This window comes from Pacificimonas aurantium, assembly GCF_020092905.1.
GTDB lineage: Bacteria > Pseudomonadota > Alphaproteobacteria > Sphingomonadales > Sphingomonadaceae > Pacificimonas > Pacificimonas aurantium.
This window is the reverse complement of the sequence record NZ_JAGSGB010000001.1, coordinates 1,358,209-1,407,860: the sequence shown is the minus strand read 5'-3', so window position 1 is coordinate 1,407,860 and position 49,652 is coordinate 1,358,209. Positions and strand designations below refer to the sequence as shown.

Sequence of the window (49,652 nt, the reverse complement as noted above, 5' to 3'; positions counted from 1 at the left end):
GGGAGGAGGCGGCGGCGGCGGGGGAGGCGGCGGCGGAGGCGGAGCAGCCTCGGCACCGAAATTGAACGCCAGCGTCGCGAGCAGCGAATGGCTGTCAAAATCGCCCGCCATCTCCAGACCGTTGTCGAAGCTATGCGTCACGTCCGGCACCGCGAAATAGCGGTATTTGATGCCGAGATCGACCGACGGGCTGAGCGGCACATAGGCCGCCGCGATACCCTGATAGGCGAACGCGGTTTCCGAATCGTCGGCGAAAGTCACCCCGGGCGCGTCGAGCGCCCAGTCCTTCTGGCTGACGCTGGCAAAGCCCGCTCCGCCGCCGAGGAGGAAGCCGAAGCGATCATTGTCGCCAATGTCGGCGAGAATGTTGAGCATCCCGGCCCAGGTCTCTGTCTCCCCGCCTGCGTTCGGGAACTGTCCGCGCGTATAGTCGCCCACAGGAAGCGCACCGGGGCCTTCGTCGGAACTGCCCCCGGCTATCGCGGTGGGGGTGCCGCGCAGTTCGACATTGTCGAGGTCGGGCGTGCGGTAGAGCCCCTCGGCCTCGATCCGGAAGACACCGAAATCATACCCCACGAAAATGCCGAGATCATAGGAACCGCCATGGTTGATTTCGACCAGCTCCCCCTCATCGCCCGCGGCGGGATCCTCGAGTTCATATTCGAGGTCGCCGGTATAGAGATAACCGGCCTCGATACCTGCATAGACGGCACCATCCTTGGCCGCCGCCTGGTGAGCGGCCGTCGATGCCAGCAGCACCGCCAGCAGCGTCGTAGTCCTGTTCATGTCGCCTTGCCCCTTTTTGACCTGGCATTCGCGGGTAGCAGGCCCCTGGCGAACCGAACTGTTCGCCGTTCGCAGGACCTGCGAACGGGCCCGGAACGCGAATTTCCGGACTCGAGCAGGGCGCTGCCTAGTCATGTAGTGTGACGAACCTGTTGCGTTTTCGCGCGGCGGCGGGCCGCCCGAGCATCAGCTGCCGGGTTCGGCCTGGCAGTCGATGCCGAGAGCGGCGGTCACATGCTCCATGTCGCTGCCGGGCTCGATGATCTGCCAGACGCCGCTATGGTTGGTATTGAGGGCGACGACCGCCTTTTTCGGGCAGATATCGAGACACTTCACCTCGACGATGCCAAGCCGTCCCTTGCGCCCCTTGGCGAGCCCGCAATGTGCGCGCAGCTCCTTCGTTAGCGAGTTCTTTCGCTTCGGACCGAAGCCGCCCTTCAGCTTCTTCTGGCATTTCCCGCAGACAAGGACGGCGCCCTGCCAGTTCGAACGAACCCTCTTCACCGGCGAGTCAGTCCTGCTCCCCGTCGGGGCCTTTCCAGACCTTCATATCCTCGGCGCGCTTCAGGATCTCGTAGGCCGCCTGCCCGGCCTGGAAGCGCTTTTCCGCCTCGCGGTCGCCCGGGTGGCGGTCGGGATGATTGTCCTTCGCCCATTTGCGGTAGGCGAGCTTCACCGCGGTAAACTCCGCGTCGGGATCGAGTTCGAACAGCTCGAGAGCGTCCATCTCGGCGCGGCTGCGGCTGCCATCGCCCGACCCGGCCCAGCCCCACTGGGCGGACTGGCTGTGCGAGGCGGCGGCGGCCTCTTCGGCCTCCCGCTGTGCCTTCTGCTCCTTGGTCAGGCCCTCGAAATAGTTCCAGTTCTTGTTGTATTCCGCCGCGTGCTTCTGACAGAAATACCAGCGGTCCTTGCTGTTCGGGGACTTGGGCGCGGGGAAGTCGCCCTTCTCCTCGCAGCCATGCCGGTCGCACAGGCGCACGGTCGCGGCCTCGAACCCTTTTGCGTCATAGTCTCCCCAGCGGGGAAACCCCCATGATTTGCGCGGTGCCATAGCCCTAGAGCGCGCATCCTTTCCCGGCGGTTCCGCCCGCCCGATCGTTGGTTCAGCTGTCTGCCCAGGTACGTAGGAGCGTGTGGGCGATCGCAAAAGGCGGAGGCAGAAAGAACTCAGCCTCGCCGTCGAGCGCAGAGGCGACATCGGCCTTCGAGACCCAGCGCGCCTCCTCCAGCTCGTCTTCGTCGACGCGGATATCGGTGGTCTCGGCCTCTGCAAAGGCGCCCATCATCAGCGAATATGGAAAGGGCCATGGCTGGCTCGCCACATAGGCGACGCGGCCCGTTCGCACCCCTGCCTCCTCGAGGATTTCGCGCCGCACGGCTTCCTCCAGGCTCTCACCATGTTCGACGAAGCCGGCCAGCGCGGACATCATGCCGGCCGGAAAGCCGGGCTGACGGCCGACGAGCGCATGCGTGTCCGTAACGGCGAGCATGATCACGACCGGGTCGGTACGCGGAAAATGCTCCATGCTACACCCCGCGCAAACGCGGGCATGACCGCCCTTGGCAAGCTCCGTCGAACTGCCGCAGGAGCCGCAGAAGCGGTGCCGGCCATGCCAGTCGAGCAGCGACCGCGCCTGCGCGACGATTGCGCCGTCGCGCGCAGGAAGCTGCATCGCAGCGCCCCGGGCATCGGCCTTCTGACCCTCGTCCGGATCGCAGCAGCCGGCGGCGGCAAAGCGCGGCACGCCGTCTTCGAACCCGAGAAAGACGCTCTCGCAGCCATCGGGAAGGTCGATGCGCCGCGACCAGACGAGCGCGCCGTCAGCATCGAGATGCGGGCTGAGCTCGTCCATCATCAGCCAGCGCGCGCCCGGATGCATGCGCGCGGCGAACAGCGCCTCATCGTCGCGGCGCAGCTCGTCTGCGCGGTCGAAGTCATGGCCGGTGAGGCCGACGGAAGCGGGCGTGAAGGGGCGGTCGAAGAGACTGGGCATGGGCGGCGAGAGAAAGCAGACGCCCTGCGCCCTTGCAAGCATAGGCTTGGCGCGCCATATGACCGCGCGGGAGTCGGGCGGACGTAGCGCTCGCGAACCCGGTCAGGTCCGGAAGGAAGCAGCCGTAACGATACCGCTTGCGGGTCGTTCCGGCTCCCACCCCTCACATTCATGTAGATTTTGCCAAGGCAGTGGTCGGCGCTGCCGCAAGGGGAAGGCCCGCGATGCCAAGATCTGGTCCTGCGCCGGGATGACTATCTGCGGTCATCTCGCTAACCTCATCCGATGTCAGATTTCAGCCTAGAGTCGCAGGAAGACGGTCCCGTCGAGGATGATGCTGCGGCTCCTGCGGACGCGCCCGCCCAGCCCTATCTGGTTCTTGCCCGCAAATACCGCCCGACTCGCTTCAGCGACCTGATCGGACAGGACGCGATGGTGAAGACGCTGGCGAATGCGATCGAGAAGGATCGCATCGCGCACGCCTTCCTGATGACCGGGGTGCGCGGCGTGGGGAAGACCTCGACCGCACGGCTGATCGCGAAAGCGTTGAACTGCATCGGTCCCGATGGCGACGGCGGGCCGACCATCGACCCGTGCGGCGTCTGCGAGCCCTGCCGGGCAATCACCGAGGGACGCTTCATCGACGTGGTGGAAATGGACGCCGCTTCCCATACCGGTGTCGACGACATGCGCGAGATCATCGACGCCTCACGCTATGCGGCGGTGTCGGCGCGCTACAAGATCTACATCATCGACGAAGTCCACATGCTGTCGAAGAACGCCTTCAACGCGCTTCTGAAGACCCTGGAAGAGCCGCCCGCGCATGTGAAGTTCATCATGGCGACGACCGAGGTCGAGAAGGTGCCGGTGACGGTGCTGTCGCGCACCCAGCGCTTCGACCTGCGCCGCATCCCCCCCGAACTGCTGTTCGACCATTTCAAGACCATCGCCGCGACCGAAGGCGTCGATATCGAAGAAGCCGCGCTGAAGCAGATCGCATCCGCCGCCGACGGGTCCGTGCGCGACGGGCTGTCGCTGCTCGACCAGGCGATCGCGCACGGATCGGGCCTGGTCACGGCTGAGGCGGTCCGCGGCATGCTGGGCCTCGCCGACCGGGCGCGGGTGCGGACCCTGCTCGGCCATATTCTGGACGGCGATGCCAAAGCCGCGCTGGACGAGTTGAACGCGCAATATGTCGCTGGTGCCGCGCCCGACCAGACGGTCGAGGCGTTGCTGGGCCAGGTGCACGCCATCACGCGCATGCAGCTTGGCGCAGACCCCGATCTGACGACCGGGCCGGAAGGGCGGCAGAAACTGTCCGAGTGGGCAGAGCAGGTCGGCCCGGCCACGCTCCACCGCCTGTGGCAACTGCTGCTGAAAGGCCTGGAAGAAGTGAAGCGCGGGACGATGCCGCTGGAAACCGCCGAAATGGCGATCTTGCGGACGATCCATGCCGCGCAGATGCCCGATCCGGGTGCGCTGATGAAGGCGCTGGATCGGGCCAGTGACAGCGACGCGGGCCCGGCTCCGGCGGCGGATCGTGCCGCCCCTGCATCGGTCCCGACTGCTATGCTGAGCGAGGATATTGCCGAACGCGAAGCGGGGGCAGCCGGGCCGGAGGGTTCCGAAACCCCGGCCCGTTCCCCGCAGATCGAAGGCCTGCCCCGCGAATTCGACCAGCTGCTCGATTTCTTCGTGAAGGCGGACCCCCGCGTCGAGGCATGGCTGCACGACGAGGTCGGCGTGGTGCGCTATGAGGGCGAGGACCTGGTGCTATCCGGCCGGGAGGACCGCGATCTGGTCGGGCGTATGAAGACGACGCTGCGCGAACAGCTCGGCGCGGACCTGCGTATCGTCTTCCAGGACGACCCGGGCGCCATGTCGAAGAAGGCGCGCGAAGATGCCCGCATCGCCGCCGAACGGCAGCGCGTCATGTCGGACCCGAATGTGAAGAAGCTGCTCGACGCCTTTCCCGATGCCGAACTGGTAGGCTATGAGCTGGAGACTGAAAATGACGGCGCGCGCGATGGCGAGGCGCCTGACGACAGGCAGAGGACAGCACTATGAATTCGCTCGAAGACATCATGAAGGCCGCCCAGGGCGTCCAGGATGAGATGAACAAGGCCCAGGCCAAGCTCGACGAGATCGAAGTCACGGGCGAAGCCGGCGGCGGCATGGTGAAGGTCCGCGCGACCGCCAAGGGCCGGATTCTCGGCGTGTCGATCGACGACAGCCTGATGACGCCGGACGATAAGGAAATGCTGGAGGACCTGGTGACGGCCGCCTTCAACGATGCGCGCGGCAAGGCGGACGCGAAGTCGGCGGAAGAGATGTCGAAGATGACGTCGAGCCTTCCGCTGCCGCCCGGTTTCAAGCTGCCCTTCTAGGCGGGCGGTAAGCCTCTCGGCGACCGCTGGCCGGGATCAGCCGAAGATGCAATCGTCCTGGCCGTCGGCATCGACGATGCCGATCCATCGCTGGATATTGCCCGAATGGCGGCGCACGAAGGGCCCCGGATTGCCTGCGTTGCGCTCGATCGGATTGGGAAGGACCGCGGCAAGACGCGCGGCTTCGTTCGGAGACAAATCGGCAGCGGACTTACCGTAATGATATTGGGCAGCGGCCGCGGCACCGTAAACGCCCGGCCCCATCTCCGCGACGTTGAGGTAAACCTCCATAATGCGGTGCTTGCCCCACAGTAGTTCGATCAGACCCGTGAAGTAAGCCTCGAGCCCCTTCCGCAGCCAGTTTCGATCCGACCACAGAAAGGCGTTCTTCGCCGTCTGCTGGGAGATAGTGGAGGCCCCGCGCAGCCGCCCGCCCTTCTCATTGGCCTTCATGGCGGTCTCGATCGCTTCGATATCGAAGCCGTTATGACTGCAGAACCTGGCGTCTTCCGATGCGATCACCGCGCGCACGAGATTTGGGCTGATCTCCTCGAGCGGAGTCCAGCTGCGATACACGGTCTGCCCGTCGACATAATCGCCAAGCTGCGGAGTGGTCACCGGGATCGGCACGAACCGGTAAAGAAGCGCCCACAGAATGGTGAAGAGAAAGACGAAGACGAGCGCCTTCAGCAGCCACCGGAGCGGCTTCATACGCCGTTTCTTACGAAACCCGCGCCGTTTCTTGCGGCCCAACCGCGCCATACTTCGCCAATTTTCTACGCCTCATTCCGCCTAACCGCGTTCGGCGGCCAAGGTCAAAGGCGTATTTGCGCGAATTTTTGCGGCTCTCAGGCCGGCTCGAGCAGTTTCCGCTCTTCGGCGAGGTCCTTCATCGCCTTCTGCAATTTCTCGAAGGCGCGCACCTCGATCTGGCGGACCCGCTCGCGGCTGATGTCATAAACCTGGCTAAGCTCTTCGAGCGTTTGCGGTTCATCGGTCAGGCGCCGTTCGGTGATGATGTGCCGCTCACGGTCGTTCAGCGTACCGAGCCCCTCGATCAGAAGATCGTGGCGCACGTCCGCTTCCTGCTCGTCGGCGACCACCTCGTCCTGCAGCGGTTCGTCGTCCTGCAACCAGTCCTGCCATTCGCTGTCGCCTTCGTCGGCGCGCAGCGGGGCATTCAGGCTGGTATCGCCGCCACGCGACATGCGGCGGTTCATCGAAACGACCTCGTCCTCGGAAACCTTCAGCTCCTTGGCGATCTGCGCCACGTCGTCGGGATGAAGGTCGCCGTCCTCTAGCGCATCGATCTGGCTCTTCATGCGGCGCAGGTTGAAAAACAGCTTCTTCTGCGCGGCGGTCGTGCCGATCTTTACGAGGCTCCAAGAGCGGAGGATGAATTCCTGGATGGAGGCGCGAATCCACCACATGGCGTAGGTGGACAGGCGAAATCCCTTGTCGGGTTCGAATTTCTTGACGCCCTGCATCAAGCCGACATTGCCCTCCGAAATCAGGTCGGAGACAGGCAAGCCGTAGCCGCGATAGCCCATGGCAATCTTCGCAACGAGGCGCAGGTGACTCGTCACGAGGCGGTGAGCCGCATCGCGGTCGGCATGTTCCTTCCACCGCTTGGCGAGCATATATTCCTCCTCGGGCTCGAGGATCGGAAATTTCTTGATCTCGCTGAGATAGCGGTTGAGCGAATTGCCCCCGCCCAAGGCGGGAATGGTTGCCGGTACTGTATTCTTCGCCATGGTCGTCATTCCTGAAGTCTTACGGGCCCGTCGACGGCACCCGTGCCGCTTTGTCTTTTCGGTACTGTAGCTCCACCCGTTACGGCGTAGAGGCAGGCAGTCCCCTAATTTAGGAACGGGAAAGGGCTGCCACGAGTTCCTGCATATCGCCCGGAAGCGGGCTTTCGAAAGAGAGATTTTCTTGGGTCTCCGGATGCAGGAATTGCAGCGATGCCGCGTGAAGCGCCTGCCTGCGGAACCCCAGCTGCGACAATAAGCGCGTTACCCCCTTGCCGCCGCGCCCGCCGTACAGGGGGTCACCAAGAAGCGGATTGCCCTTAGCCGCCATGTGCACCCGCACCTGGTGCGTACGCCCCGTTTCAAGCCGGCAGCGGACCAGCGCCGCCTCCTCGAAGATGTCCACGGTTTCGTAATGCGTGACTGCGGGCTTGCCGCGCCCATCTTCGAGCACGGCCATCTTCTTCCGGTTCTTGGGCGAGCGGCCGATATTTCCTTCGACACGGCCGGACGGCGGCGAGGGCCGTCCGCGCACGGCGGCGAAATAGCGGCGCCCGACGCTGTGCGCGGCAAACTGCGCCGCGAGGCCCATATGCGCGTGCGCCGTCTTGGCGGCAACGAGCAGGCCGGAGGTGTCCTTGTCGATCCGGTGGACGATGCCCGGCCGGGTCACCCCGCCAATGCCGCTGAGACTGCCGCCGCAATGGTGGAGGAGCGCGTTCACCAGCGTACCGTCCGGATTTCCCGCCGCCGGATGCACGACGAGACCCGCAGGCTTGTCGACGACGATGAGATGATCGTCCTCAAAGGCGATGGCGAGCGGGATATCCTGCGGCTGGGCCTTGTCGGGAACCGGTTGCGGGACGGCCAGGACAAAGCGTTCGCCGGCGCGGACCTTCCGAGAGGGCTGGCGTTCGGGGCCGGTCGACGAGGAGACCGCGCCGGCCTTCAGAAGGCTTTTCAACCGCTCCCGCGACAGATGCGGTGCAAGCGCTGCAAGCGCGCGGTCCAGACGGTCACCGGCAAAGCCTTCGGGAATCTCGATCTGGATGCTCGTCTCGCGCTCTGCCATGCCAGCCAACATGTCGCGCATGACCTGGCAAATCACAAGCATCGCCGCCGAGTCCATCCGAAGCCATGAACGGCGCGTCCATCCCGAAGAAGCCTGCGGACTTCTGTTCGGCGGGGACCGGCGAATAGAGGAGGCAGTTCCCGCCCCGAACGTTTCCCCGACGCCCCGGCACCGTTTCGAAATCGACCCGAAAGCGCTCTTCTCCGCCCTCCGCGCCGAGCGGCAGGGAGGCCCCAGGCTTTTGGGATATTACCACTCGCACCCCAGCGGGACGTTCGATCCGTCCGAAACGGACGCAAAGCTTGCGCAGCCCGACGGGCGCCTCTGGCTTATCGCAGCGGAAGGCCGGATCGCCGGATTCATCGCCGGCAACACTGGAATCCATGGCCGCTTTCAGCCTATTGCCCTAGACGAAGATTAAAACGCTGACTTGGGGGACACGACTCTGGCATTGGGAACCGTCAAATGGTTCGACACGAAGAAGGGATTTGGATTCATCCGCCCGGACCTCGGCTCGATCGACGTGTTCGTGCATATCTCCGCTTTGAAATCGAGCGGGCTTTCGGACCTGGCCGAGGATCAGCGGGTCGAATTCGAATTGGTCCAGTTGAACGATGGGCGAGTCTCGGCGTTCGGCATTCATGTGGTCGCAAGCCGCCCCCCTTCCCCGAAGGATGGTGCCGCTTCGCAGAATTCCGGGCGGAAAAACGGCGACACGGAACCACCGTTGCCGCGCTAACCGAAAAAGGGGGCTGTGCGCATGGCTGAATCAGTACCTATGAAACCGGCAGATTTCGCCAGCCTGCTGTGCTCGCGGCTGTGCCACGACCTCGTCAGCCCGGTGGGGTCGCTGTACAATGGCGTGGAACTGCTGGCCGACGAAACCGATCCCGAAATGCGCCGCCGCTGCATGGAGCTGCTGGCGGACAGCGCGCGGCAGACCGCAAACAAGCTGAAATTCTTTCGCCTCGCCTTCGGCGCGGCTGGCGGGTTCGGGAGCAGCATCGACCCGCGCGAGGCACACTCCGCACTGGAAGGTCTGTTCGCGGAGGAAAAGCGCATATCGCTCGATTGGCAGATCGGCGACCATCCGCTGCCGAAGGGCGCCACGAAAATGCTGCTGAACCTGGCCATGATCGCGGGCGACGCGCTCCTGCGCGGCGGCACGCTGACAGTTGCCAGCGAAGCCTCCGGCGATCTGTTCGAAATCGCGGTGCGCGCCGAAGGGCCGCGTATCCTGCTGGACGAGGAAGTCCGCCGGACGCTTGAAGCGGGCACCTCGCTGACCACCCTGACCCCGCGCGCGGCCAGTGCCTTTCTCGTCGCGCTGCTGGCGGACGAGAGCGGTACGAAGGTGCATATCTCCGAAGAGGAGAACGTCCTGGTGTTCGGGGCCCAGCTGGAGGCCTGACCCGTCGTCCCACCGCGGGAACCTGACCGCACACGGTTAAATCCAATTTAACCCCTCCAGCGCTAGCCCGGCAGAAACCAAGTGGGCCGGCCGAGCGATGGATGACCTGATCCAGGAGTTTGTGAGCGAGACTGAAGAGAATCTTCAGGCCGTCGATGACGACTTGCTGAAGTTCGAGCGCAATCCGCAGGATGCCGGGCTGCTCGACGAGATTTTCCGACTGGTCCACACCGTCAAGGGAAGCTGCGGCTTCGTGGGACTCCCCCGTCTGGAGGCGCTCGCCCACGCCGCCGAAACGCTGCTTGGGAACCTGCGCGACGGCAAGCTGACGGTCACGCCCGGCGCAGTCACGGCAATTCTGGATACCGTGGAACGCATTCGCCAGCTGACGTCCGCGCTCGCGCGTACGGGTGAGGAGCCGGAGGGCCGCGACGCGGACCTGATCGCGAAGCTGGAGGTGCTGTCGGGCAATCGGGGCCCCGAAACCGGTCCGGAGGATCGAGAGATTACCGCCACCGGGCCCACGCCCGAGACTCTGATCGGCGGAACGTCGGCGGAAGACACCGCCGCGGAGCGCGGGGGGACGGGTTCCCCGCAGTCGATCCGGGTGTCGGTAGAGCTGCTGGAAGAGCTGATGACCAGCGTATCGGAACTCGTCCTGACCCGAAATCAGCTGCTTCAGGAACATCGCCACCAGGCGTCCGACTCGATGGCAATGCCCTTGGACCGCCTGAGCGCCCAGATCGGGCGCTTGCAGGACAGCGTCATGCGAACGCGCATGCAGCCGATTTCCGGGGCCTGGTCCGCGCTTCCGAAGCTGGTGCGCACGCTGGCGCTCGACCTGGGGAAACGCATCGAACTTGAAACGGAAGGCGGCGATACGGAGCTGGACCGGCAGATGCTGGAGCTGGTCAAGGATCCGCTGGCGCACATGGTGCGCAATGCCGCCGACCATGGCATCGAAGCGCCGGACGTGCGCCGCGAAGCGGGCAAGCCGGAAACGGGCACGATCCGCCTGTGCGCCGCGCAGGAAGGCGGACATATCACCATCCGCCTGTCCGACGACGGCCAGGGCCTCGATCCGGACCGGCTGCGCAGAAGGGCGATAGAGACGGGACTTATGTCCCATGCCGACGCCGCGGCGACGACCGAAACACAGCTGACGCGGCTGATTTTCGCGCCCGGCTTCTCCACCGCCCGGACCGTGACCAATGTGTCGGGGCGCGGAGTCGGCATGGACGTCGTGCGCTCGAACGTGGAGCGCATTGGCGGAACGATCGAGGTCGAGACCATGCCTGGCCGCGGCACAACGTTCCTGGTGCGCATCCCCCTCACCCTCGCGATCATGCCGGCACTGATTGTCGGGTCGGCGGGAGTGCGGTTCGCCGTGCCGCAGATTGCGGTGGCGGAACTGGTACGCACCGACGAAGCCTCGGAGCACCGCATGGAACGCGTCGCCGGAACGCCGGTCCTGCGGCTGCGCGGAAAGCTGCTGCCGCTCGTGGATCTGGGCGAGGCGCTAGGCCTGGAAACAGCGGAAAACGCCGATCACGTACTCGTCATCCGCAGCGCCGGCATGGTGTTCGGAATCCTCGTCGATTCCATCTACGATACGGAAGAGCTGGTTGTGAAACCTGTCTCGAAGGCGCTCGCAGCGCTCGAGGTCTATTGCGGCAACGCCATTCTGGGCGACGGCAGCGTCATCATGATCCTCGATCCGAACGGCCTGGCAGGAGATATCTCGCTCGTGGGGACCGACTCCGGCGAAGAGCCCGAGAACGAAGAGGAAGTCGAAAACGACCGCGAGGCGCTGCTACTGTTCCGTAGCAAGGGGGAGACAACGCCCTGTGCCGTTCCGTTGTCACTGGTGGCGCGTATCGAAGATATCGACGCGGAGGATTTCGAGCGGTCCGGCGGCGAATGGATGGTCCAGCTGCGCGGAGCGCTGGTCCCCATCGTGGCCCCGGACGCCGACTGGCGCCCCCCGAGCGAAGGCCGTCAGCCAGCGCTGCTATTCACCCGCCACGGCAAGCAGGCGGCCTTCGCGGTCGACGAGGTGCTCGATATCGTCGAAAGCAAGATCAAGCTTGAACTGTCTTCCGACGATCCCGCTTCGCTGGGCACGGCGGTTGTCGCCGGACGGGCGACCAACCTTATCGATATCGCCTATCTGCTGCGACATCGTCTCGATCCCGCCAAGGCGAAGGAAGACGCCCCGCGCATCCTGGTCGTGGACGACAGTCCCTTCGTCAGGAACATGCTCGGCCCCCTCCTTGCCGAGGCGGGCTACCGGGCTACCATCGTCGCCGACGTGGACGAGGCCCTGACCCTGCGAGACCGGGGCGAACGGTTCGACATGATCCTGAGCGACGCCGAAATGCCGGGCGCGAAGGGACTGGAATTCGCCCGTACGGTGAAAGCGGGCGGGCCCTGGAGCGGCGTTCCCCTGCTGGCGCTGGCGTCGCTTGGTAGCGTTCCCGAGACGCAGGAGGGCCGGGCCGCCGGCTTCGACCGCTATGTCGTCAAGTTCGACAGGCAGACCTTACTGCAGACGCTTGGCGCCAGCTTCGACAAGGAGCGCGCGGCATGAACCAGCTGGTGACCATGACCCTCGACGGGCGCGAGCTGTGCGTCGGGGTCGACACGGTGCAGGATGTCGTCCGGCTGGAAACCGTCACGCCCGTGCCGCAGGCGCCGGACTGGATTGCGGGGGTGATGAACCTGCGAGGACATATCGTAACTGCGGTCGACCTGCGCGCTCGTCTGGGGCTTCCCGCAGGCGGCGACGGGTCGGGGCGCATGTGTGTCGTCGTGGACTTCGACGGCGACGCCTATGGCCTGATTGTCGACAAGGTGAGCGAAGTCATCGCCATTACGGACGACCAGCGCGACGGCGACCCGGCCACGCTTCCGGCGGCATGGCGGGCGATCTCACGCGGCGTAATCCGGCTGGACGATGCGTTGCTGCTGGAGATCGATCCGGCCCATATCGTCAGCCTGCCGCAAAGCCGGGCTGCTTAACGGGGCGGAAACCAATTCGGTCTAGGACGGTGGTCGCCGCTGCGCGTTTCCAGCTGCGTTTCAACCCTGAGGATTCCCGTTCATGCAGTCCTGCCTCATTGTCGACGATTCCAAGGTGATCCGAAAGGTCGCGCGCCGGATTCTGGAAGATTTCGACTTCTCGATCGACGAAGCGGGCGACGGCCAGCAGGCCCTGGAACGCTGCGGCGTGGACATGCCCGACGTGATTTTCCTGGATTGGAACATGCCGGTCATGGGCGGCCTGCAATTCCTCGAGCATCTGCGGGCGCGTGAAACCGAAAAGCGCCCCACCGTCATCTTCTGCACGACGGAGAACGACCTCGATCATATCCGCATCGCCATGGACGCGGGCGCCGACGAATATATCATGAAACCGTTCGACCGGGACATCATCCGCACCAAGTTGCAGCAGGTCGGGCTGATCTAGCCCGGCGCGCGGGAAGACGGTCGCGGCATGACGAAGGCGAGAAAACGAGCGAGCGAGGAGACGCAGGATGCGCCCATCCGCGCCATGCTCGTCGACGATAGCGGTGTAACCCGCGCGCTGATCGCACGCTGGCTGACAGAAGCGGGGATCGACGTCGCTGCGACGGCACGCGACGGCATGGATGCCCTTTCGCAGGTCGAAATGTGCCGACCCGACATTATTATCCTCGACATCGAGATGCCGCGTAGGGGCGGTATCGAAATCCTGCCCGAACTATTGCAGCGGGCGCCGCAAAGCCGCGTGTTGATGGCATCCAGCCTGACCACGCGCAGTGCGCATATCACCATGGAAGCGCTGAAACTGGGGGCGAGCGACGCCGTCGCCAAGCCGAGTTCGGGCTGGGCCGGACGCGGAACCCGCGAGTTTCGCGGTGAACTGATCCGCAAGGTGACGGCCCTAGGCAAGGCCGGCCCGCCAGAGGAGCGCCCGGCGCCAGCCGAAGAGACCGCACCGGCCGAAGAGACCTTGTCGGCAGCGGAGGAAGCGATATCAACCGTTTCGCTCTCCGACGCTCCGCCCCCCCGCATCGTGGTCATCGGATCGTCGACGGGTGGTCCCAAGGCGCTGTTCGAGCTGCTCGCTCGGCTGCCCGAGACCATCAATGCCCCGATCCTGATCGCGCAGCACATGCCGCCGACCTTTACCTCGATCTTCGCCGAACATCTTGCCCGCATGAGCGGCCGTCCCGCCAGGGAGGCCGAGGACGGCGAGCCCCTCAGGGACGGAACGCTCTACGTCGCCCCCGGCGGACGCCACATGGAAGTCCGCCGCTGCGACCGTCCCTTCATTCGCCTGAGCGATGCGCCGCCGGAAAATTTCTGCCGCCCTAGCGTGAACCCGCTGTTCCGCAGCGCGGCGGCGTGGGGCGAGGAAGCGCTCGGAATCGTTCTGACCGGCATGGGGTCGGACGGCCTGAGCGGTGCACGAACCCTGCGCGAGGCGCGCGCCCGGATCGTCGTGCAGGACGCCGCGACATCGGTCGTCTGGGGCATGCCCGGCGCCATCGCGCGCGAGGGGCTGGCCGATGAAGTCCTCCCTCTGACCAAACTCGGCGCCTTCCTGGCTGCGGAGCTGGAGCGTTGAGCCTGTCGGAAACGAGCTTCTGCCGCTTTGCCGACCTGCTCGACCGCCGTGTCGGGATGAAGCTTGCCGCCGAAAAAAGTTACCTGCTGGGTGCGCGGCTCGGCCCGCTGCTGCAGCGGGAAGGCATGAATTCGCTCGACGAGCTGGCCGCTGCGCTGGGCAAGGGAAGCCTGCGCCTTGAAGCGGAAGTCGCCGAGGCGATGCTGAACAACGAAACCTTCTTCTTTCGCGACCGCGTTCCGTTCGATCAGTTCCGCGCAACGCTGTTGCCGCGGCTGATGGCGGCGCGGGCGGCGCAGCGGCGGCTGCGTATCTGGTCGGCAGCCTGCTCCACGGGCCAGGAGCCCTATTCGCTGGCGATGATCCTGGCCGAAGAAGCATCGAAGCTCGCCGGCTGGTCCATCGAGATCGTAGCCACCGATATTTCCCGCCACGCGCTGTCGCGCGCAGAGGCCGGCGCCTATTCCCAGTTCGAAGTCCAGCGCGGCCTCGATACGCCGCGCCTGGTGAAATATTTCTCCAAGGAGGGAGATCGCTGGCGCCTGAGCGACGATATTCGCCGACGCGTCCGCTTCGAACGCGCGAACCTGACAGAGCCGCTGCGCTTCACCGATCAGTTCGACCTGATCTTTGCGCGCAACGTGCTGATGTATTTCAAGCCGGAGAGGAAGACCGAGGCACTGAAGAGGCTGCGCGCCAGCCTGCGTGCCGATGGCGCACTCCTGCTTGGAGCGGCGGAAACGATTTTCGGCAACAAGGACCTGTTCGCTCCCGACCCTTCGGCGGTGGGATACTATCGGCCCGCCGCAGTGTTTTCATCCGCGGCTCGGAACGAGGGACGCATGGCGACGCAGTCCTGAGCAGAGCCCGCACTGGTCCGCCGGGTTTCTTGCAAGCGGCGCACGCGCCGCGCTTTGGTGGTTCCCGTAGCAGGAAAAGCGGCATAGGCGCAGCCCCCATGGCCCCGCTTCACCTCCTGTTCGTTCTATTCATCGACCTGTGCTGGGCCATGAACATCATCGCGGTGAAGGTTGCCGTCGATGCGACCGGGCCGCTGACGGCAGTGACGCTGCGATACGGCATCGCCCTTCTCGTCACCCTGCCGTTCATCCGCTGGGTACCCGGCCGGATGAAGCTGGTGCTGACGACGGCATTGCTGGCGGGCGCGGTTTTCATGCTGTTCGTGAACGTCTCGCTTTCGGTAACGGAGAATGTCGCGGCGCTTGCCATTGCAGGACAGGTAGGCGCGCCCTTCAGCCTGATCCTCGCCGTCATCTTCCTGGGTGAGCGGATCCGCTGGGTGCGGATCACCGGCGTTGCGCTTGCCTTTCTCGGCATCTGCATCATGGGATTCGACCCGGCGATCTGGACCGAGCGGCTGGGCGTGGGCCTGACGGTGATTTCGAGCTTCTTCTGGGCGATCGGCTCGCTGCTGTTCCGCCGCCTCCAGGGTGTTCACGTCCTCAACATCCATGGCTGGCTGGCCCTTGTCAGCGTCCCCGTTCTCGGCGTCGCTTCCCTCGTCTTCGAGCCGGGCGGCCTGGCCGCCGCGCCCGCCCTCCCCGGCTCCGTCTGGGCCTGGATCGGCTTTTCGGCGATCTTCTCTTCGCTGGTCGGGCATGCCGGCATGAGCTGGCTGCTGCAGCACTATCCGGTTACGACTATCGTGCCGCTGACGCTGCCCACACCATTATTGTCGGCGGCCATTGCGGTCTTCTATTTCGACAATCCGGTGACCATGGGCCTCGTCATCGGTGCGATTGTGAGCTTTGCCGGGGTCGCTATCATCACGCTGAGAAGCGCCGAGAAGGAACCTGAGATTGCCGAAGCATGGGTAAAACGAGCCCGCCGATAATCGACAGCCCGTCGCCGAACTTCAACGAGCGGCAACTCCCCGTCTCCCTGATCGTCCTGCACTATACGGGGATGGAAAGCTGCGCGGCGGCGCACGACCGATTGCGCGATCCCGATGCCGGCGTCTCCGCGCACTATCTGGTGGCGGAGGACGGAACGATCATGCAGCTGGTCGCGGAAGACCGGCGCGCCTGGCATGCAGGCCAGTCATATTGGCGCGGCATTCGCGACGTGAATTCGGCGAGCATCGGCATCGAGATCTGCAATCCGGGTCACGAGTGGGGCTATACCGACTTTCCTGCCCCGCAGATCGACAGCGTCATGGCGCTGCTGCCCGGCATCATGGCCCGGCACGGCGTACGGCGGGACAATGTGATCGGCCATTCCGACATCGCGCCGGAGCGGAAGACCGATCCCGGCGAGTTGTTTCCCTGGCAGCGGCTTGCCGAAGCGGGGCTCGCAGAGAGCATTCCTGAGGCGGGCACGGACCCGAACTGGTCCGACAAGGGTGTGAAGGCTGCGCTCGAACGCTTCGGCTATGAAGCACGCGACCTGCCGGCCGCAGTTACCGCGTTCCAGCGGCGCTGGCGTCCGCACGACATCTCCGGCGAAATCGATGCCGAAACGCGCGCGATCCTCCTCGCCCTCCTTGAGCGGCGCTCCGCCGAGGAGCTGATCCTTGGCAACGACCTTCCCCGTCTCTAGATGCCACCGCAGTCAGAGGGCCGGGCGACCGCCGCGCCGCATGCCGAAAGGCTGGCGGGGAGGAAAGTCCGGGCTCCACGGATCGACGGTGCCGGGTAACGCCCGGCGGGCGCGAGCCCAGGGACAGTGCCACAGAGAGAAGACCGCCCGACGCCCGCAAGGGCCGACGGTAAGGCTGAAAGGGTGCGGTAAGAGCGCACCGCGGACGCGGTAACGCGGACGGCAAGGTAAACCCCACCGGGAGCAAGACCGAATAGGGACGGCATATGGGCCTGATCCGGCCCGGTCGTCCGGGTAGGTTGCTTGAGACGGCGCGCGAGCGCCGCCCTAGAGGAATGGTCGCCCCGTCCCGCGATGCGGGAAGGACAGAACCCGGCTTACAGGCCCTCTGACGTTCGCCCTGCCGCTCGATCGCCGCAGCGCTCTTTCCCGGCCCTGCCCGCTCGGCTAAGCGGGCCCGATCCATGCCGCTATCCCGTCTAGATCGCTACCTGTTCAGCCTTATCCTGCTGCCGCTGCTCGCGACGCTGATCATCGCGGCGATGCTGCTGCTGCTCGACAAGATGCTGCGCCTGTTCGACTTTGTCGTGAACGAGGGCGGGCCGATTTCCGTCGTATGGCGCCTGCTGGGCAACAGCTTTCCGGAGTATCTCGGGCTCGGCATTCCGGTCGGCCTCCTGATCGGAATTCTCCTCGCCTTTCGCAAGCTGGCCCTGTCGAGCGAACTCGACGCCATGCGTGCGGTCGGCATCTCCTACGTCCGCATGCTGCGCGTGCCTTACGGCTACGCACTCGCGCTGAGCGGCCTGACCCTGATCATCGTGGGCTTCATCCAGCCGGTGACGCGCTATGCCTATGACGGCCTGGAGTTCGAGCTGCGGTCGGGCGCGCTCGGGGCGAGCATCGGCGTCGGCGAGTTCGTCACCGTTGCCGAGGGAACCACATTGCGGGTGGAGGAAAGCCGCGACAATGGCAGCGACCTGCGCGGCATCTTCCTGAACTCCCGCGACGATCGCGGACGCACCGCCACCGCCACCGCGTCTCGAGGGACATTCCTGTCGACCGACGATCCCGACATCATCCTGCTGCGGCTGACCGAGGGAACACTGGTTCATGACGGACCGAACCAGCCCGAGCCGCGCGTCCTGTCCTTCGAGAATTACGACCTCGCCATCCCTTTGCCGGAAATCACCGTTTTCCGCGCGCGCGGCGCCGACGGCGACCGGCTGGAACTGACCCTGCCCGAACTGTCGCAGGCCGCAGGCGAGCGGCAGGACCTCACCGCCTACGAACGGCGGCGCATCGAGGCCAATTTTCACCGGCGACTGGTGCAGGTCTTCGTACCCTTCGTCATCCCGTTACTGGCGATCGCCCTGTCCGTTCCTCCAAAGCGATCCTCTAGTGCCGTGGGGGTCTTCGCCGCGCTCATCATCCTTGTCGTCTACAACGAGGTCTCCGAAAGCGCCGAACGCATGGGCGGCGCGGGCGACGTGCCGATCGCGCTCAGCCAATGGGGGACGTTCGCCGCCTTCAGCCTGATGTGTATCTGGTTCTTCTACGTGCTCGCCTTCCGCCCCGCGGGCCAGCCGATCGGCATATTGGAAGCGGCGGTCGCGCGGATCGCCAAACCCATTCGCGCCGCCATTCGCTGGGTGCGCATGAAGCTGCGCCAAAGACGCAGCGCGGCGGCAGCCTGATGCGGTTCGCCCCCTGGCCTTCCAACACCCTCGCCCTTTACGAGGCGCGGCTGTTCGCGCTGAGAATTCTCGGCTTCGCCTTCGTGTTGATCGGTCTGTTGCAGGTCCTCGACCTGTTGTCGGAATCGGAGAAGATTCTGGCAGCGCCGGGCAATGACAATGGCGACCTTCTTCGCTACGTCTCGCTACGCATCCCTCAGCTTGCGGACACGTTCCTGCCCTTTTCCGTGCTGCTGGGCGCGCTGTTGACCTGGTCATCGCTGAACCAGTCCAGCGAGATCACCATCATGCGCGGCGCGGGCATGTCCCCCCATGCGATCCTTTTTCCTCTGACCGCCACGGCCATGCTGGTCGCCGTCTTCCATTTCTGGTTCTCAGAGACGGTCCTGCCCGAAACGAACCGCCAGCTAGATGCCTGGCAGCAGGCGGACTATGGCGAGTTCGACCCCGACCGTCCCGACGATCGCGTGGACGTCTGGCAGACCGGAGAAACCGACGTCCTCTATGCCGGGCGAGTGATCGGCGAAGGCGCAGACACCGTGTTGGAAGAGGTAGAGGTCTATCGCCGCGGCGGAGGGCGACTGGATGCGCAGTTCACCGCCATGCGCGCCTATCCGGCCGAGGGCGGCTGGCGACTGGAAGGCGCCGAACGTTTCGATGTCGGTCGCGGCGCCCTCCTCGAGGTGGACAGCCCCGTCGTCGGGAGCGGTATCCCCCCTGAGCGCTACGACCTTCGCATCCCGGACCCCGACGAGGTGAACAGCCGCACGCTCGCCGCTTCGATCGAAACGCTGGAGGCCACGGGTCTCTCCACGGACGGCCTGCGCACATCGCTTCATCAGAAGTTCGTGAAGCCGCTGAGCGCGCTTCTGATGCCACTACTGGGGGCGGTTGCCGGTTTTGGCCTTGCAAGGTCCGGTCAGTTGTTCATGCGCACCGTCGTCGGCCTGGCGCTGGGCTTCGCTTATTTCGTGGCCGACAACGCCATGCTCGCCATGGGCGAGTTCGGCGCGGCGCCGCCGCTGCTAGCCGCCTGGGGGCCGTTCCTTCTGTTCCTGCTGGTGGGCGAGGCGATGATCTTCCGCACCGAAGAATAGGATCGATGGCCGCCCGCCTGCGTTGAACCGGGCATATTCAGGGGCGAATAAGGCTGCGGACCGTATACGGGCCGTAAATTCGCCGCATTGCGTCCCCATATAGGGCGCGATTAGAGGACCCGCTGACCCGGGTGGCCGCACATTACAAAACCGAAGGTTGTTGAAGTGAACATCGCAAAAACGCTGCGCGTCGGCATGTGGAACAAGTCGCACTATCTGGACCGGATGACGTTCAAGGACCTGGTCGTCGCCTATTTCCAATATTACGCGATCCAAGCCTATTTGGTGCTGTCGGCCATCGCGATCTACCTGGCTGTGCAGACTCCGCCGACGCTGGTGGAGGGTGTCTTTGCGACCGGTGTGGCAGTCGTTGCCTACCCGCTTGCCTGGTATGTGCTGCACCGCTGGGTTCTCCACAGTCAGTGGATGTACAAGTCGCCCCTGACGGCGACGACCTGGAAGCGGATCCACTTCGACCACCACCAGGACCCCAATCATCTGGAGGTGCTGTTCGGCGCCCTGTACACCACGTTGCCGACGATCGTCGCGATCATGGGTCCGATCGGCTATGCCATCGGCGGGATGGGCGGCCTGTGGGTGGCCCTCGCCGCAGGCCTTCTGATGACCTGCGTCTACGAGTTCGTGCACTGCATCCAGCACCTGGCGTACAAGCCGAAGAACAAGTGGCTGCAGCAGATGAAAGCGCGGCACATGGCGCATCACTTTCATGACGAAACAGGGAATTTCGGGATCACCGACTTCACTTGGGACCGCCTGTTCAAGACCTTTTACGAGCGTACCGACCGACCGAAGAAATCGGCCACGGTCTTCAACCTCGGCTATGACGAGGCGGCAGCCGAGAAATGGCCTTGGGTGAAGGTAAAATCGGGCGAGATCCACGACGCCCCCACGCGCCGCGCGAAGGTTAAAGAGCAGCTGGACGACGCAAAGGCTGCCTGACCGGTCACCGGCAGGCGCGCGATTTGTCTTGTCACCCGAACGGACGAGCGGCAAGGCCGCGCCGATGACTGCCAAATCCGACGACCTGATCGTCCGTCCCGTCCGCACGAAGGCCGACCAGAAAGCCTTCGTCGACCTGCCCTGGAAGCTTTACGCCGACGATCCGTCCTGGCGTCCGCCGCTGAAGGCCGACGTTCACCACCTGATCGACGGCCCGGCGACCAATCCCTGGTTCGACCATGCCGAGGCCGCCTTCTGGCTGGCCGAACGCGGCGGAGAGATTGTCGGCCGTATCAGCGCCCAGGTCGACCGTCTCGTACTCCAGCATATGGGCGAAGGCACCGGCCAGTGGGGCATGTTCGAATGTGTCGACGACCAGACAGTGGCCGACGCGCTGTTCGAGGTGGCCTCGAACTGGCTGGGCGCGAAGCGCATGACGCGCATGATCGGTCCCTTCAGCCTTTCCATCTGGGATGAACCCGGTCTGCTGGTAGACGGTTTCGAACTGCCGCCGACGATCATGATGGGGCATCACCGGCGCTATTATGAGCGGCTGGTCACGGCCGCTGGCCATGACGAAATCAAGACGATCTATGCCTATGAGCTTCCGATCGACGAAGGCTTCCCCAAGCCCGTCGACCGAATTGTGGGCTTTGCCGAGAAGAATGATCGCATTCGCATTCGCTCCGTCGACAAGAGCCGGTTCGACGAGGAAGCGAAGCTGATTCTCGAAATCCTGAACGATGCCTGGTCGGACAATTGGGGCTTCGTCCCGCTCACCGACCGGGAGGTCGAGCATTTCGCCAAGCAGCTGAAGCCGATCGTCTATGAGGATCTGATCAAGATCTGCGAGGTGGACGGCGAGGCCGCAGCCTTCATGATCACACTGCCGGACCTGAACGAGCTGACGATGGACCTGAACGGCTCGCTGTTCCCGTTCGGCTGGGCAAAGCTGCTGTGGCGGCTCCGCTTTCCGCGCGTCAGCCGCATGCGCGTACCGCTGATGGGGGTTCGCAAGTCGCTGCAAGGGTCACGCCTGGCTACCTTCATGGCCTTCCTGATGATCGAATATATCCGCCGCGCCAGCGTCGAGAAGTTCGGCGCTACACGTGGTGAAATCGGTTGGATCCTGGAAGATAACGGCCCGATGCTGTCGATCGCCGACGTCATCAAGTCGAAGATCACCAAGACCTACAAGGTTTACGAAAAGGCGCTCTAAGGCTCCCCCCTTAGCCGGACTCGCCGTCCTTCCCGAGAACGACTTCCCGTTCACGCGGCAGGACGGCGGTATCGGCTCCGGGCTCGCCGCTGGCATCGAGATCGGCCGCAGCGATCAGCATCGCCTCGCGCAGGCGGCAGTGCATATCCCACCCATCGGAGGGATTGTCCGCTCGCACGAGAAAGCGCACCTCCATCGCGCGGTCGGAATGGCCCACCACCTGCACCGATGCCTCGTCCTTGCAGATGACATCGTCGTCGCTCGACACAAACTTCTCGAACGCCTGGCGCAGCTGGTCGATGTCGGTTCGATGGTCGAGGAACAGCGAGACGGGGCGTAGCAGGCTGGGATCGGTCTTCGTCCAGTTCTCGAAGGGCGTGGAGGCGAACAGGTCGACCGGCACCATCAGACGCCGGTCGTGCCAGGTACGCAGCTGTACATGGCTGAGACCGATCTTTTCGACATAGCACCAGTCGTCTTCCCACATGACGGCATCGCCGACGCGCGCGACCTTCGAAAAGACGATCTGCATCGAGGCCATGATGTTGGAGAGCGCCGAACGCGCGGCGAACACCAGGATCAGACCGAGAAGGCCTGCCGATGCGAGCATGGAGAAGCCCAGCGTATCGGAAAGCCCGGAAGAGAAGATGACGAAGGCCGCGCCGACCAGAAGTGCGGCCACCAGGAAGAGGCGGCGGACGGCAGACAGGCTGGTATAAAGGTTGCGGTCCTCGTCATGCTCGGGATCGTCCATGTCGTCGATGCGCCGCTCGCGGATCAGGTCGAGGACAGCCTCCAGCAGCGACAGGATAATCGCCGCGACGGCGACCACCATGATGAGCGTCTGTAGCGGATCGAGCACGTCCTTTACGACGCCTGAAAAGACGAAGACGGTTTCGCGAAGCACGAGAAACGTACCCACGAACGCGAACAGCGCAGCAGGAAAGCGAAGCGCCTTTGCGATCCGCTCCATGACGGTCCCATCAGTGCGCTTCATGAGCTTGCGGAAGAGGATGAATGTCCCGGCAGCCGCAAGAAGTGCGAGAATGAAGACGATGGGCAGAGCGATCACTTCCCACCAGGCGAGCGTCCAGAAGGCCTGCTTGCGAAGCGACGCGGGCAAGGCCTCCTCGAACGGCGTGGGGCCGAAACGCTCATAGAGCATAGGGATGTTGTCGACGGTCTGCTTCGAGAAGAGCCAGACCGGATCGCCATTTGCCGGGTCGAGGCGGGAAATGCGCAGAGACACTGTGCGTTCGGGCAGTCGCATCGTCTCAAGGCTGATGTTGCGGCGGGCCTGGCCCGCAAGCGGATGATCGCTCGACACGCTTTCCATCACCGCGTCCGGACGATCGGACAGCCCCGCCCAATCGACCAGCATCGACCGCTTGATTACCGTATGGAGTTCCCGCGCGAGTTGTTCGCCGCGCGCCGCCTGGTCTGCAGGCGAAAGGTGCGAAAGGTCGAGCGCATGCTGCGCGGTATCCCAGTCATTCACTTCGCCGGCGAACCAGAATGTCTCCAGCAGCGCCTGCGGCGTTTCGAGGTTGGCGTCCTCGGGGACCGGGCCGAGACCGGGATTCACCGCGTCGACGGAATAGGCGTAAGGTCCGCCGCCGCTTTGCGCAAAGCCGGCCGGAGCCAGAATGAGGAATGCCGCGAAGATCGCGGCGAACAGGCCGGCCAGTCTGATCACAAAAGCCCCTTGTCGTCGTTCCGGTATTCCGGACCAACACGCGGGCAGCCTCATTTATCCGTCTTCCGGCTCCGGCGGGAGGCGATGGGGTGGCCTAGTCGGCGATCTCGACCCAAACGGGGGCATGGTCGGAGGCTTTTTCCCGGCCGCGATACTCCTTGTCCACCTGCGCATCGACCAGCCGGTCGGCCAGTTGCGGCGAAAGCAAATGGTGGTCGATCCGCAGCCCCGCGTCACGCGGCCAGCAGCCGGCCTGATAGTCCCAGAAGGTATAGAGCTTGTCGTCATGCGGGTGCACGGCCCTCAGCGCTTCCAGCCAGCCCTGGTTGACGATGGTGCGCAGCGCGGCGCGGCTTTCCGGCTGCACGAGCGCATCGTTCGCCATGGACCGCATGGAAAAGACGTCGCGGTCCTCAGGGGCGACGTTGAAGTCGCCGGTGACGCAGGTCGGTATTTCGCTGTCGAACAGCGTCTGGGCTCGCAGACGCAGACGCTCCATCCATCCGAGCTTGTAGTCGAACTTCGGCCCGGGCTGAGGATTGCCGTTGGGCAGGTAGAGATTGGCGATGCGCACACCCCGATAGTCGCATTCTATGTAGCGGGCCTGCTCGTCCTCGTTGTCGCCGGGAAGCGAGACCTGAACCTCCTCCGCCGGTTCGCGGGTGAGGATCGCAACGCCGTTGAACCCTTTCTGACCGTGAACGAGGGCGTGATAGCCCGCGTCTTCGATATCGCTCACGGGAAACAGATCCGTCTGCGACTTGATCTCCTGCAGGCAGGCGACGTCGGGTTTCGTTTCCTCGAGCCACTCGAGGAGCCGCGGAAGCCGGGCCTTGATCCCGTTCACATTATAGGTGGCGATGCGCATGTCAGCCGCCTAGCAGCCGCTGCCGCAAGGGAGAAGAGCGGCTACTGTCGCTTGGTGGACGCCTAGACCGAGAAAGACGTGCCGCAGCCGCAGCCAGAGGCAGCCTGAGGATTCTTCACTTCAAAATGAGAGCCGCCGAGGTTCGACACGAAATCGACCTCGGACCCGGTGACGAGATCCAGGCTGACCGGATCGACGACCAGCTTCACGCCGTCAGTCTCCGCAACGGCATCTTCAGCGTCGGGACCGGCTTCGAGGCCGAACTTATATTGGAAGCCCGCGCAGCCGCCGCCTTCGACGCTGAGACGCAGAATCGCCGGCGCGCCCTGCTTGTCGGCAATCTTGCGCACGCGGGCCGCCGCCGCAGGAGAAATGGTCACACCGTCCATGAAGCGAAGGTAGGAAGTGCAGTCGGTCGGCTCAAGAGCGGACCGGCCCTGGCCCCGCGAACTTACTGGCCGCCCTGGGCGCCGCCATCGTCATGAGCGGCGAGAACCGGCTGCTCGAAATAGGGCATCGGATCGACCGCGCGGCCGTCTACGCGAATCTCGAAGTGGAGGTGCGAGCCGGTGGAGCGGCCCGTGGAGCCCATCTTGCCGATGGATTCGCCGGCAGAAACCCGGTCGCCCGGCGACACGAGGATACGGGACATGTGCGCGTAGCGCGACGTGATGCCATTGCCATGGTCGATCTCGACCATCTTACCGTAGCCGCCGGCCCAGCCCGCCTTCACGACCTTGCCGGGCGCAGAGGACCGGATGGCCGTGCCATGCGGCGCGGCCATGTCGAGCCCCTGGTGCATCGCCGCACGGCGGCGGAACGGGTCGACGCGGCGCCCATATTCCGACGTGAACCGGAATTCGCTGACCGGCAGCACATGCGGCAGGGTCTTCATTTCATCATCGAGATAGTCGAGCCGGCCCCAGCTGGTCAGCAGAGCCGCAAAACGCGGGTTCGCCTCGGCCGCCTCGCGCAGGTCCTCGCCGATCGAGACCTCCGGTCCGCCCATGCCGGTCTCGCGCGCATAACGGTCGGGCGACAGGCCAAGCGTCTCAAGACGATCGTGACGGGCCTGGATATGCGACTCGGCGGCAATGGAGGCATATTCGAGCAGCTTTTCCTGCCGCGCCTCTACCGGCGCGAGCGGTGCAAGGACTCCGGCGGCACTGACTTCATCGCCGTCCAGCAGCGGTGCTGCGCGCTCGAGGTCGTCCATGCTGGCCTCACCGGAGATGACTTTCTCGATAAAGCTCTGCTTCGCCTCCAGCGACGCGGCCTTCATGGCAACGTCATTCTTCAGGGACGCGAGTTCCTGCTGCAGCCGCTGCATTTCTGCGGTGGTGCCACCCTCGGCAGTCGGAGACGACGTGCCCGCAAGCGCAACGCCGGTCATCGTCAGCGAGTAGACCGCAACGCACAGAACGAGGAACGCAGCGGCAATCTGGCTGCGCGCACTGATGCGAACCACCTTCATCCCGTGATCCGACGAGTAATGCATGAACTCGCGGTCACGAAAACACCGTGTCCAAGCCGACGAACATTTCGCGGCGACGCCTGACCTCATCAACAACCCCCTGTTGCCGCGGCCGGGTCGCCGCGGTCATCCCGTCATTAACCTAGAAAGTCGCTCTAGATGCGTGACATAGCGGTCAGTTCTGGGCAGCGGGGTCCTATCAATCAAGGTCGCTATAGTATTCCGTCGTCAGACCGGCCTTCTGGCGCGCCGAGTCGTTGAACGGAGGTTTCACGCGCCCTTTGAAGTGCCTCTGAACCAGCACGCGGAACCGTTCCGGCGGCGAATCGCCCGTCGATTCGCAAAGGAAACGGAACCATCTGTTGCCGATGGAGACATGGCCGATTTCATCGCGATAGATCCTGTCGACGATGCGAGCACTCGCTTCATCTCCAGCGGCGCGCAGGCGCTCGACAGTAGCGGGCGACACGTCGAGGCCCCGCGCTTCGAGAACCTGCGGTACGACGGCGAGGCGTGCAGCCAGATCGTGCGAAGTGTCGACGGCGGCCTGCCAAAGACCGTCATGGGCGGGCAGGTCGCCATAAGTCGCTCCGAGTTCCTCCAGACGGTCGGCCAGCATCAGGAAATGCCGCGCCTCGTCGTCGCCAACGGAAATCCAATCGGAGGTGAAGGACGGCGGCATGTCGGCGCCGAAACGAAGCGCCGCATCCCAGGCCAGGTCGATGGCGTTCAGCTCGATGTGCGCGAGCGCGTGGAGAAGGGCGATCCGCGACCGCGACGAGCCGGCCCTGCCGCGCTTGGGCATTTTCGAAGGCGGAAGCAGCTCAGGCCTGGTCGGACGCTCCGGGCGATCCGGCGGTCCCGGATCATAGACCAAATCGAGCCGCCCCGCGCGAAACCGTGCTGCCTCATGCCGGCTGACCTGCGCCTTCCGCGCCGGATCGGACTCGTTCAGAACGCGGCACGCCGCTTCGGCAAACGTGGCGGCGGGGCGAAAATCCGGGCGACCCGCGGGCGCACCGGCTTCAGTCAAGAGCCCGTGCAGCCTCGAGAACCTCCTCGACATGGCCCTTCACCCGAACCTTGCGCCAGATTTTCGCGACCTTCCCTTCCCTGTCGATAAGAAAGGTCGACCGATCGATGCCCATATAGGTCCGGCCATACATCTTCTTCTCGACCCAGGACCCATAGCGCTCGATCACCTCGCCATCGGGATCACTGCCCAGGTGAATTCCCAGCTCGTGCTTCTCGCGAAACTTGCCATGCTTGGCGACACTGTCCTTGGAGACACCGACGATGTCAGTGTCTGCGGCAGCGAATTCCGCGGAATGTTCGGTGAAGGCGATCGCCTCCTTCGTGCAGCCGGGCGTATCGTCCTTCGGATAGAAGTATAGAACGAGCTTACGTCCTTCGAAATCGGAAAGGCGCAGCGTTTCATCGCCCTCCGCCGCGAGTTCGAAATCGGGCGCCTTCTGCCCTTCCGCCGGTCCGCTCATGACTGTCTATCTCCCAGATATTTGCTCCACGCGGCCGAAACCGTCTTTCGCGCTTCGCTGATGGCGCGCAGCAGGCTTGTCCAGTCCGGCGCGCCGCAGGCATCGGCCACGATAGCGCGCGTGACCGAAGAATTTCGTCCCGCCGCTTCCTCCTCGACCAGCCGCATGAGCACGAGAAAGCGCGTCATCAGATCGTGCGCCTCGGCAAATCCGGCATCCAGAAGCCCCTCTTCGCCCAGCATTGCGACCGCCCTGCGAAGATCCGGGTCAAACGCGGTCTGCCGTGAGAGTTGCAGGAAATGGACGACGAATTCGAGGTCGATAAGGCCGCCCGCGCCATATTTGACGTCGAGAGGCCCCTCGCCCGGGTGGACCGCGTTCATGTCGCGCCGCATCTCGGCGACCCGCGCCCGCAGCTTGCTTGCGTCCCGCTCCTTCGAAAGGCCCGCCCGGATCGCGGCGGCGAGCTTCTCCCCGGCCTCATCCGGCGCCGCAACTGCACGGGCGCGGGTAAGGGCCATGTGCTCCCACGCCCAGGCCTTCTCTCGCTGATAAGTCTCGAACGCTTCTATGCCGACCGCGAGCGCTCCCTGCGCTCCCGATGGGCGGAGGCGGGTATCGACTTCATAGAGCGGTCCGGCTGCCGTCGGGACGGTGAGCGCCGACACGAGACGCTGGAAGAGGCGGTTGAAATATACCGCCGCCGAATGCGGTTTGGCGCCGTCGGACTCTCCGCCCTCCCCTTCTTCGTAGAGAAAGACGAGGTCGAGGTCCGAGGATTCGGTCAAAGCCCCTCCGCCATAGCGGCCCATGGCAAGTATGATGGGCGCGGCCCCGGCAATGCGACCATGGTCCGCGACGAAGTCCATTTCCACTCGCCGGAGTGCAGTCCTCACGACCGCATCGGCCACATGAGAATAGGCACGTGCGGCATCGAGCGGGTCGATCCGGCGATCGACGAGAAGAACGCCGATGCGAAAGCGGTTCTCGCGGGCCCAGCGGCGCAGCGTGTCGAGGGCCTCCTCCTCGTTCTGCGCACGCCGCAGCAGATCGCTCAGTTCCGCCTCCAGTTCGGCGGAGCTGCCGATCGGGTCGCGCTCAGCGCCGATCAGCACGTCGAGAAGTTCGGGGTTGCGACCGAATTGGGCAGCCAGTCGCGGAGCATGCCCCATGACGCGCGCCAGAAGCCTGGCGATAGCCGGATTGGCGCAAAGCAGCGCCAGGACACGCAAAGCCGCCGGGACCCGCCCCAGAAAATCGTCGAACCTCCGCAGCGCGTGGGAGGGGGTGGTGAGTGCGCCGAACGCATCGACCAGAACGGGCAGCGCGCGTTCGAGCTCACGCTGCGCCGCGTCGCTGCGCAGGGAGCGGTGCGAGGCGCCGCGCCAGCCCTCGATCAGCTTGGCGAACTCCGCTTTTGCCGGGACCTTTCGCGCCGCCAGCCATTTCTCGAGGTCCTTGCCGCGCGGCACCGCCGGCCGTTCGGCTGCTTCGAGGAACCTGTCATAACGGGCCCGCGCATCCTCGACCTGGGGCTTCGCGTGCGCGGCAAGGTCGGCGAAGCGGCGATAGGACGACAGGCCGGCCAGCGCCTCGCGCTCTTCCTTGCGCTTTGGGACAAGATGCGTCTGCTCGTCCTCGAGCATCTGTGCACGATGCTCCAGATCACGGAGGAGTTCATAGGTGCGAGACAGGCACTCCCGATCCTCCGGCCGAACCCGCTCCGCAGCGGCAAGCGCGGCGAGCGCCCCTCGCGTGTCGGCAACGCGCAGCGTCTCGTCGCGCCCCCCGTAGATCAGCTGGTGGGCCTGCGTGAAGAACTCGATTTCCCGAACGCCCCCGCGTCCGCGTTTCAGGTCGAAGCCCGGGCCGAAATTCTCGGCTCCCTCGAACTGGTCGCGAATGCGCAGCGACATGTCCTCGATCGACTGAACCGCCGTGTAATCGAGGGCCCGGCGCCATACGAACGAATCCGCGATGGCGAGAAACTCGCGTGCAAGCTCCATGTCGCCGGCCACGAACCGAGCCTTGATGAGCGCTGCACGTTCCCAAGTCAGCGCCTCGGACTGATAGTAGATTTCGGCCCTGCGGATGGGGGTGGCGATCAACGTGCCCTCCGCATCCGGACGCAGCCTGAGGTCAACGCGTGCGACATATCCGTCGGTCGTCATGCGCTGGAGCGCCTCGCCTAGCCGGCGGCCGATCCGCTGGGCGCTTTCGCCGGGCTCCTCCCCGTCGCGCCGGGCAAGCCGGTCGCCGTCGAACAGGTAAAGAAGGTCGATGTCGCTGCTGTAGTTCAGCTCGCGGCTGCCCAGCTTACCAAGCGCGATTACCGCAAAGCCGGTGGAATCCGGCGACCCGAACCGGTCCTCGAACACGTGCGCAAGAGCCGCATCCACCGCATGATCGGCGAACAGACTGAGTGCCGCGGTAACGTCGGTCAGATCGAAGCTGCCCGTCAAATCGGCGATGGCGGTACCGAAGGCCGTGCGCGCCCGCTGCCGGCGGAGGTCCGCAAGCGGGTCACCCCCGGGCGGGAGCAGGCCCTTGGAAAGAAACGCATTCGGCCCCTGATCGGCGAGTTCGGCCGGCCATTCGGGAAAGCGGCGCATCAGACCGCGAAGGAAGCGCGAGTGCCGATCCGCAAGGGCGACCGCCGCATCTATGGTCTCAGCTCGCCGCATTTCTCATCCTAAGCGTAACTGATGCGGAACGGCTGCGGGCGAAGCGAGTTGAAGGCCACGTGACAAAGCGTAGTTCTTCAGACCAATCGCACAAAGATTTCTTGGCGGAGGAAGACCGGTCGCTGGCGGAGCGGAACCGGCGCTTCGGCGCGTCGCTGCGAAAGCTGTACCGCGAGACGCTGGACGAGGAATTGTCGCCCGGCCTAAAGGAAACGCTCGACAGGCTCGAACCCAAAGAGTGAGCGCAGGTTCGTCGGCGTTGCAATAGCCGCTCGGCGGCCGTGCCGCCGATGTTCTTCCGAGACAGAAACGTCGAAATCCGGACCCTACTGCCCGGACAGGTCGTCGACCTTCGACATGATGCTGGCAAGCGCGCCTTCCGTACTGCCGGGCTTCGTAGACGAGGTCCGGTTGGGCATATTGCCTTCGTCGAGAACGGCCTCCAGCGCTGCGCGGCCACGCGCCACACGGCTCTTTATCGTGCCGACGGCGCAGTCGCAGATTTTTGCCGCCTCTTCGTAGGCAAAGCCGCCTGCGCCGACGAGGATGAGAGCCTCGCGCTGCGCCTGCGGAAGCTGGAGCAGGCCGCGCTCCAGATCGGCAAGCTCGATCTGCCGGTCCTGCCCGGCCGGCGCCGCGAGAAGCTTCGATGCGGTGAAGTCGTCCCACTCGCCCTTGAAGCGCGCCCGGCGCATCTGGCTGAGAAACAGGTTACGCAGGATGATAAACGTCCAGGCGCGCATATTGGTACCGGCCTGAAACCGGTGCCGCGCCGCCCATGCCTTCAGGAGAGTTTCCTGAACCAGATCGTCGGCCACATCGCGGCTGCCCGACAGCGAACGGCCAAACGCGCGGAGATGCGGAATGACCTGCGCCAGCTCTTCCTTGAAATCCTTGTCGGATAGACGGTCTTCGTTGACCTTCTGATCCTTCGCCGGAGTCGACTGCAACCGGTCGAGAAGGTTGGCGAACATCGGCGGCAGCGTCTGGGTCGAGGTGTCGGCGAACGCCGAGCGCAAAAACCCGCCGACGTCGCCGGCAGCGCTGGTCCGAACTTCAATATCTTCTGGCATCAAGACCCCCGCGCCGCGCCTAAAGTCCGTAGACGATCAGCAATACGATAAAAGCGATAACCAGAATGACGGTGGAAAACAGCAGGATGTAACGACCGATATGCGGCGTTTCGCCCGCACGGGCCTCCGTTTTTTCCACTTCTTCATGCGGTTCGGTCATGTCGAACGTCTTTCTTCCCCGATAGGATCTCTGCGCGCCGCCATCAGGCCGGCACGGCCGCGGTCGATTTGAAGAAAAGCGCCTGTGCAATGGCCGCCTTCACCGTCGATCGCTGGAACGGCTTTGTAATCAGGAAGGTTGGCTCGGGCCGCTCGCCCGTCAAGAGGCGCTCAGGGAAGGCAGTGATGAAAATCACCGGAACCGCGAACTTTTCCAGGATATCCTTCACCGCATCGATGCCCGACGAATCATCGGCCAGCTGAATGTCGGCCAGGATAAGGCCGGGCTTTTGCTCTTCCGCGGCGGCCACCGCCTCGTCGCGCGTGACGGCAATGCTCGTCACTTCGTGGCCAAGATCGGTCACGATGCTTTCGATATCCATCGCGATGATTGGCTCGTCCTCGATGATGAGCACGCTGGTGGTGGTCTGCTTCTCGATCTCCGAGAGCGCCTCCTTCACCAGAGACGTCACCTCGCCGGCATCCTTCTGGATGAGATAGCCGGCATCCTCGTTCGAGAAGCCCTCCATCGCTGTCAAAAGCAGTGCCTGGCGCGAAAGCGGCGTGATCGAGGCGAGGCGCTCATGCGCGATCTTCTCGAATTCCGAGGAGGTTTCGGGATCCGGCGCCGGCACGTCGACGCTCGCCGACTGCCAGATGGCGTGGAACACACGGTAGAGACCCATGCGGGCATCCACATCCTTCGGAAAGCTTTCCGGCTCTTCCACGATCGCTTCGAGCGCGGCGCGCACATAGGCGTCACCGGCAGTCTGCGATCCCGTTAAGGCTCTTGCATAGCGTCGCAGGTACGGAAGGTGCGGCGCGATTTCAGTTGCGAGAGACATTAATTTCCCTTCTTGCGTGACCTTGGCAGCCTCTTGGAGGCCCTTAGAAGGCCGAATTCCCCGCTAGGCAACCCCAGTCCAATGGAACGCGCGACAGCAGCGCGGGTTCAGTCCCACAATGAGCGACCGCGAAGAAGTTTCCACCGATCAGGCCACACAGCCACCGCGGCCGCTTGCTCGCAAGGTATTGATCGTCCTTTCGCTCGCGCTGGCACCGCTCGGAATCCTTGCCGCGCTCCTTTCCGTAGCCAGTTATGTCGACGCACGGCAATTACGTATGCTTGCCGTGGAAGACCGCGCCCTCGATCTCGCCGAGGAAGTGAATCGCCTGACCGAAGTGGACAATCGCTTCCTGCGGACGCTGGCGGTTCGCTTCGAAGATATCCGTAACCGGACCCGCTGCGAAGAAAGTCTGGGGCGGATCGTCGCGGCCAGGCCCCTGTTCGCCGAAATCTCTATCCGCAGCCTGGACGGAACCGAGATCTGCAGCTCTCCGCAGGAATATGGACGGCTCCTGCAATCGGAATGGGAGCGGGCGGAGCGACTGCTGGGAAGCGGAGAACGGCAGTCCACTTTGTTCTTTGGGGAAAACGGTCAGACGCTGGTCTATGCCCTTCGGAACGGCGACGGCGCCGATACGGCCGGATCCCAGATTTTCGCCGTCATTCCCATGGCAGAGATGCGTGGGCGCCTCAGCCGCCTGGAGCGCCCGGCGGGCTCGACCGTGTCGGTTCAGCTGTCGGAAACGCCGCAGGGAGAGAGCCCGGAGCCCGTGCGGACCGAAAGCAGCAGTAGCGGCAGCTACGCGGTTCTGGCCCCGACGCGGCTGGCGGGGCTGAACATCCGCTACGAGGAGGAAATCTCCACATTGCCCCCCCGGCGGGCCGTTTCGATCATTCTCCCCCCGCTCATGTGGCTCGCCGCCCTGCTGATTGCCTGGATCACCCTGAGAAAGCTTGTGCTGAAGCCGCTGAAGACAATGCGGCAGGGGCTCGAGGAGCGCACGGCAACCGGCAACGCTAGTCCGCTGGCACCGCGCGTGGGCGACACGCTGGAATTCCTGACTTTCGCAAGCGCATTCGATACGCTCGCCGCAAAGCAAAGGCAGAACAGACGCAACCTTGAACGGTCGCTAGAGGCGCAGCAGCGACTGGTCCGGGAAGTTCACCACCGGGTGAAGAACAATCTGCAGATCGTCACCAGCCTCCTCAGCATCAAGGGCCGCGATACCGGCAACGATGCGGAGCGCGGGGTCTACGGCGCGATCCAGATGCGAGTGGAGGCGCTCGCCCTCGTCCATCGCTGGCTTTATGCCGATGATCCCAATCGCGGCGTCGACCTATGTGCCCTTGTGAACGACCTGATGGCCAATCTCGAAACGGGGATCGAGTCGGTCTACAACCTCGAAGCCCAGTTCAAGACGAAGCTGGACGGGGCCTTCGTCGGGCAGGACACTGCGGTACCTCTCGCCTTCCTGATCACCGAACTGGTGGCATCCGAAGCACGGGGTCATGAGCGGGCCCTGCCTTTGGAAGCGGTTCTCGAACTCCGCACGGCGGGCGAGTTCCTAGACATGACGCTATCCGGTCCGACGCTCACCGGCGCCGATGTCATCGGCGATGCAAGCACGGCAACGTCGCGTATCATCGTCGGCATGGCACGGCAGCTGCGCGCGGAACTTCAGTTCGACGAGGAAGACCGCGCCTACAGGCTACGCTTCCCCTCGGGGAAAGCCAGCTGCGGGAAGGACGAAGACGAGGCGGCGGACCGCGACTAGCCTGCGCCGCCGTCGCGATATTTCGATTCGAGGAAACGCCCTTCGATCGCCAGCCGGTCTAGATCGCCTCGCGCAAGCTGCTCAGACAGGCGCTGAAGCTCGGCCGAGACGGTCTCGAGCCCCTCCGTCAGCTGCTGCTCGGCCTCCGACCCGGGACTGCGATAGCTCTGGTGCACATCGAGATATGACTCCACGAGTCGGGGCAGTTCCTCGCCAATCAGCTTTCGCGCATCCTTCACGACAGGTGCGTCGGCGCCGACCTTCTCCAACTGCTCTGCAAGGACTTCCAGCCGAAGCACAAGCTCGTCCACCTGCCGCGCGGCCGCAGCGGGCAAGTCGCTGCGCCGTTTCTCGAGCCAGCGCTCTACCCGCACCGGGAGAGCCGCGAGCTCGGCATTGCGGATGGTTTCCACAGTCGGCTCGGGTTCCTTGCGAACGGGACTGAAGGACGCCACCAGAACCGCCGCGCCGAGACCGAGGATCGCCCATAGAAGGCCGTCGATGCCGATCGGTCCGAAGACCAGTCCGGCCACGAACAAGGCCACCATGACGGCGACGAGCGCGCCGGCACCGCGAATGACCCGGGTGCGCAGGCCTGACCCCATCCGGCTCTCGCGCCGACGCAGGGCGGCGCGGCCAGCGTCCGAATTGGCGAGGTCGCGGTAACGCCGCTCGCTACGGTCGACGAATTCGTCGAACTTTCCGAGCACCCTGTCGACGTCGCGGCTCACCTATCCCTCCAGCGCCGTGAAGGCGGGCTTGGACTCGATGGCTTTCGCATCCTCAACGCCTTCGGCGCGGGCGATATAGCCGCGACTTTTCTGCACCTCCTCTTCCAGAAGGTCGACGGTCTGTTTCATGCTGCCGAGCGCATTCTGCTTGAACTCGTCGATCTCATCCATCGTCGCATAAACATTCTCGAAGGCGCGTTTCAGCGTCTCCAAGGGGATTGTGGACGACGCCGCCTGACGGTGGATCTCACCGGTCTGCGAGCGCAGCATTTCTCCCGTGGAGTCGATGACCCCGGCCGTCGTGGTATTGAGGGCGGTGATCTGGTCCAGCACGAGCTTCTGGTTCGTCATGGCCTGAGCCACGGTCACGCCTGTGCGCAGAGCCGAGACGGTGGTCGTCGAGGCGCGGTCGACGCCCTTCATCAGCTCGACATTGTTCTTCTTGACGAGATCGAGCGCGAGGTAGCCCTGAACCGTCACAGCCATCTGCGTCAGCAGGTCGGTCACGCGCTGACGCGTGTAGAAAAGCGCGGATTCGCGAATGGCCTTCGCCTTTTCAGGATCGGTGGCGTCGAGCTCCGCTGCACGCGCTTCCAGTTTCGCATCCAGAGTCTTGGCGACATAGATCATCTGTTCCAGCCGGCCCATGGTCTGCCACAGATTCTTGCGCTCCTGGTCGATGGCCGCGTTGTCGCGAAGCAGCTCGTCCTTGCCGCTTTTGAGCCTGTCGAGGATCGCCGCGATATGGCTTTGCGCCGACTGGTAGCCGGCGAAATAGGAACGGGCCTTCGAACCCATCGGGATGATGCCGAACAGCTTGCGCTTCGACAGCAGATTGCCACGCTTGCCGGGATCGAGATCCTCGACCGTCTTGCGCAGTTCGGTAAGATCCTTGCCGATGTCGGTTTCGCTGTTCATCGCCCGGGTCGGCCGGTCGAGGAAGCGGTTGCTGTGACCGGCAGCGGCCTCGATCTCCTTGCGCCCCAGGCTGGTCAGCTGGTCCACCCGGCGGCCGAATTCCGGCGAATTTGCATCGGTCTCGACCAGCTCGTCGATGAAGCTATCGACATTTTCATCGAGCTGGCTCTTTTTCTCGTCCTCGATCGGAACGAGCCCGGCGGCCTTCTCGCTATCGACACGCAGCACCGGGTCGGGCGCATCCAGTTTCAGGTCCGTCGGCATGCTCGCACTGTCGGCGTCGGTCACCACTATCCTCCGTTTCCTCTCCCTATCTAGGAAGAGTGTATTATAATAGCAATACAGCGCCGGCGCCGTGGGGCTCAGCCGTCGGGAAACCAGCTCGTATCGATACGATAGTGACGATTGTTGAAGCCGCAAAGGCGCTCAAGGGCGGCCTCGTCGCTCAGTTCCAATTCTCCGCTCCTCAGCTCCAGAAGCCCTTTCTCGCTGAGCTGCCGAAGCGTGCGGTTCACATGAATGCCCGTAAGGCCAAGCGCGTCGCCGATCAGCTCCTGGCTCAGTTCCATGCGAAAGCTGTTGCCGGAGAGCTCTCCCGCAACGCGCAGCCGGTTGGCGATCTGCAGGAAGAAAAAGGCCACCCTGCCTTCGGCGTCCATTCGAGAAACGGCGCGCATGCGGTCGTCCAGCGTGATCTGGTCGAGAGCCTCGATGGAATAGAGCAGCGCCGTCAGCCGCGGCGACGTGGCGAACACATCGGTCAGCCCGCGCTTGTCGAACGGACACAGCACACCGGCAGAGGCCGCCGAAATATCGTAGATCGCGCAGTCAGAGACGATCTCGTGCGTTCCGATCAGGTCACCGGGAAGGAACAGCCTGTGAACCTGCCGCTTGCCTGAGGGCAGAAGGCTATGACCGTAGAACCAGCCCTTCTTGACCACGAAAAGAACGACGATGTCCTCATCCTCGCGGCGGACGATGTCGCGCTTCTTGAACGTGCGCTCGTTATGTTCGAACTCGCGCAGCATGTCGCGGTCCGTGTCGCGCAGGTCGGCGAAATGGCTGAGCTTGGCGATCAGACAGCTCTCGCCTCCCGACGCATTCGACGCTCTGGCCACTTCCCTACCCCCAGATCCGCGTGTGTTTCGGAAATTTCGGAAGGAATATCTAGAAGCTGACCGGAAAAGGTCAATTTTTCAACATAGCGGTCGCCGGATCAGTCGCCCTTTGGCTGAGCGGCGTCGCCCACAAGGGCCTCCACGAAGGATTTGCGCCAGAACTCCACGTCATTGGCACGCACGCTCTCCATAAGCTCGGACCAGCGTTGCTTGCGTTCTTCCAGCGGCATGTCCTGCGCCTGAACCAACGCCTCGCAAATGCTTTCCTCGCTATGCGGATTGACGATAAGCGCGGAGGGGAGCTGCGACGCGGCACCGGCAAATTGGGAGAGGACCAGGACACCGGGGTCTTCCGGGTCCTGCGCCGCTACATATTCCTTCGCGACGAGATTCATGCCGTCGCGAAGCGGTGTCACGAGACCGATCCGCGAAGCCCGGTAGAACCCGAACAGCTCTCGGCGGGCATAGCCGCGGTTCACATAGCGGATCGGGACGAGGTCCACTTCCGACTGGGCGCCGTTGATTTGCCCGGCTTTCTGTTCGAGTGTTTCGCGAATGCGCTGGTAGGAGACGACGTCCTGGCGCGAGGGCGGGGCAATCTGAACGTAGAGAGTCTTCGTCACCCGCTCCGGATATGTATCGAAGAACCGCCCTACGGCGTCGAACCGCTCGGGAAGCCCCTTCGAATAGTCCAGCCGGTCGACGCCGATGATGACGCTGCGACCGCGCGAGCTTTCGCGGATGCGCCGTTCGGCTTCCTTGGCCTGCTTGCTCTTGCCGCCCTCCATGAACTCGTCGAAATCGATGCCGATGGGAAAGGCGCGCAGGCAGACATGGCGCCCCTCGTAATCGAGGCAGTGATCCTCGCCGATCTCGAGACCGAGCTCCTTCTGGCAGTAGAGCTCGAAATTCTCGAGCGATTCCTCATCCTGGAAGCCGATCAGATCGTATTCCAGAACGGTTCTGACCAGCCGCTCATGATAGGGCAGCGAGACGAAGAGGTTCCGCGGCGGCCAAGGGATATGGAGGAAAAAGCCGATGCGGTTCTTCGCACCGCGACGCCTGAGCCGCTCACCCAACGGAAAAAGGTGATAGTCATGCACCCAGATCAAGTCGTCGACCTCGGTCAGGGGAAACAGCGTTTCGGCAAAGCGCTCGTTCACGCGCTCATATCCGCGCCCGAAATCGGTCTTGTACTCGGCAAGGTCGATGCGGCTGTGGAATAGCGGCCACAGCGTACGGTTCGCGTAGCCGTTATAATATTCTTCGACATCCTGCGGTTCGAGGTCGATGGTCGCCGTGGTGACACCATCGTTCCGCTGCATGTTCATGTCGCCGGTGAAGTGATCCGTCTCTTCACCCGACCAGCCGAACCAGACGCCGCGGGATTCGCGAAGCGCGGAGCCGAGAGCCACGGCGAGGCCACCCTGAGCGCCCGCCGCCCCGCGCCCTTTCGGCACGGACACGCGGTTCGAAACGACAACCAGCCGGCTCATCGTACCACCGTCCAGGGCCGCGACAGCAGCGCAGCGCAGTTGATAATGCCCACGAGAGAATAGGTCTGGGGGAAATTGCCCCAGAGTTCGCCTGTCTCGAAGTCGAGATCTTCGGACAGGAGACCCGACCGGGTCCGGTGAGATAACATCGTGGCGAACAGCTCCCGCGCTTCTTCAGTACGACCCAGTAGATGCAGGGCTTCGATCAGCCAGAAAGTGCATATGTTAAATGCGGTCTCAGGTTTTCCGAAATCGTCCTCGGTATCGTAGCGCAGCATATGCTCGCCGCGCCGGAGAGAGGTCTCGATCGCGGCAAACGTATCGCGGAACCGCTCGTCTCCGGCATTGTGGAACCGTAGCTCCAGCATCTGCAGCAGGCTCGCATCGAGATGCGAACCGCCGAAGGCGGAAGCGTAGTGACCTTGGTCGTCATTCCAGGCATCGGACTCGATCCGCTCGCGGATGGTTTCAGCCCGGTCGCGCCAGAATGTCGTTCGATCCTCCAGACCCAGATGCGCCGCGACATTCGCAAGCCGGTCGCACGCGGCCCAGCTCATCAGCGACGAATAGGTATGCACGTCCTCGCGTGTGCGGAATTCCCACAAGCCGGCGTCGGGCTGGTCGTGGCTTTTCCACGCCATCTCCCCCACACCCTCGAGGCTGCGGAAGTCTTCTTCGCTCGCCATGCGAAAAAGCCGACTGTCGAAAAATCCCTGCACGGTCGGAAGCACGATCTGGCCGTAGGCATCATGCTGTATCTGCGTGAAGGCGGCGTTGCCGTAACGCACCGGCCCCATGCCCCGATAGCCGGACAGGGCCGGCGCGACATGTTCAGGCACCTCGGGGTCGCCCATGACCGAATAGAGCGGCTGAACACGTCCACCGCGCGCGCCGTCGACGATATTGCGCAGATAGGCGAGATATTTTTCGAGGACGTCTAGCGCGCCCAGGCCGTTCAGCGCCTGCACCGTGTAATAGGCATCACGGATCCAGCAAAAGCGATAATCCCAGTTGCGCTCGCTATTGGGCGCCTCGGGGATCGAGGTGGTCATCGCCGCGACGATGGCGCCCGTTTCCTCATGCTGACAAAGCTTGAGAGTGATGGCGGCTCGGATGACTTCCGCCTGCCAGTCCATGGGAGTGGCCAGGCCCCGGGCCCAGTGCCGCCAATAATGGTCGGTTGCCTCGAACATGGCCTCGACCTCGTTGCCCACATTGCCGCCGAAGGGTTCGTCGGGACCGAGGAAGAAATGATAGTCGCTCTCGACCCGGAAGGTGCGCCCTTCCAGGACGTAGCCGACAGGGGCGTTGGTCGACAGGCGAATGGCCTGCGGCCCGACAAGGTAGCGGATATGGTTCGTGCCGTTGGTGCGCGGCGCCACTTCCTCGCCATATCCCTTCATTGGCGACAGATTGATCTTGAGGCGCGGCGTGCCGCTGACCGGGCGCACGATGCGAACATAGGCGACGGGCCGGTACATGCGCCCGCGCCGTCGGTACCGGGGGCAAAAATCGAAAATATCGAGGACACTGCCGTCCTCGGCAGTCAGGCGCGTCTTCAGGATCGGCGTATTGCGCAGATAGCCCTGCTCGGCCGAAACCTGTCCCTCCAGCTCCATGCGCCATTCGCCGGCATCGCGGCGACCATTGTCTAGAAGAGAGCAGAAGATCGGGTCACCATCGACACGGGGGACGCAGCCCCAGACCAGGCCGCCCTCGCTGTCGATCAACCCGGAAACCTGGCAGTTTCCTATCGGCCACAGGTCGAGAGAACTCACAGGCCGAGCCACGCATAGACGCTGGGGGTGTCCGGCAGGAGGTAACGCGCCGCTGTCTCGCGCGGCTCTCCGACGAGGATGCCGAACCCACCGCCGCTCGCGGCGGCTAGAAATCCGTCCTCGTCCGTCACGTCGTCACCGATAAAGATCGGACGGCTGCCGGCGAAGGCGGGTTCGGCCATGAATTTCGCGACCGCTTCCCCCTTATCCGTATCATGCGCGATTAGCTCGGCCACCATCTTCCCCCGCTTCGCCTTCAAACCGAATTCTTCCGCCATCCGTTCGACGAAGCCGATGACTTCCACTTCCCTCTCGGGAGCCTGCCGGTAGTGGATGGCAAGGCCGAGTGGCTTGCTTTCGAGAAGAAGCCCTCCCGTCTGGTCCACGAAGCGCCCGGCGGCACTGCGAACCGAGCTTGGACAGCTACCGTTTCGCACGACCTCACCTCCGGGAAGCTTCATTTCCCCGCCATGCGATCCCGCGGCGGCCGTAGGAAGCCTGCCCAGATGCGTTTCCAGATCACCGAGAGACCGGCCCGAGATCACCGCCAGGCGGCCGGACAGTCGATCCGCGAGCTCTGCGAGGCGGAACGCCAGCCGGTCGGGCACAACGATACCGTCTGGATTGTCGGCGATTTCGACCAGCGTCCCGTCAAAGTCGAGAAAGAGGGCGGCGGCGTCCAGATCGGAAAGCGCAGGCGGGGCGGTGAGGTCAGCGGAGGACATCGACGGACGACTACTCATGACCGTGCGACTGCCGTCTGTTGCGCTGCGGCGCAACCGAAAGAATGGAGCGGCGCTGCAGGACCTGCCTACTCCCCCGCCTGCGCCTGATCCTCGAGCGCCGCGCGGTCGACAATGACGATGCCGCGGCGGCCCTCCAGATCGATGATCCCTTCACGTTTCAGGGCCGTCAGCCGGCGGCTGACCGTCTCGATGGTAAGACCCAGGACGTCGCCGATCTGTTGCCGGCCAAAGGGAAGTTCGAACCGGTCGAGCGTGCCCGGCAGGGGCGCACAGCCGGAGGCGCGCAGGCGATCGGACATTTCGAGAAGGAACGTCGCAATCCTTTCGGACGCAGACTTGCGGGCGAGAAGCAGCATCCATTCCCGCGCGCGGTCCAGCTCGGTCAGGGTCTTTTCGTAGAGCTTGTGTTCCAGCTTCGGATGATCTTCGGCAAACCGCTCGAAATCGGATTGGGCGAAGGTGCAGATCCGCGCTTCGGTCAGCGCGGTAACGCTATGACCGGCGGTGTTGCCGAACGGCCGGCCGATAAAATCGGATGGGTAGACGAGACCGACCGTCTGCTCACGCCCATCGCTGAGCGAGGTGGTCAGCTTCAGGACACCCTCGAGCACATTACCCACCAGCAGCGCGTCGTCGCCTTCCCAATAAAGGCTCTGACCCGGAGCCAGGGTCTGGCGCCTGCCGATTCGGTTCAGCACACTCAGTTCCTCGCCATCGAGGACGGAGCAGACCGCGCGGTTGCGCACCACGCACATTTCGCAGCTGCGGGGAAGTGCCGTCATGCCCTCCGTGTAAATCGGAGCGGGCCGGTCTGGCTAGTCGGGATTGCGGAGAAGCTTGTCGGCCTGCCGCGCTATCGCCCTTTCCGGCTCCTCACCCAGCTTGCCGAATGCGATGTCCACCACGGCTTCGCTGACTGCCCCGATTGCGAGGCCCGCCAGCACGTCGGACGCATAATGAGCTTCGCGCGGCACCTGGATCGCCGCCGCGAGAAGCGCAGCCGCACTCGCCGGCCTGCCGACAGCAGGGTATTCCCTGCCGATCGCCCGGGCGACGGCAATCCCCCCCGCCGAATGGCCCGAGGGAAAGGAGCGGTCTTCCTTCCTGTCGCTCTGCCCCGGCCTGAACTCATGGCGTCCCGAACTGGCGGCCTTGAACGGGCGCGACCGGTCGACCCGGTTCTTGATCAGGTCCTTCGCCAGTGTTGCCAGGCCATGCGCCGCCAGCATACGAATGCCGGTGCGCGCCAACCGCCTGTTCCCGGCTGCGGCACCGCCGAGCGCGGTGAGAAGCGAAAGAATGATCAACGGCGGCTGGTCGGCAAGCTCGCTCGCCGCGGCGGCCATGCCCATCCCCGGCGTATCGGAAATCTCCTCAGCCTGCCGCGCCACTTCCAGGTCCATTGAGGGTAGAAGCGCCTGCCCCTCGGCCGCGGCTTCGAAGCCGTCGCTACTCGCATGCTCGCTCATCAAACGCCTTTCTTCACACCCCGGGGAAACGGTTCAGCGCCTGCGTCGTTCATTACAGGTCCGTTCCGGTTCGAACTTGCCGGGGTTGCTGGCATTGCCCTCCGGTGTCGCAGCAGCGGAACATGAATACGGTCAGCATAGCCCGGGATTCCCAGGACGACCCGGCGAGGCAGTCACGTCAACTTTCTTGCAGAGCGGATTTTCAAGAAAATTCCCAAAAATCCCCGATCCCGCACATTTCTTTCAAGTTATAATGCGAAAATCCTACTGATATGACCGATTGAACTCTTGTTAAAGTGAATCGTTCTGTCTCATAATCATCAAATTCAGTAAATCTCGATTCGGGTTTCCTCATCTTGATTACAGGTACTTCTGAATACAGCGGGCTTCTTGAGAGACGGCTGTCCAATTTTTCTTTAAATAATAAAATAATATCCGGCTCGCCAGGCGCCGTACGCAACTTGGAATTTCCCGCTGCAGAGATGATAGCGTCCGATGAGATGGGAAGCGGACATTTATGGGTTCTGGAAAGCGGTTACGGCTTCACCGTGAGTATACTTCCAGATGGACGCCGGCATATCAGCGACCTTTTCGGTCCCGGTGCGATCTGTAATTGGACGACCTTCCGAGCCCCGAAGGTCCGGATGAACTTCATGTTCGTCGGCGGAAGCAACGTGAATCTATTGGACGGCGAGGAACTCGTCGCGGCGTTTCGGGAGCAACCGCAGCTTCAAGCTACCATCGGACGGCATGAAATGGCACGGACCCTTCGTACCGCGCAGCGCACCCGCGCGCTCATCGCGCTTCCCGGCCCAGATCGCATGATGACCCTGCTTCTCGATTTCCGGTCGGAGGCGGGCGCCGCGGGCCTCCCCAAGGACCCCGTCCGGATCCCATTGCGACAGGGCGAACTTGGCGAATTCATTGGCCAGACCGAAGTCCATGTGAGCCGCGTGCTGAAGTCCCTGAAGGAAAGCGACCGGATCGCCACGTGGCGCGATGGCTTCGAAATTCTGGATCCCGAAAGCGAAATCCGCCGTCTGGATTATGTCGATCCCTTCGCAAGCGGACTTCATGGCTAGTCCGCTCGCCGGGGCGTAATACCGATCCACTCCCCCTCGCTATTATTCGTTTGCGTCCGGCGCGGTTTGCGATATGCGCCGCCCCGATCCGGGAAATCCCGGATCGACTGATCGCGCCGGTGCCTCGACGAGAGGCTTAAACGGGAATGCGGTGAAGGAGGCTGACACCTCCTGAATCCGCGGCTGTCCCTGCAACTGTGAGCGGTGAGCGCAATGCCATGTTTCGGCTCCGACGGGCCGGACAGCCACTGGGGAAACCTGGGAAGGCCGAGCATCAGCGCCGAGACCCGCAAGCCAGGAGACCTGCCGGCGTCCGGTCGCTCTTGCCGCGGTCCAGGGATTGGCCGGGGCACGGTGAACTTCCGTCTGAGCGACGAAACTGAGCGCGGCCGGGTTGCCGCGGCCTTCCGCGGCGGGCGCCGGGCGCCCGTTCCGCTGCGGAGCGCCTCTCGTTTCGCCCGACGAAACGACCGACCCGGACGCGGTGACCGTTGCGCGGCGCCCGGGAGTTGGACGTGAAGACAAGACTATCCCTCACTACCCTGGCCCTGGGCCTCTGCTCGCCGGCCCTTGCGCAGACCAGCGCCCCGCTGGATGCCGACAGGGACGAGATCGTTATCACCGCAAGCCGCCTGCCGCTGGAGCCGCGCGAGGTGGGCAGTGCCTATACCGTCGTGAAGGCCGCGGAGATCGAGCGCGGCCAGTACATCTTTCTCAATACCCTCCTGCAGGACGTACCGGGGGTCCAGGTGACGACCGACCGGCCGGGCGACATGACAAGTGTCAGCATCCGCGGCTCGGCCAACGACCAGGTCCTGTATCTGGTCGACGGCATCGAGCTCGGTGACCCGAGCGTGATCAGCACCCAGTATCAGGTCGACCATCTGATTACCCAGGACATCGACCGGATAGAAATCCTGCGCGGCAACCAGAGTTCCCTCTACGGCTCCGACGCGATCGGCGGCGTCGTCAACATCGTCACGAAGCGGGCCGAGCGCGACGGCTTCGATGTCGCGGCGGAAGCCGAGTATGGCAGTTACGACACATGGAACGGAGGGGCGTCGATCCTCGGCAAAACCGGGCCGCTGGACGTTCGCGTGACGGCCACCGGCTATCAGCATGACGGCCCCTCGCTTACCGATCCCGCGCCTGGAACGGAGGCCGAGGACGATGCCTATTCCCGCTACGGCTTCAGTGGCCGCGCGGGACTGGAAGTTTCACCGAATCTCGAGCTGCAGCTGATCGGCTACTGGCTGGATGCCGACACCGATCTCGACAACACGGCGTCCGACAGTTCGGATACGGCTGAGGTGGAAGAATTCGCCGTGGCAGCGACGGGGCGCTTCGCCAGCGACGACGACAGCTTCTCCGCCGATGTGACAGCCAGCCGCTACGATGTCGAACGCGTCTATTTCGGTCAGTATAACAGCCCCGATGGCGATGTTTACGAAGGCACGAAGAATGTCCTGTCGCTGGACCTCGCTTACGCGGCGAGCGACCTGCTCCAGTTTGCGGCAGGCGCCAATTACGAAGAGGAGCGTACCGAGCAGGTTACGCTGTTTTCCGGCGAGTTCGACGCCTCGATCGACACGAAGTCGGTCTACGGCGAAGTGGCGCTGTTCCCCGCCGAGGGGCTGACCCTGACGGGCGCCGCCCGGCTGGACGACAACAGCCGCTTCGGTAGCTATGATACCTACCGCGCGACAGCCGCCTATCTGATCGCCGACGTGGCCGGCGGCACCGCTAAGCTCCGCGGCAGTTTCGGCACTGGTGCAAAGGCGCCCGGCCTCTACCAGTTGTTCGATCCCAGCTACGGCAATGCCGAGCTGGAGGTCGAAACGAGCGAAGGCGGAGATGTCGGCATCGACCTCGACTTCGGGTCCCTGACGGCGCAAGCGAGCGTCTTCTTCACGAAGGTGACCAACGAGATCGTGTTCGACGGCACCCGGCCACCATTTGGTGGCTATGCGCAGCTAGGCCGGACGCGTAGCTCGGGCATCGAACTGGCCTTCGCACTGCAGCCCCTGGAAGGACTGACCCTGACGCAGAGCTACACCTATGTCAGCGCAGAGGAAGCCAGCGACGACACGGGCGACTATAGCGATATCGGCCGGCCGGAACATAGCGGCACGACCGCTCTCACCGTTTCGCCTCGCGACCGTTTTTCCGTCACTGCCCGGGTCCGGTTCAGCAGCGACAACGCCGCCGCCTATGGCGGGGAAACCGACGGGTTTGTCGTTACCGACCTGCTCGGGTCATTGCCCCTGACCGATGAAGTCGAACTGTTCGGCCGTGTGACGAATCTCTTCGACAATGAATACCAGGTCCAATTCGGCAAGAATGCTCTTGGCCGAAGTGCCTATGGCGGCGTCAGGGTGAATTTCTGATGCAGTCGGCGCGGATCCGGTCAGCGAACTGGCGGGTCCGCGTCGGCCCGCCGAAGCTGCTCTGCAAGCGCAGCGGCGGCCCTGACGTAGGCCGGCCCGCCGCACACCGTCCACGCTTGCGGCAGGACGAGCCGCGGAATGTCCTCGAGCAGCGGATGGCGCAGCATCGCAGCGCCGCGGTCGGGCGCGTCCAGCGTGGCCTCCTCGACGATCAGGAAGTCCGGCCGCGCGAGAGCGATCTCCTCCAGCGACAGGCGCGACAGGGCCGGTCGTCCGAGCTCTGTCGCCAAGTTGCGAAGGCCCGCCCGCTGCATCAGGTCGTCGACCAGCGTCTCGCCGCCGGTCAGATAGCCGCGGCGCTGATAATAGGCGGCGGTCCGGTCCTGGCCGGGGTTGCGGGGGAGCGCCGCGAGCGAGGCGCGCATGTCTGCAACCAGGAGCTCGGCGCGGGCCGACCGGCCGACGAGCTGGCCGACTTCGCGTATTCGGTCCTCCACCTCGAGAAAGCTGTTCGCCGGCTGGAGGCTGACGGTCTCGACTCCGAACTTTTGCATAAGCCTTCCGCGTTCCGCGCGCGAAAAGGGCGTAGCGATCACAAGATCGGGGCGGATGGCGAGCACCTCTTCGATGCTTCCGCCAGTCGAAGCGAATGCCTCGGCCTGCCCCGCCGCCGCCGACATGTGCGGGTCCGTCGCAAAGCTGGTGAGAGCCGCGATCTGGGAGGGGTCGGCGAGCGCCAGCAGATACTGGTCGGCGCAGAGGTTGAGCGAGAGTATCCGCTCCGGTGCCGCCGCCGCCCGGGCAGCGCCGAAAGCCGCCGCGGCACAGGCGCAGAGCAGAAGGATAAGGCGGGCAGTCGGCATTCGGAACTCCTCCGCGCCGCTCCGTGCCGCAGCGGCCCGGCCTTGGCAATGTCGCGTCGCCATTCCGGTTCGGCAGGTCGATGAGACGTCGCTGGACCAGGCACCTGTCCGCCGGGCTTGCGGCGCTAGCAGTCCTGTGCGCCTTTCTATCGCTCAGCTTCGGGACAGCGGACATTCCGCCGACGCTTCTGTGGCGACACGCGCTGGACGGCAGCGGCGACCCAGTCATTCGCGCTATCCTGTTCGAATTGCGCCTGCCGCGCGCGCTTCTCGGTCTTCTCGTCGGCGCCATACTCGGCCTCAGCGGCGCGGCGTTACAGGGATATCTCAGGAACCCGCTGGCCGAACCCGGGGTCCTCGGCGCCTCCAACGCCGCGGCTCTCGGTGCCGTCACGGCGCTCTATTTCGGCTTTGCCTCGCTGTCGGCCTTCGCGGTCCCGGTGCTCGCAGTGGCCGCTGCGCTTCTCGCGCTCGGACTGCTGTTCCTGCTCAGCGGCAGGGGCGAGAGCCCCCTCACCCTCATTCTGGCGGGGATAGCGATCGCCACGGCCGCGAGCGCGGGCATCAGCCTCGCCCTCAACCTGTCGTCAAATCCCTTTGCCGCACTGGAGATCATGACCTGGCTTCTCGGCAGCCTGGAGGACCGATCTTTCGGTGATCTTTTCATGGCGCTGCCGCCGATCGTCGCCGGGATGGCGCTGCTGCTTTGGAATGGCCGCGCTCTCGACGGCCTGACGCTGGGCGAGGACGGCGCCAAGGCGCTCGGCGTCGACCTCAAACGCCTGCGCCTTCGCATCCTGACCGGAACCGCGCTGGGGGTTGGCGGCGCCGTCGCGGTCTCCGGCGCGATCGGCTTCGTCGGGCTGATCGTGCCCCACATGGTACGGCCCCTGACGGACAAAAGCCCGTCGGCAGCGCTTCTCCCCTCTGCCTTTGCCGGCGCATGCCTTCTGACGCTCGCCGACCTTTTCGTACGCCTTCTGCCTACCACGAACGAGCTGAAGCTGGGGGTCGTCACCGCCTTTTTGGGCGTGCCCGTTTTCCTCGTTTATCTGCTGCGCGCCCGGAGGGTCTGGTAAATGCCACGGATCGAGCTATCGGGCGTTCACGTCTCGCAAGATCGAACGCCGATCCTGCGAAACATCGACCTAGCCCTCTACCCGGGTGAATTTGTCGGCATCGTCGGTCCGAACGGCGCGGGGAAGTCGACGCTGGCGCGCGCCATCCTCGGTCTGCTGACGCCGGCAAGCGGTCGCATCCTCATTGATGGCCGCGACAGTAGGCAGCTGTCGCGCGCCGACGTGGCACGCAAGATCGCCTATCTCGCGCAGGGGCAGTCGCTGCACTGGCCGCTCAGCGTCGAGCGCCTGGTCGCGCTGGGCCGCCTGCCGCATCTTGCGCCATTCTCGAAGCTGTCGGAAAGGGACCGCGCCGCCATCGAAGCTGCGCTGACGGCCGCCAACATCGCGCATTTGCGCAGCCGCGACGCCACGACCCTGTCCGGCGGCGAGCAGGCGCGGGCACTTCTGGCTTGCGCGCTCGCTGTCGAAGCAGGGGCAATGATCGTCGATGAACCGCTTGCGGCGCTCGACCCGGCCCACCAGCTCGACGTCATGAACCTTCTGAAACAGCGCGCGGACGGAGGCATGCTGGTCGCCGCGATTCTTCACGATCTCGGCATGGCGGCCCGCTATTGCGACCGGTTGTTGCTGCTGCATGAAGGGGAACTGGTCGCCGAGGGGCCACCGCATGCGGTGCTAACGCCGGAGCGGTTCCGGACGGTCTACGGCATCCGTGCGCGGCTGGAGGAACTGTCTGGAACGCCTGTGGTCGTGCCGACTGGACGCGCCTAGAAGGCCGATTGCGGCAGCAGTGGTCGTATCAATCAGGTTCGCGGCGGGCTGAGACCTAGAACACCCTGCTCGCGGTGCCCCCAGTGCCGCCATTGCAGCACCGCGATGACGCCGCCGCGACAGCTTCATACAAGACCCTGACAAGTTCATACTCTGTCCGCTAACGCGGTCACGAATTTCTCGCCGATGAAGAAGTCCCGCAGGCACGACGGTTTCAGCCTAAGATTCCGCGCGGTTTCGCGGGCTTGCGGGATCGCCCTAACGAACTGGGAATAAAGATGAACTGTGTGGCGGAGAGGGTGGGATTCGAACCCACGGTACCCCTAAAGGCACAACGGTTTTCGAGACCGCCCCGTTCGACCACTCCGGCACCTCTCCGCATACAGGGTGCGCGGCCCGCCAGGTGATCCAGGGGATCAGGGGGCCACGGTCGAAGCGCGGCCTCATAACCGCAGCGGCATGATTTGAAAAGGTCAGTTCGCGCCTCCCAGTGCGGCACGGGGCGCGCAGGCGGCGCACGGGCTCGGCAGCCGGTCAGGTCTGCGAGCCCGCCCCCTTGGCGCCGGCCGTGCGGATACGCCGCTTGCCCAGCAGGGTCAGGGCCAGGTTACGTCCGCGCCGCAGCCACGGATAGAGCAGCCGGGCGCGGCGCCGGTCCTTCAGGATCTTCGCGGCAAGACCGTTCATGCCCGGATTCGGCGTCGTCATGAGGGATATGCGGTGGACCACCTCGTCCCCGTGCAGGATGTCGCCCCCGATCTTCATCGCCATGCCCTCGTCCAGATCGAACCCCTGCGAGACGACCTCGTCGACGACCGGATGGGGCTGACGGGCGTCCAGCAGCTCCACGGGGCCGGCCGCCTTCTGCAAACGGGCCATCTTCACATAGGCGGTGCAAAAGGGGCAGTCGCCGTCATAGACGATGTAGATCGGGTCCCTGTCCGATCCAGCTGCGGCTGCATTCCTGTCCACCATCGCCGTCCCTTCGGTCGGGCCGGCGTCAGTCGGCGCCGGTCAGCAGTTCGTCCGTCTGCGGATCGTAAAGCGGGAGTTCGGTCCGCTTCAGGACGCGCCGGGTCAGCCGACCGTCCTCGATACCCAGGCACACGCTGTCGAGGCGAAAGAGGTAAGTGTCGATGCGCCGCTTGTCGACCGCGTAGAAGGGGTCGGCCACAAAGGGGCTGGGCACGTGATGGTGCGGCACCAGATAATAGGCGAGCCGCCCGTCCTCGTCCAAACGCGGCTGCATCTGCCGGTGATAGGCGCGCACGAATTCGGCGAGGCGCTCCGGCGGGCCGTAAAGCGGCTCGGCATCGAGAGCGATCTCCCGCGCTTCGCAGCGCCGCCCGGCGTCGAGGTCGTCGTAACTGAGCACCGAACCCCAGATGGAATGGCGGAAGTGGCCGGCTTCTGCGGGCCACCAGAGCCGCCCTTGCGAGACCTGGTAGGAGGAGGAGCGGAAAAAGGCATTGGGAATGCGCATCTCGCGTCCGTCCGCCAGCCGCGCGACGAAATAGGGCGAGGTGAACCCGGGCGAATCATACCAGGCAAGGGTCGCGGTCCGGAACAAGAGCATGCCGAGCACGACGAA

The 49,652-nt window shown here is 64.2% G+C and carries 50 protein-coding genes, 1 tRNA gene, 2 other RNA genes and 1 riboswitch (1 of these 54 running past the window's edge); of the genes, 24 read left to right on the top strand and 29 right to left on the bottom strand.

Features of this window, described 5'->3' with window-relative positions:
• The 4 genes from KCN53_RS06845 to nudC form a co-directional block, all read right to left on the bottom strand.
• On the bottom strand, positions 1-786 hold a 786-nt coding region (locus tag KCN53_RS06845; RefSeq protein ID WP_224199409.1), incomplete at its 3' end, for an outer membrane protein.
• Positions 787-972: 186 nt separating this feature from the next.
• Positions 973-1,290, bottom strand: coding sequence for a hypothetical protein (locus KCN53_RS06840; protein ID WP_088710850.1), 318 nt, complete (start codon positions 1,288-1,290; stop codon positions 973-975).
• Between the two features lie 7 nt (positions 1,291-1,297).
• Complete coding sequence (locus KCN53_RS06835) at positions 1,298-1,840, bottom strand: J domain-containing protein (RefSeq protein WP_088710851.1); 543 nt, start codon at positions 1,838-1,840, stop codon at positions 1,298-1,300.
• Between the two features lie 52 nt (positions 1,841-1,892).
• Positions 1,893-2,825, bottom strand: coding sequence for an NAD(+) diphosphatase (nudC, locus tag KCN53_RS06830; protein WP_224199407.1), 933 nt, complete (start codon positions 2,823-2,825; stop codon positions 1,893-1,895).
• A 23-nt stretch (positions 2,826-2,848) separates the two neighbouring features.
• Here nudC and ffs point away from each other — a divergent pair.
• The 3 genes from ffs to KCN53_RS06815 all read left to right on the top strand — a co-directional run bounded on the left by ffs (position 2,849) and on the right by KCN53_RS06815 (position 5,170).
• Positions 2,849-2,947, top strand: an RNA gene (gene ffs, locus KCN53_RS06825) — signal recognition particle sRNA small type.
• Between the two features lie 121 nt (positions 2,948-3,068).
• Positions 3,069-4,850: a DNA polymerase III subunit gamma/tau gene (locus KCN53_RS06820; protein WP_088710852.1), complete on the top strand. Its 1,782-nt coding sequence runs from the start codon at positions 3,069-3,071 to the stop codon at positions 4,848-4,850.
• A complete protein-coding gene (locus KCN53_RS06815; RefSeq protein WP_088710853.1) occupies positions 4,847-5,170 on the top strand; it encodes a YbaB/EbfC family nucleoid-associated protein in 324 nt (107 codons plus the stop codon). Before KCN53_RS06820 ends, KCN53_RS06815 begins: the two co-directional genes overlap by 4 nt.
• Before the next feature lie 36 nt (positions 5,171-5,206).
• Here KCN53_RS06815 and mtgA read toward each other — a convergent pair whose 3' ends face one another.
• The 3 genes from mtgA to KCN53_RS06800 form a co-directional block, all read right to left on the bottom strand.
• Positions 5,207-5,881, bottom strand: coding sequence for a monofunctional biosynthetic peptidoglycan transglycosylase (gene mtgA / locus KCN53_RS06810; protein WP_207790577.1), 675 nt, complete (start codon positions 5,879-5,881; stop codon positions 5,207-5,209).
• A 137-nt stretch (positions 5,882-6,018) separates the two neighbouring features.
• Positions 6,019-6,924 (bottom strand): RNA polymerase sigma factor RpoH, encoded by a 906-nt coding sequence (gene rpoH, locus KCN53_RS06805; RefSeq protein ID WP_088713249.1) that lies wholly within the window; start codon positions 6,922-6,924, stop codon positions 6,019-6,021.
• Positions 6,925-7,033: 109 nt separating this feature from the next.
• On the bottom strand, positions 7,034-8,005 hold the full coding sequence (locus KCN53_RS06800) for an RluA family pseudouridine synthase (protein ID WP_088710855.1): 972 nt from the start codon (positions 8,003-8,005) through the stop codon (positions 7,034-7,036).
• Positions 8,006-8,012: 7 nt separating this feature from the next.
• Between KCN53_RS06800 and KCN53_RS06795 the strand changes: the two genes are divergently transcribed.
• The 15 genes from KCN53_RS06795 to KCN53_RS06725 all read left to right on the top strand — a co-directional run bounded on the left by KCN53_RS06795 (position 8,013) and on the right by KCN53_RS06725 (position 21,548).
• On the top strand, positions 8,013-8,414 hold the full coding sequence (locus KCN53_RS06795; protein WP_224199405.1) for a M67 family metallopeptidase: 402 nt from the start codon (positions 8,013-8,015) through the stop codon (positions 8,412-8,414).
• Positions 8,415-8,423: 9 nt separating this feature from the next.
• A complete protein-coding gene (locus KCN53_RS06790) occupies positions 8,424-8,732 on the top strand; it encodes a cold-shock protein (RefSeq protein WP_397333609.1) in 309 nt (102 codons plus the stop codon).
• A gap of 21 nt (positions 8,733-8,753) precedes the next feature.
• Positions 8,754-9,404 (top strand): histidine phosphotransferase family protein, encoded by a 651-nt coding sequence (locus KCN53_RS06785; protein WP_224199404.1) that lies wholly within the window; start codon positions 8,754-8,756, stop codon positions 9,402-9,404.
• A 97-nt stretch (positions 9,405-9,501) separates the two neighbouring features.
• The gene (locus KCN53_RS06780) at positions 9,502-11,994 is read left to right on the top strand and encodes a hybrid sensor histidine kinase/response regulator (RefSeq protein WP_088710858.1); all 2,493 of its coding nucleotides are present in this window, start codon (positions 9,502-9,504) and stop codon (positions 11,992-11,994) included.
• A complete protein-coding gene (locus KCN53_RS06775; protein ID WP_088710859.1) occupies positions 11,991-12,425 on the top strand; it encodes a chemotaxis protein CheW in 435 nt (144 codons plus the stop codon). The genes KCN53_RS06780 and KCN53_RS06775 overlap by 4 nt, the downstream gene beginning before the upstream one ends.
• An 82-nt stretch (positions 12,426-12,507) precedes the next feature.
• Positions 12,508-12,873: a response regulator gene (locus tag KCN53_RS06770; RefSeq protein WP_088710860.1), complete on the top strand. Its 366-nt coding sequence runs from the start codon at positions 12,508-12,510 to the stop codon at positions 12,871-12,873.
• Positions 12,874-12,900: 27 nt separating this feature from the next.
• Positions 12,901-14,016: a protein-glutamate methylesterase/protein-glutamine glutaminase gene (locus tag KCN53_RS06765; RefSeq protein ID WP_207790579.1), complete on the top strand. Its 1,116-nt coding sequence runs from the start codon at positions 12,901-12,903 to the stop codon at positions 14,014-14,016.
• Positions 14,013-14,876, top strand: a complete 864-nt coding sequence (locus KCN53_RS06760) for a CheR family methyltransferase (protein ID WP_207790580.1) — start codon at positions 14,013-14,015, stop codon at positions 14,874-14,876. The genes KCN53_RS06765 and KCN53_RS06760 overlap by 4 nt, the downstream gene beginning before the upstream one ends.
• A gap of 98 nt (positions 14,877-14,974) precedes the next feature.
• Entirely contained in the window at positions 14,975-15,871 is an 897-nt protein-coding gene (locus tag KCN53_RS06755; RefSeq protein WP_088710861.1) for a DMT family transporter, read from the top strand.
• The gene (locus KCN53_RS06750) at positions 15,847-16,575 is read left to right on the top strand and encodes an N-acetylmuramoyl-L-alanine amidase (RefSeq protein WP_088710862.1); all 729 of its coding nucleotides are present in this window, start codon (positions 15,847-15,849) and stop codon (positions 16,573-16,575) included. The genes KCN53_RS06755 and KCN53_RS06750 overlap by 25 nt, the downstream gene beginning before the upstream one ends.
• Positions 16,576-16,587: 12 nt before the next feature.
• Positions 16,588-16,971: RNase P RNA component class A (gene rnpB, locus KCN53_RS06745), an RNA gene on the top strand.
• A gap of 68 nt (positions 16,972-17,039) precedes the next feature.
• Positions 17,040-18,272, top strand: coding sequence for an LPS export ABC transporter permease LptF (gene lptF, locus KCN53_RS06740; RefSeq protein ID WP_088710863.1), 1,233 nt, complete (start codon positions 17,040-17,042; stop codon positions 18,270-18,272).
• Positions 18,272-19,369 carry an LPS export ABC transporter permease LptG gene (gene lptG, locus KCN53_RS06735; RefSeq protein WP_088710864.1) on the top strand — a complete coding sequence of 366 codons (1,098 nt, stop codon included), beginning with the start codon at positions 18,272-18,274 and terminating at the stop codon, positions 19,367-19,369. The genes lptF and lptG overlap by 1 nt, the downstream gene beginning before the upstream one ends.
• A gap of 165 nt (positions 19,370-19,534) precedes the next feature.
• Positions 19,535-20,329: a sterol desaturase family protein gene (locus tag KCN53_RS06730; RefSeq protein WP_224199403.1), complete on the top strand. Its 795-nt coding sequence runs from the start codon at positions 19,535-19,537 to the stop codon at positions 20,327-20,329.
• Between the two features lie 64 nt (positions 20,330-20,393).
• On the top strand, positions 20,394-21,548 hold the full coding sequence (locus KCN53_RS06725; protein ID WP_088710865.1) for an N-acetyltransferase: 1,155 nt from the start codon (positions 20,394-20,396) through the stop codon (positions 21,546-21,548).
• 10 nt (positions 21,549-21,558) lie between these two features.
• Here KCN53_RS06725 and KCN53_RS06720 read toward each other — a convergent pair whose 3' ends face one another.
• From KCN53_RS06720 to glnE, 7 genes are all read right to left on the bottom strand, one after another.
• On the bottom strand, positions 21,559-23,244 hold the full coding sequence (locus KCN53_RS06720) for a mechanosensitive ion channel family protein (protein ID WP_172406122.1): 1,686 nt from the start codon (positions 23,242-23,244) through the stop codon (positions 21,559-21,561).
• A 94-nt stretch (positions 23,245-23,338) separates the two neighbouring features.
• Positions 23,339-24,112: an exodeoxyribonuclease III gene (xth, locus tag KCN53_RS06715; protein WP_088710867.1), complete on the bottom strand. Its 774-nt coding sequence runs from the start codon at positions 24,110-24,112 to the stop codon at positions 23,339-23,341.
• A 62-nt stretch (positions 24,113-24,174) separates the two neighbouring features.
• Positions 24,175-24,501: a HesB/IscA family protein gene (locus tag KCN53_RS06710; RefSeq protein WP_088710868.1), complete on the bottom strand. Its 327-nt coding sequence runs from the start codon at positions 24,499-24,501 to the stop codon at positions 24,175-24,177.
• Positions 24,502-24,563: 62 nt separating this feature from the next.
• Positions 24,564-25,610 (bottom strand): M23 family metallopeptidase, encoded by a 1,047-nt coding sequence (locus tag KCN53_RS06705; RefSeq protein ID WP_172406123.1) that lies wholly within the window; start codon positions 25,608-25,610, stop codon positions 24,564-24,566.
• A gap of 175 nt (positions 25,611-25,785) precedes the next feature.
• On the bottom strand, positions 25,786-26,619 hold the full coding sequence (locus KCN53_RS06700) for a ferritin-like domain-containing protein (protein ID WP_397333608.1): 834 nt from the start codon (positions 26,617-26,619) through the stop codon (positions 25,786-25,788).
• The gene (locus KCN53_RS06695; RefSeq protein ID WP_088710871.1) at positions 26,612-27,082 is read right to left on the bottom strand and encodes a peroxiredoxin; all 471 of its coding nucleotides are present in this window, start codon (positions 27,080-27,082) and stop codon (positions 26,612-26,614) included. Before KCN53_RS06695 ends, KCN53_RS06700 begins: the two co-directional genes overlap by 8 nt.
• Complete coding sequence (glnE, locus tag KCN53_RS06690) at positions 27,079-29,766, bottom strand: bifunctional [glutamate--ammonia ligase]-adenylyl-L-tyrosine phosphorylase/[glutamate--ammonia-ligase] adenylyltransferase (protein WP_088710872.1); 2,688 nt, start codon at positions 29,764-29,766, stop codon at positions 27,079-27,081. The genes KCN53_RS06695 and glnE overlap by 4 nt, the downstream gene beginning before the upstream one ends.
• A gap of 101 nt (positions 29,767-29,867) precedes the next feature.
• Here glnE and KCN53_RS06685 point away from each other — a divergent pair, with 101 nt between their 5' ends.
• Positions 29,868-30,008 (top strand): hypothetical protein, encoded by a 141-nt coding sequence (locus tag KCN53_RS06685; protein WP_172406124.1) that lies wholly within the window; start codon positions 29,868-29,870, stop codon positions 30,006-30,008.
• 84 nt (positions 30,009-30,092) lie between these two features.
• On the opposite strand, the gene KCN53_RS06680 is transcribed toward KCN53_RS06685, so the two are convergent.
• The 3 genes from KCN53_RS06680 to KCN53_RS06670 all read right to left on the bottom strand — a co-directional run bounded on the left by KCN53_RS06680 (position 30,093) and on the right by KCN53_RS06670 (position 31,843).
• A complete protein-coding gene (locus tag KCN53_RS06680; RefSeq protein ID WP_088713254.1) occupies positions 30,093-30,740 on the bottom strand; it encodes a sigma-70 family RNA polymerase sigma factor in 648 nt (215 codons plus the stop codon).
• A 118-nt stretch (positions 30,741-30,858) separates the two neighbouring features.
• A complete protein-coding gene (locus KCN53_RS06675) occupies positions 30,859-30,999 on the bottom strand; it encodes a hypothetical protein (protein WP_172406125.1) in 141 nt (46 codons plus the stop codon).
• A gap of 43 nt (positions 31,000-31,042) precedes the next feature.
• Positions 31,043-31,843, bottom strand: a complete 801-nt coding sequence (locus KCN53_RS06670; RefSeq protein ID WP_088710873.1) for a response regulator — start codon at positions 31,841-31,843, stop codon at positions 31,043-31,045.
• A gap of 118 nt (positions 31,844-31,961) precedes the next feature.
• Here KCN53_RS06670 and KCN53_RS06665 point away from each other — a divergent pair, with 118 nt between their 5' ends.
• Entirely contained in the window at positions 31,962-33,620 is a 1,659-nt protein-coding gene (locus tag KCN53_RS06665; RefSeq protein ID WP_088710874.1) for a sensor histidine kinase, read from the top strand.
• Here the strand turns inward: KCN53_RS06665 and KCN53_RS06660 are convergent.
• The 8 genes from KCN53_RS06660 to KCN53_RS06625 all read right to left on the bottom strand — a co-directional run bounded on the left by KCN53_RS06660 (position 33,617) and on the right by KCN53_RS06625 (position 41,876).
• Positions 33,617-34,351, bottom strand: a complete 735-nt coding sequence (locus KCN53_RS06660) for a hypothetical protein (protein WP_088710875.1) — start codon at positions 34,349-34,351, stop codon at positions 33,617-33,619. The genes KCN53_RS06665 and KCN53_RS06660 overlap by 4 nt on opposite strands.
• On the bottom strand, positions 34,352-35,533 hold the full coding sequence (locus tag KCN53_RS06655; protein WP_088713255.1) for a toxic anion resistance protein: 1,182 nt from the start codon (positions 35,531-35,533) through the stop codon (positions 34,352-34,354).
• A 98-nt stretch (positions 35,534-35,631) separates the two neighbouring features.
• Positions 35,632-36,387, bottom strand: a complete 756-nt coding sequence (locus tag KCN53_RS06650; RefSeq protein ID WP_088710876.1) for a Crp/Fnr family transcriptional regulator — start codon at positions 36,385-36,387, stop codon at positions 35,632-35,634.
• Positions 36,388-36,485: 98 nt separating this feature from the next.
• Positions 36,486-37,883 carry an alpha,alpha-trehalose-phosphate synthase (UDP-forming) gene (locus KCN53_RS06645; protein ID WP_088710877.1) on the bottom strand — a complete coding sequence of 466 codons (1,398 nt, stop codon included), beginning with the start codon at positions 37,881-37,883 and terminating at the stop codon, positions 36,486-36,488.
• Positions 37,880-39,661: a glycoside hydrolase family 15 protein gene (locus tag KCN53_RS06640; protein WP_088710878.1), complete on the bottom strand. Its 1,782-nt coding sequence runs from the start codon at positions 39,659-39,661 to the stop codon at positions 37,880-37,882. The genes KCN53_RS06645 and KCN53_RS06640 overlap by 4 nt, the downstream gene beginning before the upstream one ends.
• A complete protein-coding gene (gene otsB, locus KCN53_RS06635) occupies positions 39,658-40,404 on the bottom strand; it encodes a trehalose-phosphatase (protein WP_224199399.1) in 747 nt (248 codons plus the stop codon). Before otsB ends, KCN53_RS06640 begins: the two co-directional genes overlap by 4 nt.
• A 68-nt stretch (positions 40,405-40,472) precedes the next feature.
• Positions 40,473-41,189, bottom strand: a complete 717-nt coding sequence (locus KCN53_RS06630; protein ID WP_088710880.1) for a Crp/Fnr family transcriptional regulator — start codon at positions 41,187-41,189, stop codon at positions 40,473-40,475.
• A gap of 33 nt (positions 41,190-41,222) precedes the next feature.
• Entirely contained in the window at positions 41,223-41,876 is a 654-nt protein-coding gene (locus tag KCN53_RS06625) for a phosphatase PAP2 family protein (protein ID WP_088710881.1), read from the bottom strand.
• Between the two features lie 755 nt (positions 41,877-42,631).
• Here KCN53_RS06625 and KCN53_RS06620 point away from each other — a divergent pair.
• Complete coding sequence (locus tag KCN53_RS06620) at positions 42,632-42,958, top strand: helix-turn-helix domain-containing protein (protein WP_224199396.1); 327 nt, start codon at positions 42,632-42,634, stop codon at positions 42,956-42,958.
• A gap of 102 nt (positions 42,959-43,060) precedes the next feature.
• Positions 43,061-43,283: riboswitch (cobalamin riboswitch) on the top strand.
• A 190-nt stretch (positions 43,284-43,473) separates the two neighbouring features.
• Positions 43,474-45,345: a TonB-dependent receptor plug domain-containing protein gene (locus tag KCN53_RS06615; protein ID WP_172406127.1), complete on the top strand. Its 1,872-nt coding sequence runs from the start codon at positions 43,474-43,476 to the stop codon at positions 45,343-45,345.
• Between the two features lie 20 nt (positions 45,346-45,365).
• Here KCN53_RS06615 and KCN53_RS06610 read toward each other — a convergent pair whose 3' ends face one another.
• Positions 45,366-46,208 carry an ABC transporter substrate-binding protein gene (locus KCN53_RS06610; RefSeq protein ID WP_088710884.1) on the bottom strand — a complete coding sequence of 281 codons (843 nt, stop codon included), beginning with the start codon at positions 46,206-46,208 and terminating at the stop codon, positions 45,366-45,368.
• 80 nt (positions 46,209-46,288) lie between these two features.
• On the opposite strand from KCN53_RS06610, the gene KCN53_RS06605 reads away from it, so the two are divergent.
• Together KCN53_RS06605 and KCN53_RS06600 are read left to right on the top strand one after the other, a co-directional pair.
• Positions 46,289-47,287, top strand: coding sequence for a FecCD family ABC transporter permease (locus KCN53_RS06605; RefSeq protein WP_088710885.1), 999 nt, complete (start codon positions 46,289-46,291; stop codon positions 47,285-47,287).
• Positions 47,288-48,061, top strand: a complete 774-nt coding sequence (locus tag KCN53_RS06600) for an ABC transporter ATP-binding protein (protein ID WP_088710886.1) — start codon at positions 47,288-47,290, stop codon at positions 48,059-48,061.
• Between the two features lie 288 nt (positions 48,062-48,349).
• Here KCN53_RS06600 and KCN53_RS06595 read toward each other — a convergent pair.
• From KCN53_RS06595 to KCN53_RS06585, 3 genes are all read right to left on the bottom strand, one after another.
• Positions 48,350-48,439, bottom strand: a tRNA-Ser gene (locus tag KCN53_RS06595).
• Positions 48,440-48,595: 156 nt separating this feature from the next.
• A complete protein-coding gene (locus KCN53_RS06590) occupies positions 48,596-49,036 on the bottom strand; it encodes a DCC1-like thiol-disulfide oxidoreductase family protein (RefSeq protein WP_088710887.1) in 441 nt (146 codons plus the stop codon).
• A 25-nt stretch (positions 49,037-49,061) separates the two neighbouring features.
• On the bottom strand, positions 49,062-49,652 hold the 3' portion of the coding sequence (locus tag KCN53_RS06585) for a hypothetical protein (protein ID WP_088710888.1). The gene runs 1,068 nt beyond the window's last position; only the last 591 of its 1,659 coding nucleotides appear in the window; its start codon lies off the right edge, out of view; the stop codon is at positions 49,062-49,064.

Excerpts from the sequence above, each read along its gene's own strand:
- KCN53_RS06835 (WP_088710851.1), bottom strand. The coding sequence starts at position 1,840 with ATGGCACCGCGCAAATCATGGGGGTTTCCCCGCTGGGGAGACTATGAC.
- nudC (WP_224199407.1), bottom strand. The coding sequence starts at position 2,825 with ATGCTTGCAAGGGCGCAGGGCGTCTGCTTTCTCTCGCCGCCCATGCCC.
- KCN53_RS06820 (WP_088710852.1), top strand. The coding sequence starts at position 3,069 with ATGTCAGATTTCAGCCTAGAGTCGCAGGAAGACGGTCCCGTCGAGGAT.
- KCN53_RS06815 (WP_088710853.1), top strand. The coding sequence starts at position 4,847 with ATGAATTCGCTCGAAGACATCATGAAGGCCGCCCAGGGCGTCCAGGAT.
- mtgA (WP_207790577.1), bottom strand. The coding sequence starts at position 5,881 with ATGAAGCCGCTCCGGTGGCTGCTGAAGGCGCTCGTCTTCGTCTTTCTC.
- rpoH (WP_088713249.1), bottom strand. The coding sequence starts at position 6,924 with ATGGCGAAGAATACAGTACCGGCAACCATTCCCGCCTTGGGCGGGGGC.
- KCN53_RS06800 (WP_088710855.1), bottom strand. The coding sequence starts at position 8,005 with ATGTTGGCTGGCATGGCAGAGCGCGAGACGAGCATCCAGATCGAGATT.
- KCN53_RS06795 (WP_224199405.1), top strand. The coding sequence starts at position 8,013 with ATGACCTGGCAAATCACAAGCATCGCCGCCGAGTCCATCCGAAGCCAT.
- KCN53_RS06785 (WP_224199404.1), top strand. The coding sequence starts at position 8,754 with ATGGCTGAATCAGTACCTATGAAACCGGCAGATTTCGCCAGCCTGCTG.
- KCN53_RS06780 (WP_088710858.1), top strand. The coding sequence starts at position 9,502 with ATGGATGACCTGATCCAGGAGTTTGTGAGCGAGACTGAAGAGAATCTT.
- KCN53_RS06775 (WP_088710859.1), top strand. The coding sequence starts at position 11,991 with ATGAACCAGCTGGTGACCATGACCCTCGACGGGCGCGAGCTGTGCGTC.
- KCN53_RS06770 (WP_088710860.1), top strand. The coding sequence starts at position 12,508 with ATGCAGTCCTGCCTCATTGTCGACGATTCCAAGGTGATCCGAAAGGTC.
- KCN53_RS06765 (WP_207790579.1), top strand. The coding sequence starts at position 12,901 with ATGACGAAGGCGAGAAAACGAGCGAGCGAGGAGACGCAGGATGCGCCC.
- KCN53_RS06755 (WP_088710861.1), top strand. The coding sequence starts at position 14,975 with ATGGCCCCGCTTCACCTCCTGTTCGTTCTATTCATCGACCTGTGCTGG.
- KCN53_RS06750 (WP_088710862.1), top strand. The coding sequence starts at position 15,847 with ATGGGTAAAACGAGCCCGCCGATAATCGACAGCCCGTCGCCGAACTTC.
- lptF (WP_088710863.1), top strand. The coding sequence starts at position 17,040 with ATGCCGCTATCCCGTCTAGATCGCTACCTGTTCAGCCTTATCCTGCTG.
- lptG (WP_088710864.1), top strand. The coding sequence starts at position 18,272 with ATGCGGTTCGCCCCCTGGCCTTCCAACACCCTCGCCCTTTACGAGGCG.
- KCN53_RS06725 (WP_088710865.1), top strand. The coding sequence starts at position 20,394 with ATGACTGCCAAATCCGACGACCTGATCGTCCGTCCCGTCCGCACGAAG.
- xth (WP_088710867.1), bottom strand. The coding sequence starts at position 24,112 with ATGCGCATCGCCACCTATAATGTGAACGGGATCAAGGCCCGGCTTCCG.
- KCN53_RS06710 (WP_088710868.1), bottom strand. The coding sequence starts at position 24,501 with ATGGACGGTGTGACCATTTCTCCTGCGGCGGCGGCCCGCGTGCGCAAG.
- KCN53_RS06705 (WP_172406123.1), bottom strand. The coding sequence starts at position 25,610 with ATGCATTACTCGTCGGATCACGGGATGAAGGTGGTTCGCATCAGTGCG.
- KCN53_RS06695 (WP_088710871.1), bottom strand. The coding sequence starts at position 27,082 with ATGAGCGGACCGGCGGAAGGGCAGAAGGCGCCCGATTTCGAACTCGCG.
- glnE (WP_088710872.1), bottom strand. The coding sequence starts at position 29,766 with ATGCGGCGAGCTGAGACCATAGATGCGGCGGTCGCCCTTGCGGATCGG.
- KCN53_RS06680 (WP_088713254.1), bottom strand. The coding sequence starts at position 30,740 with ATGTTCGCCAACCTTCTCGACCGGTTGCAGTCGACTCCGGCGAAGGAT.
- KCN53_RS06675 (WP_172406125.1), bottom strand. The coding sequence starts at position 30,999 with ATGACCGAACCGCATGAAGAAGTGGAAAAAACGGAGGCCCGTGCGGGC.
- KCN53_RS06670 (WP_088710873.1), bottom strand. The coding sequence starts at position 31,843 with ATGTCTCTCGCAACTGAAATCGCGCCGCACCTTCCGTACCTGCGACGC.
- KCN53_RS06665 (WP_088710874.1), top strand. The coding sequence starts at position 31,962 with ATGAGCGACCGCGAAGAAGTTTCCACCGATCAGGCCACACAGCCACCG.
- KCN53_RS06655 (WP_088713255.1), bottom strand. The coding sequence starts at position 35,533 with ATGCCGACGGACCTGAAACTGGATGCGCCCGACCCGGTGCTGCGTGTC.
- KCN53_RS06645 (WP_088710877.1), bottom strand. The coding sequence starts at position 37,883 with ATGAGCCGGCTGGTTGTCGTTTCGAACCGCGTGTCCGTGCCGAAAGGG.
- otsB (WP_224199399.1), bottom strand. The coding sequence starts at position 40,404 with ATGAGTAGTCGTCCGTCGATGTCCTCCGCTGACCTCACCGCCCCGCCT.
- KCN53_RS06630 (WP_088710880.1), bottom strand. The coding sequence starts at position 41,189 with ATGACGGCACTTCCCCGCAGCTGCGAAATGTGCGTGGTGCGCAACCGC.
- KCN53_RS06625 (WP_088710881.1), bottom strand. The coding sequence starts at position 41,876 with ATGAGCGAGCATGCGAGTAGCGACGGCTTCGAAGCCGCGGCCGAGGGG.
- KCN53_RS06620 (WP_224199396.1), top strand. The coding sequence starts at position 42,632 with ATGGCACGGACCCTTCGTACCGCGCAGCGCACCCGCGCGCTCATCGCG.
- KCN53_RS06610 (WP_088710884.1), bottom strand. The coding sequence starts at position 46,208 with ATGCCGACTGCCCGCCTTATCCTTCTGCTCTGCGCCTGTGCCGCGGCG.
- KCN53_RS06605 (WP_088710885.1), top strand. The coding sequence starts at position 46,289 with ATGAGACGTCGCTGGACCAGGCACCTGTCCGCCGGGCTTGCGGCGCTA.
- KCN53_RS06600 (WP_088710886.1), top strand. The coding sequence starts at position 47,288 with ATGCCACGGATCGAGCTATCGGGCGTTCACGTCTCGCAAGATCGAACG.
- KCN53_RS06590 (WP_088710887.1), bottom strand. The coding sequence starts at position 49,036 with ATGGTGGACAGGAATGCAGCCGCAGCTGGATCGGACAGGGACCCGATC.